Origin of the sequence: Pseudooceanicola profundi (assembly GCF_050897955.1) — a bacterium.
Taxonomy (GTDB): Bacteria; Pseudomonadota; Alphaproteobacteria; order Rhodobacterales; family Rhodobacteraceae; genus Pseudooceanicola.
Genome location: NZ_JBPAXZ010000004.1, coordinates 110089 through 150656 on the forward strand (window position 1 = coordinate 110089; position 40568 = coordinate 150656).

Genomic DNA, 40568 nt, shown 5'->3' on the forward strand with positions numbered 1-40568 from the left:
CATCCGGTCTTTGGCAACGTCCGGATGCACTCCGGCGTCGATTTCGCAGCGGCACGTGGGACACCGGTTCAATCGACGGCACCGGGGCGGGTCAGTTTCATCGGCTGGCGAGGCGGCTATGGTCGAGTGGTCGAAATCGCCCACGGCTCCGACACCATGACGCGCTATGCGCATCTGAGCGCCGTGCCGGATGGCCTGGCACAAGGCCAACGCGTTGCGGCGGGAGATGTGATCGGCCGCGTCGGCGCGACTGGCACGGCGACAGGTCCGAACCTACACTACGAAGTCCTCGTGGATGGGCGCCCGACTGACCCCCTCTCTGACGACCGGCTCGCCGAAGCAGCCGAGAGCGAAGCAGATGATACCGCCGCGCTCTCGCGTCTGGCCGAGGCGCGCGCGCTTCTGAATCAAAACCTCGGCAGCGAGATTGCCGAAACGACAACCGAAAGGCTCTGACCCATGAAACGCATGACCCAAGCTCTGGCAATCACCCTCGCCCTGTTACCAGCGGCCCAGGTCCTCGCAGAGGCAACGGCGATCGAGGTCCGCAAGACGAACGGTTGCGGCTGTTGCCTGTCTTGGATGAACCATCTCGAAGAAAACGGGTTTGCGCCGACGGGCGAGAACATGTTCGGTGGGTCGCTGGTTCGCTTCAAGCTCGACAACGGCGTGCCGCAGCGCATGGTCTCCTGCCACACCGCGCTCATTGATGGCTACGTGATCGAAGGCCATGTCCCGGCCGCTGACATCCGCCGCATTCTCGAGGAGCGCCCGGACGCCGTCGGCCTCGCCGTTCCGGGGATGCCCTATGGCTCGCCCGGCATGGGGCCAGAAGACGACCGCGAGGCCTATGATGTCTTCCTCATCCGCAAGGACGGGTCGACGGAAGTCTTTTCGAGCTACGCCGAAGGATAATCTGGCCCGCCCATGGAAAATCTGTCTCCGATAATGCTCGGCTTTCTCGGAAGTCTCGCTGCCGGTTCGCTCACGGCAGTCGGAGCAGCTCCCGTGCTGTTTGGGCGCATCCCGTCCCGGGCCACGCGCGATCTGTCGCTCGGCTTCGCTGCCGGTGTCATGCTGTCAGCCTCGTTCTTTTCGCTGATCATCCCGGCATTGGATGCGGCAGAGCCAATGTTCGAGAACGGCGCGATGCCTGCGGCCATCGTCTGCGTCTCGATCCTTCTGGGCATGGGGGCTGTCGCCCTGATGAACGAAAAGCTGCCGCACGAGCACTTCAAGACAGGACGCGAAGGGCCCGAAGCGGCGTCTTTGCGGCGGGTCTGGCTGTTCATCATCGCGATCACGATCCACAACTTCCCCGAAGGCCTTGCGGTTGGGGTCGGCTTCGGATCCGGAGGTATGGAGGGCGGTCTGCCGCTTGCTGTCGGAATCGGGCTTCAGAATGCGCCCGAAGGATTGGCCGTCGCTGTATCTCTGCTGGGCGAGGGATATCCGAAGCTGCGCGCCTGGGGCATCGCGGCGCTGACGGGCATGGTCGAGCCGATTGGCGGCCTGCTCGGGGCCGGGATCATCACACTGTCGGAACCGCTGCTTCCATGGGGTCTGGCCTTTGCCGCGGGAGCGATGCTCTACGTCATCAGCCACGAAATCATCCCCGAAACCCATCGCAGCGGCCATCAGAACAGGGCGACGCTCGGTCTCGCAGTCGGGCTCGTTCTGATGCTGTTTCTCGATGTCTGGTTGGGATGAGGCAATGTCACTAAACAAGGTATCTCCGGTGATCGGCGTCTTCGCGGCGCTTGCTGCGTTCGCGATTGATCAGATCGCCAAAGCCATTGTTGTTGCGAATGCCGCCACTTTAAGCGCCGGGATTTCCGTGTTTCCGGGATTCAACCTCGTCTTTTATCGTAATGACGGCGTGACTTTCGGGATGCTGGGCGGCGCTCCGTGGTGGAGCCTCATCGCTCTCGCTCTTGCCATCTGTGTTTGGCTGGGGGTTATGCTGTTTCGCGCCGAAAATGCGGTCGAAACACTTGCCTATGGCGCGATCATTGGCGGAGCCTTGGGCAATGTTATCGATCGTGTGCGGTATCGGGCTGTAACAGACTTTCTCGATTTCTACATTGGCACAACACATTGGCCTGCCTTCAACATGGCCGATATACTTGTTGTAAGTGGCGTGGGGCTCTTGCTCGCCGCGCCATGGATCAGCGCGCGGCGTTCGATCAAGTCGTGAAACCGAAAATTCTGAACCGCATCGCTCTGCGCCACCGTTTGCTTTCGCGGATGACGCTTGGTTTCGCCGCCGGGGCGCTGACCGTTCTGACTTTCCCGCCTTTCTCGCTTCTCCTGCTCGTTCCCGTTGCCTATTCCGCGTTCTTTGTCGGTCTTTGCGATCTCTCTCTAGGGCGTGCTTTCCTCGTCGGCTGGGCGTTTGGTCTTGGCCAGTTCGGTTTCGGGATTTCGTGGATTGCAGAGAGTTTCTACGTCGAGGCCGAGCGGTTCGGGGCGATGGCGATCCCGGCTGTCGCGGGATTGTCCGCAGGTCTCGCAATTTTCCCAGCCATTGCCGCAGCGCTCTTCGCCGAAATCGCGCGGCGCGGAGCCCTGGGTAGTCTCCTCGCCTGCCTCCTGTTCACGACCTCCTGGACCGCGACCGAGTGGTTGCGTGGTCACGTTCTGACAGGGTTTCCCTGGAACCTCGCCGGCTACGCACTTGCCGACTACGCCGCCCTTCGCCAGACCGCCGCCTGGGTCGGAAGCTATGGGTTAAGCTTTCTCAGCGTGTTCGTCGCGGCACTTCCCGGCGCGGCTGTCATGACGTCCGGGCGGCAACGATTGACCGTTTCGCTCATGGCGCTGGCCGGCATCGCGACGATGTGGGCTGTCGGTACGCTTCGCCTCCAGTCGGATGCACAACAGCCACCCGGTGTCGACCTGCGCATCGTCCAGGGCAACATTCCACAAGAGGAGAAATGGGCGCCCGAGAACCGCGAGGCGACCTTCGCGCGCTATGTTGAGCTTTCAACCCAGCCCGGCGATTTCGACGTACTTCTTTGGCCGGAAACCGCCTTTCCGGGTTTCCTCGATGAGGATACGGAGGCGCGGGATCGCATTGCCGCAGCGCTACCAGACGGCAGCATGCTGCTCACCGGGGTGCCGGACCGTGTACCGAGCGAGGATGGCACCCGATATTTCAACACGGTCCAGGCTTTTGGCGAGACCGGCAGAATCCTGACCGGATACGCGAAACACCATCTCGTACCCTTCGGCGAATATGTGCCATTCCGTGGCTGGTTGCCCATCGAGCGACTCACGGCGGGTCTGGGCGATTTTACGCCCGGACCGGGCCCGCGAACGCTTGCGCTTCCGGGTGTGCCCCTGGTCGCCGTGGCGATCTGCTATGAGATCATCTTCCCAAGCCATGTGGTCGACGACCTGTTCAGGCCGGACTGGATTTTCAACGCGACAAACGACGCCTGGTTCGGCACCAGCATCGGACCCGAGCAGCATCTGGCTTCCGCACGGATGCGCGCCGTAGAGGAAGGCCTTCCTGTCATCCGAGCCGCGAATACGGGCATCTCCGCGGTCATCGACGCGAACGGTGACCTCGTCGCGCGGCTCGGCAACGGAGAAACCGGTGTAATAGATGCGGCTCTGCCCTCTGCTCATCCGTCAACGCTATATGCGCGCTTCGGCGACTGGGCGCTGCTGGCTCTCATCTTCACTACTTGGGCCGTGGGACTGGCTGCAGGTCTGGTCGGCACACACCGGTGCAACAAGAGAACACGAACGGAGAAAAAGTCATGCTGGTAATCGCGGGCATTGTCGCGGGTGCGATCTGGGGTGGATATCTGGCGCGACGCCGAAAAGGAAACCGGCTGGATATCCTCCAGTATGCGGCGAGTTCGGCGATCGCCTTCGGTCTTCTCACCTATTTCGTTTCGGTGGTCCTCTTGCGCATCTTTGCATGAGAAGGGTTTCGAAACGGCACCGACGTGAGACGTCTTTTCAACATATTACTGTACGGGTTCTTGGCGATCTGTATCACGGCATCGGTTGGTTCCGGGTTGGTCTATTTTCTGCTGAGCGCATCCGTTCCCGACTACAACGAGGACTTCTCGGTAGCAGGCTTAGGTGGACCGGTCGATATTCTGCGAGATGCCTCGGCAATCCCGCACATTACCGCGAGTTCCGCCGCGGATGTCTATTTCGCGATCGGCTTCGTTCATGCGCAAGACCGACTCGGTCAGCTGTTAAGGGCAAGGCGAATGGCCGAAGCTTCTTGGCCATCCGATGAGACATTGTCCGTTGCGCCAGCGGTCTCAGACGCGCTCGAATCCTATGCGGCCGGCGTCAATGCGTGGCTCGAGCTGGTGTCGGCGGGAGGGCGCGGCAGAGGCTCGCCGGAACTGTTGATCGCAGACGAACGGTCGATCGATGCCTGGACACCTGGCGATAGCCTGAGGATTGCCCGGTCTTTTCTGAATGGCCTGCGACCGGAAAGCGCACGGAAAGGAACGCCGAGCTTATCAAGTGCAATTATACCGTCGGATCGACCAAAAGTGCTCGAACTATTTGCGACTGATCCGCAGCAGCGCCTCGATGCATGGGCGATAGACGGTGACCGAACCGCTGCCGGGACACCAATTCTCGCCGCCGATATCAGCGGTTCCCTGTCGCTGCCCTCGGAATGGTATCTCGCCGATCTTCAGTTTTCGACAGGGCCGGCCATAGGGGCCACGATGCCGGGCGTACCTTTCGTTATTGTCGGTCGCAATACGCGCGTCGCCTGGGCCTTCCGGTCATTTCCCGTGCCAGACGAGGAGGCACCAAGGGGGCCGTCACCCGTGCAGGCGGCAGGTTTCCTGACGATGCTGGAGCTGTTCACGCGTTCGGCCGACGCGACCGATGCCATCGGAGTTGCCGCAGACATGTTGCCGAAAGGCATGGAGGCATTGGCCATTGACCGAGAGACCGTTGCCCGATGGCCAAAAGAGGAAGCCGTACGAGCGTTGTCATTTCGCGACATTCGACTGGCGGAGCTTGAAGCGCGGCAATCGATCTTCTCGACTGAAGGCGCCATCGGTGTTCAAAGGGACACCGTAAGTACCGTGGCGCGAACCCTGCTGCCCCTGATGGCGAAGGAGCTTTGGTTCGTGCAGTCCAGAGACAGCATCGAAGGCACCGATGCGAACGACCTTCGTCGTGAACTACTGGACAGGCTTGCGTCGTGGAATGGCGACATGGATCGCTATTCACCGGAACCTCTGCTGTTCTGGACTTGGCTCCGGGCTTTGCAGCAGCGCATTTTGAAAGACGAATTTCCGGCAGCGCAGCAACTCTGGACCCGTCCGAACCCGAACTTTCTTTATGCGGTACTCAGCGATCGTCGCGGTAGCGCAATCTGGTGCGACATCCGCCTATCCTCACCTCGCGAGACATGCGAGGAGCAGGTTCGCGTGGCCCTGGATGATGCCCTTGGCTGGCTGGTCGATCGATATGGGCGCGATCCCTCGACGTGGACCTGGGGGGAGGAGCATAGATTGGACATGCAGTGGTCGCCGATCAGTTCACGTGGGTTGCTGACCGACCTGCTGTCCCTTCAAGCGCCGATTTCAGGCGATCCGTTTACGCAATTCTTGACATCATTTGGTGTTGAAGAAGACCGTCCATTCCTTGTGAGTGCCGGAAGCAATTTTCAGGCGGTCATGTCGATATCGGAAGCAGCGGGATCATACTACATCACGCCCGCCGGACAGTCGGGACATCCGCTATCTCGATTCTACGACAATCTCTTTCCCTCGTGGATACAAGGCGAATACCTCGCCATGTCGACCGATCTGTCACTGGCCCGTGGCGGCGCTTCCGGGATCTCGCGGCTCACACCGGCTACCTCCGACAACCCTCGGATGAGCGAGGGCCAGAGCGAATGATCACAAACTTCTTCTTTCTTTACGACCCTTTCGGCTATGTGCTGTCACCGGTGTCGCTCATTGTTGTCGGTCTTACAGTATGGCTGTTTTTGCGTGGGCTCAAAATACACGCTCGCTGTCTCGGAAGGGTTTCTGGTTGGCGTCGAACCGCCTTCTTTGTCGGCCTCGCGGCCGTCCTCGTCGCGACGAATGGGCCGCTCGCGCCATTGGGGCACAGTCTGTTTTCGGTACATCAGGTCGAGCATCTTCTTCTGCGACTGGTAGGACCGCTTCTTATCGCGGTTTCTCAGCCCTGGCTTGGCCTTCAAGCCGGATTGAAAAGGGAATGGCGCCGACGCCTTGCCGCGATTGGGCGTGCGCGTATCCCGCGATTCTTGGCGTTTCCTGCATCTGCCACCTCCTTGTTGATTGGTGCGCTTTTCGTCTGGCAGATCCCGATGATCTACGCCCTTACACAACGTATTGCGGCGATGGAAGCGCTGGCACATCTGTCTATGGTGCTTGCTGGGCTTTGGTACTTTGCTATGCTGTTCGATCTGCGTGATCCGCCTGAAGGAGCGCGGCGCGGCGCTCGGCTGATGTCAGGGTTCGTGGTGATCGTTTCCAACATCTTTCTGGGCTCCCTGACAACGCTCAAGGAGGTGCCCCTCTATGGATCAGAAATCATCGCAGCGAGCGGTGGTCGACTTCGCGCCCTGGCTGACGAGACAATCGGTGGCTACGTAATCTGGGTCCCGTCGTCGATGGTTCTCATCGCGGCAATCATTCTGGTGCTGAACGGCTGGAACGCGGCGGAGGAACGGCGCTGGACGTCCCGCTACGACCTGATGCGCCAATCGAATGCGGCGGCGCTCGAGTTTCCGGAAACCGCGGAGGAACTGCGTCTGAAAGTAGAGAAGCCGAACCGGGACATGGGCCGTACGCTCGCCCTTGGCGCATTCTCCATGTTCATGGTTGTCATGATTACCGTCGTGACCATCGTCTATGCCCTCGGATAGATTGAATTCGACATGAGACCAGACGCATTCTTCTCCGCTAGGGCCAGCCTGTTTCGCCACTGCCACGGCTGGACACATATTGTAGTGTCCTTACGCGTACCGGGTGCTTGCGCTGGCCCCCGGCGGCGAGCGTCACTTTAGCCGTGATCGCCATCGAAGTGATCAACGTGGCCCTGTACCGACGATTTTCCTGATCTGACGGAAGATCATCTCCTCCCATCAGGCGTAGATGTCGATCGGTGTTCCGTCTTTCACCATTGCATAGATGTCCTCGATTTGCCGATCTGTGACCGCGATGCAGCCAGCTGTCCAGTCGCGGACATCCGTTGGGTCGATCCCTGGGCGTGGACCACCATGGATGAAGATGTCGCCGCCGGGGGAAAGGCCCTGCGCTTCAGCGAAGGCTATGTCGGCCTCATTCGGATAGGAGATGCCAACCGAAAGATGATACGTACTGTCGGGGTTGCGCTTATCGACTACGTAAGCGCCCTCAGGGGTCCGGCCGTCTCCCTCGAATTGCTTGTGACCCTCAGGAGCGAAACCCAGCCCGACCGGATAGGTTTGCAATACGCGATCGGCTCCGTCCAGAACAAGCAAACGCTGCCCCTTGTAAAGCCGAACACGGGTCACCTCGGGTCCGCCATAGCTGCGGAACTTGCTGGCACAGCCAGACAAAAACGCTGCCAACCCGCCCAACAGGACGGCGCGGCGGGGAAATCGGATGGTTTTCACTGCTCGATGCCTCTTTCGTGAGGTCTGATATGGACATTACGTTACCTTGCAAATGCTGCGTGATCAATGTCCGTGGGCAAGCGCGGCCTTTGCGATCTCTGGACCAACCTGCTCACCGCTGAATGCCTTGAGGGCCTACCGCAGCGCCTTAAGGGCGACCGGCAGGGAGGCCACGGCAAGCCTTAATCGAACAACTCGTGAAGCCAGGATTTGCGCCGATAGCCGTGCTTGCCGTCGCCGCCGCCGTGCTTTCCGCGCCGGTAGCCGCGATCATCGTCGTAGCCGCGCGGCTCAGGCACCCGCTGAGGCGCCACATCGGGTGCCGAACGCTCGATGATCTTGTCCAGTTCGCCCCGGTCGAGCCAGACACCCCGGCAATCGGGACAGAAGTCGATTTCGATCCCCTGGCGGTCGGTCATGCTCAAGGGCACCTCGCAAACCGGACACATCATCCTGCCCTTCACGCTCATGTCTCGTCTCGGCTCCTTTCCGGGTTCTCCCAGTTCAATGACCATGTGCCAGCGCCCCTTTGGCCAAGCCTTCGCCAACCTGTTCACCGCCGGACGGCGGCGCCTTGGCCTCTTGGCTGTTAAGCAGGCGCAGGGCGTTGGCCACCACCAGCAATGACACTCCTACGTCGGCTGCAATAGCGCCCCACATCGATGCCAGTCCGAACGCGGTAGCGACAACGAAAACGCCCTTGGTCGCCAAGGAAATACCGATGTTCTGATGGATAATCGACATTGTCCGGCGCGAATGACCGATCAGCCAAGGCACCTTGCCGAGGTCGTCGGTCATCAGGGCAATATCCGCCGTCTCGATTGCCGCGTCCGAACCAACAGCGCCCATCGCGATGGCGTAATGCGCGCGCGCCATGGCGGGGGCGTCGTTCACCCCGTCGCCGATCATGGCCACCATGTCATGCGTTTCGACCAGTTCTTCGATGGCTGTCACCTTGTCTTCGGGCAAAAGCTCGGCACGGACCTCGTCGATGCCGACCTCGGCTGCAACGGCGCGCGCTGTCCGCTCGTTGTCGCCCGTCAACATGACGATGGTCTTCACGCCTTGCGCGTGGAGCTGTGCCACGATGCCCTTGGCGTCGGGGCGGATACGGTCGCGCAATTCCAGGATGCCGGTCACGCCGGTGTCGTCGCCCACGGCAACAAGGGTGCTGCCAGCCCCTTCGATGCGGTCGCGCAGATCCTTCGGAATGGCGTCGCCGAAACCCTTCTCCTCGGCAAACCGGTCGGACCCTAGCCAGATCGACCGGCCGTCTGTGCGTCCTTCAAGTCCCCTACCGGGAACGGTTCGGGTGTCTTCCGCGGCGGACACATTGATGCCGTCGGCTTCTGCCCGCGCGAGAATGGCACGCGCCAAGGGATGCGAGGAACGTGCCTCCAGCCCAGCGGCGAGGGTCATCAGATCTTGCGCCGATGCTTTGCCCAGCGGATGCACCGCCGCCACCTCGGGCTCGCCCATGGTGATCGTGCCGGTCTTGTCCATGGCCAATGCAGTGGTCTTGCCCGGTGCCTCAACATATGCACCGCCCTTGATCAGCACCCCCGCCCGCGCAGAGGCGGTGAGTGCAGCGACGATGGAGACCGGTGTCGAGATGACCAGAGCACACGGGCAGGCGATCACCAGCAGCACGAGTGCATTGTAGAACCAATAATCCCAGGCCCCACCGAAAATGAGCGGCGGCAACAGGGCAATTGCGATGGCGAGAGCCATGACGATAGGCGTGTAGATGCGGGCAAATTTCGCCACCCACTGCTCCACCGGCGCGCGGCGGGCATGGGCGTCGCCGACCATGCGGATAATCTTGGCCAACACGGTGTCCGAGGCGGCCTTCGTGGCGCGCACCGTCAGTGTGCCTTCGCCGTTGATCGTACCGGCATAGACATCGTCGCCCCGTTCCTTTGGGACCAGCGCACTCTCTCCGGTGATTGGCGCCTGATCGACGGCCCCTGCCCCATCGACAACCTCACCATCCAATGGGATGCGGTCTCCGCCGCGCACGACGAAACGTGCGTTGATAGCAACCGCGGAAGCCGGTACGTCCGCTTCCGAACCGTCATCATAAAGAATTCTTGCCGTCGGCGGCGCCAGGTCCAGCAGAGCTGAAACCGCATTCCTCGCACGCCCGACGCTCCAGCTTTCGAGGAAAAGCGAGAGCGAGAAGAAGAACGCAACCGTCGCCGCCTCGAAAAATTCGCCGAGGCCAATTGCACCCGCGACTGCGACTACCATGAGCAGGTTCATGTCGGGCGACAGCCGCCGTGCGGACGACCATGCCTTGGGCGCCACGAGCCAAACACCGAACAGGATCGCAACCGCGAATAGCCCTGCCTCGACCAGTGGCATCGGCGCTTCGCCGTGCCCTGCGAAGAGGCCGAGTGCCCCCCCCATGCCGGTCTCGATGATGTGCCACAGAAATCCCGCGGCCCAGAAGCCGCCACTGAGCGCCGTAAACAGCCGCTGGCGTGCAAGATGGGCCGCCTGGTCGACCGACGCGTTTTCGGCATCCCAGGGCTTGGCGGTCATGCCGGTGCTTGCGACCAGCTCTGCAACTTCGCCGTCCGATACACTCTTGGCGCTGTCGAGAATAGTCATCCGTCCATTGATGATGTCGAACGCGAGATGCTCGGCCCCGCCGATCTTCGGGCCGACCACCTTGTTCAGGATTGCTACCTCCTCGGCGCAATCGAGGCCGGACACCTGAAAACTGCGCCCGCCCGCTGGCGCGGGCGTCGTCGGAACGATGTCGCCGCACGTTCCGGCGCTCCCGCAGCAGCTGCCGCCGCTTGTCTGGGCATCTTCGGCGTGATCGTGGTCGTGACGATGGGTGTCGGACGGCATGAATGGACCTCTGGATACGGGTGCTTTACCATGACATAGCCCCTACAGTAGCTAGAGCTTCAAGAGCAGAATACGGTGGTATTTCAGTTTGTTTTATTGCTAGAGGATGCGGCGACCGGCTCCATCACGCCTTGAGGCATGAACAGCCGCTGCAAAGAAAAACAGTCACGAAAGGAAGCTTGATGCGGGTTTTGATGCTGAAGCAAAAAATGATGGTTGCAGTGGTGCTGTCGCTTACGGCCGGATGCGCAGTCCAGCCGACTGGGCCAGGCGACGCGGCAGACCAGCGGGGCAACGTTCCCGAAGCCGTGATTGCAATGGCTGCCCCGGATCAGGATGTTGCAACCGCGCGCTTGGTGCCCGAGGACGGGTGCTACTGGTACGAACACAGCGGCCCCGTTGAAACGACCTTGCTGCCGCTGCGCACGGCGAACGGCAACCCTATCTGCGTCGCGCGGGAAGTGTGACGACGACCCGCACGTCACATCAATGCGCTGAGAGCTATTTACCTCATTCAACTTCTCGCGGTAACGCTGTCCTCAGCCGAATAAAGATGTGCTGTCGATCCGATCTCGACGTTCGGATAAAGCTCGTTGATGTGTGCCATAACCATCCGCACGCAACCCGAACTCGCACGACCGCCGATGCTTCTCGGATAGGGTGTGCCGTGTATCCGAAGATAGGTGTCGCGATCACCGACATAGAGATAGAGCGCCCGCGATCCCAAGGCGTTTTGAGGCCCGGGTTCCATTCCGTCGGCCCATCTTGCGTTTTCGGGATCCCGCTCGATCATATTCTGTGTCGGCGTCCAGTGCGGCCACCTGACCTTGCGCTTGATGTTATAAACACCTGGCTCGTAGAGGTTGCCCCGCGCGATCGCCACGCCGTAGCGCATCGCGGTTCCACCCTCCTCAATGTGGTAGAGATACCGCGCGACCGCATCGACATGGATGTCTCCCGGCACGAGGCCGTCCTTCGCGTCCACACGCTGAGGCAAGAAACGTGGGTGTAGTCCCCAAGGGTTTGACGTGGCCGGATCGAAGCCGGGCGGGCTGACTTGCGCGTCCCATTCAGCCTTCTGCGCCTCGGTGGGCCAGCTATCGGCAAACACAGGGTTGGCCACAGTCGCCGAAAAGAGCGCTGTTGTCGTTTGAATGAAGTGTCGTCTTGTCAGCATGTCGTACCCTTTCGGTTCCCACCGGCGATCAATGGCAAGAACGATATACATTCTCGTCGACTAGATAGGACTTCTAGTGGCTAGAGGTTCAAGGGCAAATTTTCGTGAACGCATGCACGCGACCCTGGTAGCACATGCTTGCCTTGCGGTCGGGTTAACGGCCAACCAGGTCAGGTCCGAATTAGCGTGGTAAAGCGGGAGTCGGGGGGCGGAATAGGACAGATTTGCCGAATTGGTCCCCCGGTGGATCGGCTTTGGTCGAAAGATACTATCCTGACACCCTGTCGATCTTCACCCGCCCGTGTCATTGGCCGAAACTTCGGCTTGGAACTCACGTTGTCGCTCAGGCCAGGTGCTCTTGATGTAGACGAGGATAGCCGCGATCTCTGCGTCTGTCAGATCCTCTCCGAAGGCCGGCATGTCGCTCTCGTATCCCGGCACGACGGCCCCGACCCCGCCTTTAGTGATCTGAAAAAGCATGCGGTCTGAATGGTGCCAGGTGTGGCCTGTGTCATCATGCGGCGGGGCCGGCATTCTTCCGGTGTCAAGACGACGACGCCAATCGGGCTGGCCTTCGAGGTTCGCACCATGGCAACTGGCGCAGTTGTCCGCATAAAGCCGTTGCCCTGCCGTGACCTCGGCTGCAAGCACGGGCTCTCCCAAAAACGTCAGTCCCTCGACACGCGGGTCCACCGGTTCCGATTGGGCCAGCACCACGAGGCCGGTGGCCGCGAGCGTGGACACTAGGGCAGCGAGGTGCACTGACCGCCTGACCGTACCCTTCGCCAGTCGGTTCTTTGGCCCCTTATTCATCGGCATAGATTGAGATTCCTTCCGGGCCAAAGGCGTAGGTCCTTAGCGTGCCTGACTTGACCGCAGCCATCCCGGGTGCATTCGCGGGCATTCCCGGCAAGGTGATACCCGTTATCGCCGGACGGGTTTCCAGCAGCCGCTCGATGATGTCGACGGGGACGAGACCGCTGACATAGTAGCCGTCGATCTCGGCCAAGTGGCAGCCGATGCCCTGGGCGGGCACACCGACTTCGACCGAGCGTTTGTCGAAGTCGCGGTCATCCACACGCGTTACGGTAAAGCCGTGTTCTTCGAGATAATCCCCATAGGCATCACAGCAGCCGCAGCCCGGATCGCGCCAGATGGTGATCTGCCTTTCGCTGCCCGCCAGACCGGGTGCCACATCGTCTGTCGCTTGCGCCCAGGCCGATGTGGTCAGGCCCACCATTCCGACAATGCCGCTGCCAATCAGACCAAGCGCGTTTCTTCTCTGCACCCTATTTTCCATCATCGTTCTCCAGTTTCGATCCAGGTTGCGCCGCCGTCACGGCTGATTTTCAAGATGCCGCCCAACAGGGCAGCGATGTAGGTCTCGTTTCTTGAATGAACCGCAACAGTGGTCGCAGCTTTGCTGGCCCGCTTTTGCCAGATGACTCCGCCGTCCTGCGATGCCCAGAGGCCCGAAGGCAGCGCGGCATACATCACTTCCGGCGCCGAGGGGGCGCTGGCCAGCGACAGGATCGGTTCACCGCCTGGCAATGGCGCTTCGGACGGTGGGGCTTCACCCGCAACCAATGAGTCCATCGCGTTGCCTGGCCGCACGTCCTGCCAGCGACAAAAGCAATCGGGCACCCGCGCAAGGCCAACCTCGGTGCCCGCATAGATCCAGATACCGCCCATGCCGGTCTCAAGCTCGACCGAAGCCAGAGCAAGAGGATCGCGCTCTGCGTCGTCGAGCCAAGGGCGGTCCATGGCGAGCGACCAGGTTGCACCGGCGTCCTCGCTCTTCCACAACCCGTCGCCGCGAACCGAGGCATAGATCATGTCCGGGTTCCGCGAGGCGATGGCAACGGCATTGATCTCTCCGTCAGGCAGCCCAGCGTCGCTGACGCGCCACGAAGCGCCCCCATCTTCGGAAATGCTGACACCGCCCTTGGCCAACCCTGCGACCACACGGCCGGGCCGGTCGCGATGGGTCGCCAGCGACAGCACGTTCCCCGGTGTTTCTGTCGCGGTCCAAGTCCGGCCGCCATTATCACTGACGAACAGCCCTCCTCTCGCCAGCAGGATGGTATCGCCATCAAAGGCAAGAGCCGCTGGATCACCATCGCTCGCCGCGAGTGCGAACCCCGGCAACATCGAAGCGACGCCGATACTGAGTGCCGCGGTGAGTACCTTGCGCCGGTTTGGCCGACATCCAATCTCAATCGACTTCAATCTGCATGCTCCTCTGCTCATGCGACGCGGATCACGCCCATCATCCCGGCCGCCTGGTGCTCGAGGATGTGGCAATGGAACATCCAGTCTCCGGGATTGTCGGCGACCAGGGCGATTTCCAGCTGCTCGCGCGGCGCGATCAGCACGGTATCTTGCCATTCGCGGAAATCGGTCGGCACCCCATCGCGGCTGATGACTCGAAAGGAGTGGCCGTGCAGGTGGATCGGATGGTCGAAGGCAGTGGCGTTCGTCATTTGGAGAATATGGCTCGCGTCGCGCTCCAATGTCAGGAAGGGGTCGAGCATGTGCCCTTCGGCGGCGACGCCATTGACGAACCACATGCCGCCGCCCACAACGCCACCCATCATTCCGCCCATCATGCTGCCTGACTGGCTCAGGCCCATCTGGCGCTCGACCATTGCTCCCATCATGCCCCCGGTGAACAGGATTTCGTGACGACGGGCCGCGTTCAGATCAGGTTCGACAAGCGGATTGGCTGGAAGGGCAATTTCCCATTCCGGCGGCGCGGCACGCAAGGGCGTGTCGTCAAAGACGACATCCAGCAGGTTGAATTCATTATCGCGATAGGCGCGGTCGACGATTGGAAGCGTGGTTCCCGGGTCGGCAGGGCAATCGAGCATTATGTCGGCACGCATCGCCGGGCCCAGAACCACGACACCGTCAGGCGCGGCGTGCGGGGTGATCGGCTGGCCGTCGAGCGCAATGATGCGCGCGGAAAGGTCGCCGAAGTCGAGCGCGAAGATGCGGGCGTTCGCGGCATTGATCAGCCGCAACCGGATACGTTCGCCTTGCCGCACCGCGAAGACATCGGGAACACGCCCATTTATCGTGACAGTATTGCCCAGACGGCCCGCATGGCTCATGTCCATGGCTGCGCCGAAGTCATCCGCGATCGATGCGTCCTGCGACAGCCGCCAATCGTCCAGCATCCAGGTGACATCGCGATCGACCCGCGGCGGGTTGGATTCGTCGATGATCAGCGGTCCGGCCAGCCCACGTCCGACCTGCTCGAAACTGCGCTGGTGCGGGTGATACCAGAACGTCCCGGCATCGATCGCGTCGAACTCGTAGGTGAAGGTTTCTCCGGGTGCGATCGGCTTCTGCGTCAGGTGTGGAACCCCGTCCATCGCGTTCGGCAGACGAAGTCCGTGCCAATGGACGGTGGTGTCCTCGTCCAGACCGTTTGTGACGGCGATGCGCAGCCGATCGCCTTGCCGAGCCCGCAACTCCGGGCCGGGAACCTGGCCATTGAAGCCCCAAACGGGGGTTGCGGGATAGGGTTCGGGGACCAACCTTGCCTGTCCCGGCGCGGGGCGCAGCGAGAAGCTGCGGATTTGCGGCTCGGCGCGCAGAGGCTTTCCGAAAGCCGTGGCGCCGATACCCGCCAAGGACGTTGCAAGAAAAGATCGGCGACTAAAACGGGAACTGATTTGGGAGGACATGGATGAACACTCTCTGATTTCACTTTACGCCGCCAAAGCAATTGCGCGGCGATGTTCATGGCCCCGCGCAAACGCCCATTTGAGGGCGTCCGGCACGGAGAAACACACGAAGCGCAATCAGGAGCCGTGTGTCAGATCAGAGGTAGAATCGAGGAGGTTGCTGGGCCGGGGGGCCGGATATTCCGTGCGGGACGTCCACGAGCTGGATTTCATGGGCTGCGGTGGCAGCGATCGGGCTGGTACCAGCCGGGATCGAAAGAAGAGCGGCCATTCCCGCGGCATTGCACACAAAATCACAGACGGAACCCAACTTACCGTCTTCCAAGCTGCCGCAGGCGTCGCAATCGTCCATCGCCATCATGCCGTCATCCGTGGAGACCATTGACGAGGCCATGGCAATTGAGCCAGCAGACTGCGCGACCGCGCCGATGGCAAAAGCCACCAGCGAGAGGATACAGATAAGGCGTGCCCAACGTCTCATGATCTTGATCTACTACCCGGGCGATCCGAATGAAAGCGGCACAATATCACGTTTCTTGGAACATCCGAAGGTTGGCTTGTTCAAGTCCTCGGCAAAACGACTTCTTTCAGCGGCAACCACCCGCCTATGACCGCTTGGAAAAGGCCGCGAACAGGGCAAGCGTCCGTTCGCTGACATGGTGCTCGATGCCTTCGGCATCGCGTTCCGCGGTCTCGGGATCGAGCCCGAGGCTCAGGAGAAACCGCAAGACGATCTCGTGGCGATGTCTGCATTCCTTGGCAAGCGCCCGACCTTCCTCAGTCAGGAAGACCGAGCGGTATTTCGCGCGAGTGATCAGGCCGTCCCGCGCCAGACGGCCAAGCGTCTTGGCGACTGTAGGCGCGGTCACGCCCATGCGTGTCGCAATATCGACCGGCCGGGCCTCGCCGTTCTCGTGGATGAGTTCGGCGATCAGTTCGACATAATCTTCCGCCACTTCGCTGCGCCGCGCTTCGCGCACACCGATGAAGGCCTCGGCGCGGGATTCGACCGCACGTGCCTCTGCCTCGTTTGAGTCAAGGTTATCATCATCCGTCATGCCGTCACCCTCGCACGATCGGGATTGACTCGTAAAGCCTAAGCGATGATTATTAGCCGAAGCTAACTTTTTGCGCCGGGACTTTGGCCTGCGTGTCAACTGAGGGGACATCGTCCATGCCTGTCGATACCAGCAAGCGAGGGCGCGATGTGTCGTCCGCCGTGGAGACATCTCGGCCCACAGCGCCACCTGCGATGGTCACGGAGCCAGTATCGGCGTCGCGACGCGCGTTGTTGGTCAGCGGTCTGGTGGCTGCCGGCGGAGCGGCCGTGGCCGCGAGCCGCGCGCAATCCCAGGCAACGCCCGACCCGATGGCGGGGCATGCGATGTCCGGCGGGGCGGTCGATCCGTATTCGGCCCATGACAGTGGCATGGCGCATGGCAACATGACGATGGTCGGCCAAGTCGACCACGCCCGGAACGGGTTCGACCCGACGGCCATGCTGACCGACTGGGAGACCGGTCGCACCGAAGTCCTGCCGGATGGGCGCACGTTGCGAACGTTCGAGGTGGACGCCATCGACGTGGAGATCGAGATCGCTCCCGGCGTTTTCTTTCCCGCCTGGACGTTCAACGGCCGCGTGCCAGGCCCCGCCCTGCGAGCGAAGGAGGGCGAACGACTGAGGATCGTCTTTCGCAACCTCGGGTCACACCCGCATTCCATGCATTTTCACGGCATTCACTCGGCGCGAATGGACGGCGTTCAAGGCGCCGGGCTGATCGATCCGGGCGAGGAGTTCGTCTATGAGTTCGATGCCAAGCCCTTCGGCTGTCATCTCTATCATTGCCACGCGCTGCCGCTGAAACGGCACATGCACAAGGGCATGTACGGCCTGTTCGTGGTCGATCCAGATCCGGCGCGCCACCCCGAATTTGCGGCCGTTGCGGCGTCGCGTGTGATGGGCAGCCCGGAGAACGCCGAGTGGCAGGAACTGGCAATGGTGATGAACGGCTTTGATACCAATTTCGACGGCGAGAACGAGGTCTATGCCGTCAATACGGTCGGCCAGGTTTACATGAACGAGCCGATCCGGATCGACAAGTCGCGCCCGGTGCGCATCTACCTCATGAACGCGACCGAGTTCGACCCGATCAACTCGTTCCACCTGCATGGGAATTTCTTCGACTACTACGACACTGGCACCCAGTTCACGCCGACCCTGCGCACAGTCGATGTGATAATGCAGTGCCAGGCGCAGCGCGGCATCCTTGAATTCAGCTTCGCCGACCACGAGGACGGGATGTACATGTTCCATGCGCACCAGGCCGAGCTCACCGAACTTGGCTGGATGGCCTTTTTCGACGTGCGGGAGGCCGGAGCATGACCGACCAAAGCCACCTCCGCCGCCCGCCGATGATCCGGCTGCTTCAGGTCCTCGTGCCGCTGGCCGCCATGCTGGGTGCCTTTGTCTGGATCGCCTCGCTCGATCCCTTGCGCGGCTTCAACAACGGCGCCCCCCCGGTCGAGGCGCTGACCGTCGAACGGACGATCCTCGATGGGTCGGGGATATCGCTCAGGGTGCGCGCCGGCGGATCGGATGCGATGGTGGTCGCGCAGGTTGCCGTGGATAATGCCTACTGGACCTTTACGCAGGAACCGGCGGGGCCGATTGCCCGCGGCGATGCGGTCTGGCTGCGCATTCCCTATCCGTGGGTCCTTGGCGAGGCCCATCATATCAATCTGCTGACGAACACAGGCGCGACCTTCGGGCACGAGATCGCGGTGGCAGTTTCGACGCCAAGTCCCACCTGGGGGCAACTTCGGCTCCAGGCGGTGATCGGGGCGATCGTCGGCCTTTTGCCGGTAGCGCTTGGCCTGATGTTCTATCCGGCCATGAAGGGCGTCGGGCAAAGGGGGATGAACTTTCTGCTGGCGCTGACGGTCGGGTTGCTGGCCTTCCTGCTGATCGACACCATATCCGAGGCACTGGAGCTATCGGCAGAAGCGGCCGCGATATTCCAAGGTTCTGCCATGGTCTGGCTGGCGGCGCTTACAAGCTTTCTTCTATTGATGGCTATCGGGCGCTGGCGCGGCAATCCGGAAGGCATCGCGCTTGCGTTCTACATTGCCCTCGGGATCGGGCTTCACAACTTCGGCGAAGGGCTGGCAATCGGCGGCGCATTCGCCGCCGGGTCGGCGGGGCTTGGAACTTTCCTCGTCCTAGGCTTTGCCTTGCACAATGTCACCGAGGGCATAGGCATCGCCGCCCCGATGCTTCGTGCCCGGCCAACGCTTTGGACGTTTGCCGCTCTGACCCTGCTCGCCGGTGGCCCGGCCATCCTCGGAATGTGGGCGGGCAGCCTTGCCTATGCGCCGCAATGGTCGGCACTGGCACTCGCCGTCGGAGCGGGTGCGATCCTGCAAGTCATGGTCGAGGTCAGCGCCTACCTTGTACGTCAAAACGCCGACAGGCAGGCGGCGCTGATGTCACCAGCCGTACTGGTCGGGTTTCTGGGCGGCATCGCCTTCATGTACGCGACGGCGGCATTGATCAAGATCTGAGCGGTGATCGGCTGTTTCGGCTTCATGGGGCGGTCGCCCAGCTCTATAAACTGACCCCGTCTGTCCACGGGGAGATCGCAATTTTCGTGCCCCAGTTTGTGCGCCCAAGAGACTTATTCTTTCGTGATTTCGAAATAAAGAATTTGAGGCTAGAGCGACTAGAGGATCCCACAGATAGGTGAAAACACCGCAAATCCATCTGACTACTATTTCTGAGCCGCACGTCGAAATCGACTGTCTCATATTTTTGGTCTGTCACGATTCTGGTCCTCCGTTGAACTATCAACAAATGTTACGCACCAAAACGAGTGCTTCTTTAGAGGTGTTTCATGGCATCGCCCGCCACATGCGGAAACGCACCTGTTCGGTCACCTCGCGGATTAGACCTTGCGCTGCCATCCAAGCAAGGTTGCGCTGGACGGCGGCGCGGCTGGCACCGGTCAGGGTCTCGGCCATTGGAGCGGAGACGACGGGCCATTCGGTCAGCACCGCGCGCAATGCAGGTGGTGTCTTGCCAGAGAGCGGTGCCATCATGTTGTCCGCCCGCGCTGACCATGCCTGGATATCGTCGAGGTGCCGCATCGCGGTCAGGCATGCTGTTTCCATTCCCTCGAGCCAACGCTGCAAGCGCTCGGCAGGTGGGCCACTGGCGCGCAGCCCCCCTGCCCCGCGCATAGCCAGAGGCGCAAAGATGGCCCCCCCATTCAAATTCGGGCCTTCGCTCGCGGCAATGCGTGCGGCGGTAACCGCCGCTTCCATCCGGTCGTCCTGTTGCCCGAGGCCCGCAAGGTTCCAGAGGTGAAACCCCATGCAGGCGCGTGTAATCGAATGCAGGTGGGCGGCTTGCGCCATCAGGTCAAGCCAACCGACCGCGCGATCCGCAAAGGGCTCGGCTTCATTGGCCATGTTTTCAGGGTCACGGCGATCGAGGAAAGCGGATAAGTCCACCTCTGGACCGGGACCGCCTGTCAGACGGCGCACCGCCCATCCGACACGCGCGAGCGCTGCGGTGTCGTCCTGCACCCCGGACAAGCGCATGGATATCCAAAGCGCCAGCCGATCCGGGCCAATTCGGTCACCCACAAACCAGCTGAGGTCTGCCGCCTCGATCAGGGCGAGCCTGAGCCGCCAGCCTTCCGGCCCACGGTGCAGACGGTCATCCAGCGCGCCAATCCGGCTAGCCACACGGGCAAGACGGGCGGCATTACCTGCCTCTGCCTTCCGCCAATCGTCGAGGACTGCGGTTTCAGGCAGCTCTGACCTCGGTCTGGGCGGCAGATAATCCGGCTCCACTTCTATTGGACCGGGCAGGAACCACAGGTCGTCCTCGGACGTCTCTTCAATCCCCTCTGCATCAACTAGAGGATCGTCCAATTTACTATACTGCGTAGGTACTTGAGGCTTCATATGTGCAAAATATGGCGCTTTTGCATTTTACCAAAGTGTTTTGTTAGGGTGCGCCTGCACACCCTATATAGCACGCGCGCGCGGTGGTCTGCGATATCTCTCTGATCGCGCTCAGCATATGAAAACCAAGGGGTTTTTGATTTGCAGCACCACAAAGAGCGCCCTTGCCTCTGTTTACAAACGGTCGATTGGTGACGTGATCCGCAACTGGAAAAAGCCAGAGAAAGGGAAGCCCGGGTGCCGGGCTTGATAGGATAGAGAGAGTCTCATCCGGGTCCGGCGTAACAAGGACCCTGACCATGGCCAAGACCTCAACCCGCCCGAAACCCGCCACCGTGAAGAAGACAGAAGCCGCCGCATCGGCAACGGCTGACGGAGCGACCGACATTCGTCTGATCCCGCTCGACCAGCTGGAGCCCAGCCCGCTCAACGTTCGCAAGGTGGCGCCGAGCGCCAGCGTCGAAGCCGAGCTTCTCGCAAGCATTCGCGAAACCGGCATCAAGCAGAACCTGGTGGTTCATGCGCTGTCTGAGACACGTTTTGCGGTTGATGCCGGCGGTCGCCGCCTCAAGGCGCTGAAGCAGCTCGCCGATGACGGCGTGATCCCAGTTGATCACCCCGTGCCCTGCCTCGTCGAGGACGAGCGCAACGCCATCCTCACATCTACCACGGAAAACCTCCAGCGCGCGGCGATGCACCCGGCCGACCAGTTCGAAGCTTTTGAGGCGATGATCGCCGAGGGGCGCAGCGAGGACGAGATCGCGCTGAAGTTCGGCGTCTCGGTCGACCTGGTGCGACGTCGTCTCAAACTCGCCCGTGTCGCGCCCGAGATCATCGAACAATTCCGTGCGGGCGATCTGACCCTCGAATGCGTGATGGCTTTCACGCTGACCGACGACCATGACCGCCAACTGGCAGTTTGGAACGCGGTGAAGGGCGGCTATCACATCCACCCACAGAGCATCAAACGCCAGCTGACTGAGACCGCGCATTCGGCGAACTCGGCCCTCGGGCGCTTTGTCGGCATCGAGGCGTATGAGGCGGCAGGCGGCGTTCTGCTGCGCGATCTCTTCGACGATCGTGCCAGCGCCCATATGGAAAACCCCGAGCTCCTGGAGCGCCTCGCCATCGAGAGGCTGCAGGCTGCGGCCAAGACTTTTGAGGGGATGTGGAAATGGGTCGAGGTTCACCTCTCGGTCGACTACGGCGCGTTTCGCAGTTTCGGGCGGGTCTATCCGCAGGATGTCGATCCCGATCCGGACTTGCTCGCCGAGGAGGAACGTCTCATCGCCCGCGAAGAGGAATTGGCGGCGCAGAACGACGGCGAGGATTGGTCTGAGGCGGAGACGGAGGAATACTACGCAATCGAGCCGCGTTTGCGCGAGATCGAAGCCCTGCAGCGCGAACGGCAACCGTACGCGGACGAAGATCGTGCCATCGCGGGCGTGGTTCTGACCATCGGTCATGACGGGGCGCTACGTGTCGAGAAAGGCCTCGTGCGACCAGAAGATATCCCCGCTGCGACCGAGCCGGGCGAGGATAGTGCTGAAGCGGGTGATGCCCCATCCCCTGCCCGCCCGCACGTGACGCCGCCAACCTCCTCGACGCCGGTGCCAACCTCCGATCCGGCGGCGACCTTGCGCAAGGCGGATGGGATTTCGGCGAGCCTCGCCGACGATCTGCGCGCGACGCGTCAGCACATCCTGCGGGCGCATCTGGCGGCGGATTTCGAGGTGGCGTTCGATGCGATGCTCTACGCGCTCTGCGAACAGGCTTTGGGGCGGTCCTACAACAACGAAGCGCTCGACATCTCGATCCGGCCTTTCCAGGCGCAAGACCGCGAGGTGCTGCATGCGGATACTGTCGCCCAGAAAATGCTCGAGGCACTGGAACAGGACCTCGCCACCGACTGGATGAAGCTCGAGAAACCAGAGGACTTCCGGGTGATGTCGGCGCTGCCTCTTGCCGATAAGCAGGCGCTTTTCGCCTGGGCGACGGGTCTGGCGGTAAAGCCGCAGCTCTCCTCCGACAATCGCCCCTCCCCAATCATCGAGGAGATTGGCGCGCGGCTTGATGTCGATGTGGCGGCCTGCTGGCGCCCGACCGCGCAAAACTACTGGGGTCGAGTCAACAAGGGCCATGCAGTCGCGACTGCGCTCAAGCTGATCAGCGAGGACTACGCCGAAGATCGCAATCGCGAGCGCAAGGGCGATATCGCGGCCGCGATGGAGCGGGCTTTCGCGGAAACCGCCGGCGAGACGGAAGGGTTCGGCGCGGCGACGGTTGCGAAGACGACGCGCTGGCTGCCCGACGGGATGGCGTTTGCCGGTGCGATGGACGCTGACGCCGACATGGGTGACGATGTGCCCGAGGCCGAAGAAGGCGACCAGCCCGCCTCAGATACTCAGATCGATGCCGAGAACGACGAACCGTCGTCCTTGCCAGCCTTCCTCAGTGGGGATGCTGCCTGACGAAGCGACCACCGACCTGAACCTGACATGATCTCTGGGCCGTCCTCACATCGAGGGCGGCCCTTTCCGGCTGGCGGGTTGACCACAGCCGATAACGGATCAGCTGGCCCGTCCCGGAGAATTCCTATGACCACCACACTCGACCTCGACCCCGTTCAGGAAGCCGCACTTATCGCTGCGCAGAATGACGCCTTTCGCCGTACCATCCTTGGCAATGCCCCAGTTGCCGATGCCCCGCAGGGCCAGTTCGTAATGACACGCGGCGTCGCGGCGCTTGGGCTCGATGTGCAGCTGGAACTCACCCGCCGCGTCGCCGCTTTCGACACCTTCATTGCCGACAGCGACCCCCATGGCTGGCACGAGATGGGTGTCATTGAGCTTGAGGACACGACGGTCTGGTTCAAACTCGACCTGTACGATGTCGACTACCAATACGGCTCCCCCGAGCCCTCTGACCTTGCGCAAACGCGTCGGGTCCTGACCCTGCTGCTGCCGTCGGAATACTGACGCCCCCCATCCCTAGTCACCGCCCCGGACCGCCCTTGCACAAAGGGCGGTCCTTTCAGGCTGGCGGGTTCCAAAGGGCGCGATACCCGCGTCCGGCCCGCCACAGGAGACCAGAGATGGCCAAGACACTCGACTACCAGATTACCCTCTATCCCGCGCATCGCGATGGCGCCTTCGTTGTCACTCAGTTCCAGATGATGGCGAGCTACCCCGAAAAGCGCATCCAGGCCGCGGGAATGGATGACCTGATCGACAAGGTGACGCAGTTCGCAATGGAGCACGGCGAGAGCTGCAGCGCTTCGGTGCGTTGTCTCGCCCCGCGCAAACCGCCGGGGTTCAAGCGCGCGACCGAGAACCTCTATTTCAACCTGGTAGATCGGACGGCTGAAGACCGCGGCGACGCTGCGGCCTGAAGCCCCGCAGGAAACTTCCTGGGCGACCCCGCGTAATGGTCGCCCTCCCATTTCCTCAATTCCAAAGGATCAAAGACATGACACAAGAGACTGATTTCTACGCGCAGATACTCGAATCCCAGAGGCGTGCTGCCGAACAGCGGGTAGAAACCCGCGCGACGCTTCTTTCCGAACTGCGCACCCTCGGCGTAACGAACATCGAGGTGCAATACGAAGGCTACGGCGATTCCGGCAATGTCGAGGATGTCGTGGTGACCCCTGACACGATCATCCTGACGGAAGACCTGCGGCGCCGGGCCGAAGATTTCGGCTGGGACTTCGCCTATGCCCTGTGCCCCGGGTTCGAGAACAACGAGGGCGGCTATGGTGAACTGACTTGGTCGCTTGAGACTGACAAGATCGATGTCAGTCATTCGAACCGTTACATCGAGACCAACACCACTGAACACGAGGGGCTCTGACATGGCACACCCCCTCCATCACGCTGAAAGCTCAGCCCGAAAGTTTGGCGGTGTGCCAAACGATTACCAGCATGTGCATGACTGGTTTGACTCATCCAAAGAGCACCTAGGTCTCTTTGTTCACAGAGCCCAAAAACATCATACCGTTGGGATCTATGATGCTGAACGCCACTTCGGTCGCAGCCTGACCAACAGCGCGGGCCGGGTTGTTCCCATCCGCTGGATCGGCGAGCAGCATGTGCGCGAAGACTGCCAAGGACGCATCCCGTCGCTGGCGGACTGGCTCGGGCGCATCCAGCCAGAGCCGTGGATGGCCAATGGCCGGATCGACAACGACCCGACACAGATTGTTGGCGATCCGCGCGCAGTTTGGGTCGCGGCGGTGGTCAATCACCAGACCATTCTCGGCTTCGAGGACTGGCTGCTGAAGGTTTCGGTTGAGCACATCCAAGATCGTCAGAACCGCGCTGCTGCCTGATCCACCGGACGGCAAACTCGCCGACCACCTGACCACGTCCAAATCGACCCGCCTGCGGCCTCAACCGGCTCGGCGGGTCGATTGCGTTTCAAGAAAGGATATCGAAATGCAAGACCCTGTCTACGAGGAGGCCTACCAAGGCCATACCATCAAGATCTACCATGACCCGGATACTGAGAGCCCGAGGGAGTGGTCCAACCTCGGGAAACTGATCTGCTGGCACCGGCGCTATCGGCTGGGCGACAGCCATCCCTTCGACAGCCCAGATGCGCTCCTGCGCGATCTCTCGGGCGTCACAGACCAGAGCGACCTCTCGATTGAGCAGCTGCGCGAGCGCGCCGAGCGCAAGGCGATCTTATTGCCCGTGTTTCTCTACGATCATTCCGGTCTCGCGATGAACACGATCGGGTTTCACTGCCCGTGGGATTCCAGCCAAGTCGGCTATGTCTACGTGACGCTCGACGCGGTCCGGGAAGAGTTCGGCGTGAAACGCGTCACCAAGGCGATGCGCGAAAAGGCCAAAAACATTCTGCGCGCTGAGATCGTCACCTTCGATGCCTACCTCGGCGGCCAGGTTTATGGCTATGTCGTCGAGCGTGACGGCGAGGAGGTCGATGCCTGCTGGGGGTTCTTCGGGCACTATGAGTTGGACTGCCTGTCCGAGGCACGAGCATTTGTAGATCACCTGACTTTGCGAGAGCTGCACAGACCTGCCGGCGCCGAACAGGGCGCAAGCCCACCCCCGAGTTGAAATGCCCGAAATACTCATATATCTTATTCATGCGTATTCTGGAGATGAGCATGGCAAGCACAAGCGTCACACTTGGCCCCCATTGGGACGAATTCATCGCCCTGATGCTTAAAGAGGGGCGTTACGGGTCAACCAGCGAGTTGATCCGCGCCTCTCTGCGCCTGATGGAGGAGCAGGAAGGTCAGCGGGCGCGGCTTCGCGTTGCGCTGATGGAGGGCAAACAATCCGGTGACGCCGGTCCGCTTGACATGGATGAGATCAAGCGCGAGGCGCGGAGCCGCTCTGGCGCTTCTGATGCGTGAAATCCATCACTCCCAGGCGGCAAAATCCGATCTCGTCGACATCTGGGTCGAGACAGATCGACAGTGGGGCGCGGCGCAGGCGGACCGCTATCTCGACGACATCGATCGTGCCCTGAAGGGGCTCATCGCCAACCCGCAAATGGGATCGGACTGCTCCGACCTCCAGCAGGGTGCGCGTAAACTGATCACGGGTCGGCACCTCGTGTTCTACGAGGTGGACCCGGACAGGATATTCGTGATCCGGGTCCTGCATCAGTCCATGGACGTGCCGAGGCATCTGCGGTCGTCCTGATAACGGGCAAATTTGCACCGGGGCTTTGCCATGAAAGAGCGAGAGACAGGGCGGGAGGGGTGACCCCTCCCGGGTGAGAGAGTGCGCGCGGGGCTTGGGGCCAACCCTCAACCCCGGAGATTGCCGATGAACGCTCACCCCCATTCCGTCCCGCTTGCGCCCGAGGCCGAGACCCCTGCCCGCTCGGAAGCCTCGCGCTTCGCCCAAAACCTTTTGCTGGCTGCGAAAACCCTCGTCCCCCAGTTCGAGGCGGGCAAGCCCATCGACGCCGCTGCCCTGCGCGCCGCGATGGAAGAAGCTTCCGGTGCCAGCGACACCAGTGGTGCCTGGGTCTGGAAGGACGTCTATGAGGCCGCAGAGGTCGCCCAGATCCTGATGCTCTCGCGCTACGGTGCGCTGATACAGCGGCAGGCGGCTACGCCGCACGCCTTTCTTTCCATGATCGAACGCCTCGCCGGTTTGGCGCCCTCTCACACGCGGCGCTCGGAAGACAGCATCCGTCTGCAACAGTTTTCGACCCCTCTGCCGCTCGCAGCCATCGTCGCGCAGGCGGCGGGGTTTCGGGCCGACGAACTCGTGCTCGAGCCCTCGGCCGGCACCGGCATGCTGGCGATCTTCGCCCGGATCGCAGGCGCTCGCCTGGCGCTGAACGAGCTCGCTGAGACCCGCCGCGCGTTGCTGGAGCAGCTTTTCTCCGACGCTGCAGTCTCGGAACACGATGCCGCCTCGATCGACGACCGTTTGGATCGGTCGATCACGCCCTCGGTCATCGTGATGAACCCACCGTTCTCGGCCGCTAGCCACGTCGAAGGCCGGTTCCGGCAGGCCACCAGCCAACATGTTCTGTCTTCCCTTGCTCGCCTCGCGCCCGGTGGGCGTCTCGTTGTCATCACCGGCGAGAGTTTCCGTCCCTCCACCAAGAGTTTCCAGCCTACGTTTCAGCGGATCAGGCAAAGCGCTGACGTGGTGTTTTCCGCAGCCATCGACGGCAAGGTCTTCGCGCGGCATGGCACCACGATCGACACGAGGCTGACGGTGATCGACAAGCGCGTGGCTGGTGCTGAAGAGACCGCACCGGCTGATATTGACGCCGCCTATCATCCGATCTGCGCGACCACGAGTGATCTTCTCTCCGTAGTACTCACCCATTGTCCCGCGCGCCGCAACCCCCTGCCCTGCCCCACTGGCGCGGCTCTTTCGGTGCCACCTCGCCCGACCCGCACCAACCTCCACGCCCTGCGCAACGCAGCACGCAAAGAAACCCGCGCCCTCGCCGAGGAACGCGCGAAGCACCCGTTCGACGACATCGACACGGCCCCGCTCGACTACCTGCCGAAAGCCTGGAGCGAACCCGAGGGCGCGCTGCAGGATACGGTCTACGAAGCCTATGACCTGCAATCGATCCGGATCGACGGCGCGGCCGCTCATCCGACCGCACTCGTGCAATCCGCGGCCATGGCCTCTGTCCCGCCGCCTGTCCCGACCTACCGCCCAATGCTGCCGAAGACCCTCGTCGCGGACGGTCTCCTCTCCGCGCCGCAGCTTGAAAGCGTCATCTATGCGGGCAATGCCCACGAGACGCATCTCAAGGGCTGGTTCAAGCGCGGCGAGATCGAAGGTCAGCTGATGGCAGCGTCTGAGGATGACGAAGGTGCCTTTCGCCTGCGCAAGGGCTGGTTCCTCGGCGATGGCACGGGCTGCGGCAAGGGCCGGCAGGTCGCGGGCATCATCCTCGACAATTGGCTGCAAGGACGACGCCGCGCGGTCTGGGTCTCGAAGAGCGACAAGCTCATCGAGGATGCGCGCCGCGACTGGATGGCGCTTGGGGGGCGTGAAAGCGATATCGTGCCGCTCTCGAAATTCCGCCAGGGGAGCGATATCCGTCTCCCAGAGGGCATCCTCTTCGTCACCTATGCCACCCTGCGTTCTGCTGAACGCGACGGGAAAGCCTCCCGCCTCGATCAGGTGACGTCCTGGCTTGGCGAGGGGTTCAACGGGGTCATCGCTTTCGACGAAAGCCACGCCATGGCGAATGCCGCCGGCGAAAAGTCCGACCGCGGCGACAAGAAGGCATCCCAACAAGGCCTTGCTGGCCTCGCGCTGCAAAATGCCGTTCCCGATGCCCGGGTGCTCTACGTCTCAGCGACCGGCGCGACGGTGGTCGGCAATCTCGCCTATGCCTCCCGTCTCGGGCTCTGGGGCACGGGTGATTTCCCTTTCGTGACGCGGGCCGAGTTCGTTGCCGCGATGGAGGCCGGGGGCATTGCTGCCATGGAGATGATCTCGCGCGATCTGAAGGCGCTCGGGCTCTATCTTGCGCGGTCCCTCTCCTATGCCGGGGTCGAATACGAAATGCTGGTGCATGAGCTGACGCCCGCACAGATCGCGATCTATGACAGCTATGCCGATGCCTACCAGATCATCCACACCAACTTGGAGGCCGCCCTTCAGGCCTCGGGTATTTCCTCCGAGACCGGTACGCTGAACCCCCAGGCGAAATCCGCTGCGCGCTCGGCCTTCGAGAGCAACAAGCAGCGTTTCTTCAATCATCTCATCACCGCCATGAAATGCCCTTCGCTCATCCATGCGATCGAAGCGGACCTGGCCGCGGGGCATTCGGCCGTGATTCAGGTGGTCTCGACCAGCGAGGCGGTGATGGAACGGCGCCTCGAAGAGATCCCGCCCTCGGAGTGGGACGACCTGCAGGTCGATTTTACGCCGCGCGAGAACATCATGGACTACCTCATGCACAGCTTCCCGACGCAGCTCTTCGAGCCCTACTCCGACGAGAACGGCGACCTACGCTCGCGTCCCGCCCTCGATGGTGATGGCAATCCGATTATCTGCCGTGAGGCGGAGCGGCGGCGGGATGAGCTTGTCGAGCATCTCGGTGCCCTTGCCCCGGTGCAGGGCGCGCTCGATCAGATCCTGTGGCATTTCGGGGGCGATGCGGTGGCCGAGGTCACGGGGCGCAAGCGGCGCATCGCGAGGACGCGTGAAGGGCGGCTCAAGGTCGAGAACCGAGCCGCCTCCTCCAACCTCGGCGAAACCCAGGCCTTCATGGATGACGCCAAGCGCATCCTGATCTTTTCTGACGCCGGTGGCACGGGGCGCAGCTACCACGCCGATCTTGGTGCAAAGAACCAGCGCCTCCGGGTGCATTACTTGCTTGAGCCTGGCTGGAAAGCCGACAATGCGATTCAGGGGCTGGGGCGTACCAACCGCACGAACCAAGCGCAGCCGCCGCTCTTTCGCCCCGTTGCCACAGACGTGAAGGGTGAGAAGCGGTTCCTCTCCACCATCGCCCGCCGCCTCGATACGCTCGGGGCCATCACCAAGGGGCAACGCGAGACGGGTGGGCAGAACATGTTCCGCGCCGAGGACAACCTCGAGAGCCCTTATGCACGAGCGGCGTTGCGGCAGTTCTTCTACAAGCTGCGCGCGGGCAAGATCGACGCCTGCTCCTACTCCAGGTTCCAGGAGATGACCGGGCTGACGCTCGATGAGGCGGATGGCACGATGAAGGAAACCCTGCCGCCGATCCAGCAGTTCCTGAACCGCTGCCTCGCGCTCCGCATCGACATGCAGGACGCGATCTTCGAGGCCTTCGGCGGGTTTCTTTCGGCGATAATTGAGGACGCGCGTCAGGCAGGCACCCTCGATGTCGGGCTAGAGACCCTGCGCGCCGAGAAGTTTGAGATCGTTGATCGCAAGGTCATCTTCGAGCATGAGGCGACGGGCGCGACGGCAACTGCGCTGACCGTGGAGCGTATCGATCGCAACGATCCGCTCACTCTGCCCCGCGTCAAAGCCATCTGCGCCGACACAAGAGGCGCGACGCTGTGCTGGAACAAGACCTCCAAACGCGCGGCCCTGATGGTGAAAGCGCCGGCCTTCATGGACGAGGATGGCGTGCCGATCTTGCGGGTGAAGCTCCTGCGGCCCATGGCGACCGAAATCCTCGCGCTGACCGAGTTCTCGAAGTCGCACTGGGAAGAGATCGATGATGCGATGTTCGAGCAGCTCTGGCAGGCCGAGGTCGACGCGGTGCCGGAGTTCACTACATCGAAGATCACGCTGATCTGCGGCCTCCTCCTGCCGATCTGGGACCGGCTGCCCGCCGACAACATGCGGATCTATCGTCTGCAGACCGAGGACGGGGAGCGCGCCATCGGCCGCTTGGTCAGCCAGGAACAGCTTCTCAATGTCTATGCGCGCCTTGGTCTCGACTGCCAGATTGAGATGACGCCGCAGGAGGTGTTCGGCGCGGTCATGGACGCGAAGACGACCCTCAGCCTGCTTGGGGGCTACCAGTTGCGTCGCTCTCTGGTCATGGGACAGCCGAGGCTCGAGCTGATCGGAGCGTCGGGCGCGGCACTGCCCGCATTGAAGGCCTTGGGCTGTTTCACCGAGGTGATCCAGTGGAAGACGCGGGTGTTCATCCCGGTGGATTGCACCGAGGTGCTGGCGCGGGTCCTTGCCGCGCATCCGGTTGGCGCAAGCGCAGCGGATGCAGCCGCATGAGCGCGCGGCGCAGCATCGCAGACCTCTCGGCTGATCTTGCAGACCGCGCCGAGAGTTTCTGCCGCCAGTATTTCCCCGAGGGGTCCAAGCAGGGCAACTATTGGCAGGTTGGCGACACTTCGGGCGCAAAGGGTCAGAGCCTCGCCATCCGGCTGCAAGCTCAGGGTGGGCGCAAAGCCGGATCTTGGACCGATTTCGCGACCGGTGAGTATGGCGATCTGATTGACCTGATGCATGAACGGCTTGGTTCGGTCACGCTCAAGGAAACGCTGAGGGAGGCCCGGTCCTTTCTCGGCGAGGCCCCCTGCCCTTCCTTACCTTGTGACACCCAAAGGGCTGAGTGCCCCGATGCTGCCTCTAGCAAACGCATTGCGCGGGCGCGGAAGCTCTTTGCCGCTGGCAAGCCGGTTCTCGGCACCTTGGCTGCCACCTATCTGCAGGGGCGCGGGATCACACGGCTGGGTCCGGCGCTGCGTTATCACCCGCGGGTTTTCCTGCGGCAGGGCGAGGACGACGCCGATCCGCCGCAAAGGGCCCCTGCCCTGCTCGCGAAGATCACCGACAATCGGGGCCAGATCACCGGCTGCGCACGCTTCTATCTCGACCCGTCCACCGGCGGTTTGGCCGAGATCGAGAGCCCGAAGCGGATCCTCGGACAGCTGCACGGCCATGCCATCCGCTTCTGGTCCGGCAAGGCGCGCAGCGATCTCATCGTCGGTGAAGGTCTCGAGAACACCCTCTCGGTCGGCACGGCTCTCTCCGAGTTTGACCTCGCCTCCTGTCTCACTGCCACCCATCTCGGCCTCTTCATCCCGCCGCCGGGGATCAAGCGTATCTGGATCGCGCGGGACAATGACGAAGCGGGACGAACCGCATCACTGAGACTGCGTAACCAACTGGAATCGCTTGGTATTGCCTGTGGTGGTCTCGTGCCAAACATGGGCGATTTCAACGACGATCTGCGGGCATTTGGCAAAGATGCGCTGCGCCGGTCGTTGCTTGAGGCCATGAAAGTACAAGGTCTGGAGATCGAGGACGGGTGAGCGCCAGCCCCATAAGTGACGTCCGACAGGGCAAAGGTTCCGCGGGTTCGATCTGAACCCGTTTGGAAAAGAGGAGCGATGGACCGGCGGGTCGGAGCAGAGTGCTCCTCGCCCGGACAGCAATGCGCCCCGCACCAGAAAATTCCCCTGAGCCTTCGGCTCATTCCTCGCGGGAGCAATTTTCCGGCCCTGGGCGCATTCTCCGCTGCGCTTCGATCCTGACGGATGCGGCCCGGTCGCCGCCGGTCCTGTTATCGCCCCATCCAAATCGGGTCAGATCAATCAGAGGAACCAGACAATGCCCCATCAGACAGACATCCCCGAGGAAACCGGCGTAACCTCCGCCATCCTCGACCACCTCGCACTTCATGGCGCAACACCAGGACCCGGCGAGACCGATCATCGCCCCCTGCCCCAGCCTGACGAGGTCGAGCTCGCCATGGCGACACTTTTCGACACCACTATCGGCCTCCTCACCGGCAGCCAGTTGGAAGACAATCTCGAAGAGATGCTCTGGTCCCTCACCTCGATCTTCCATCGCCGGCTTGCCCATATCCAGAAGCTTCTCGACGATAACGAATTCGAGGTCCGGGAAAGTTTGGCCATCCAGGACGGTTCCGAGGTCGCTTCGGTTGAACTGGAACGCCTCCAGTTGATCGGGCTTAAGCTCTGGGACCATCGCGACGCCTTCGAACAGATGCGCGATCTGGCCGTGGACCACTTCTCGGCCGCCACCGGGTCTCCTTGGCTGCCCCGCACCGGTTCCAAGGTCTCGCATCGCGGCCTGACTTCCGCCGTGGTGGACAGCCGGGCCTATCTCTCGGCCAAGCGCCGCAAAGAGACCGAGGTGCACTGCCCCGAAGGCACGCGGATCGCTTTCTCGGGCGGGGATTATCACGCCTACGATCTGATCTGGTCCGTCCTCGATGCCACCCATACGAAATATCCCGACATGGTGCTGCTGCACGGCGGTACGCCCAAAGGTGCCGAGATGATCGCGGCCCGCTGGGCAGATACCCGTGGCGTTACCCAAGTGGTCTTCAAGCCCGACTGGAAGAGCCACGGCAAGGCCGCCCCCTTCAAGCGCAACGACAAGATGCTCGAAACCATGCCACAGGGTCTGATTGCCACGCCCGGTTCGGGCATCACCGAGAACATCGTCGACAAGGCCCGCAAGCTCGGAATCCGCATCAAGAGGATCGGGGCTTAGGCCCCGGTTCACGCCCCGCGCAAGAGGTCCTGTACGACGGAAGGCTTCTTGGCGATCAATGCCAGCAGAACCTGTGCTGGGCCTGTCGGGTGCCGGCGCCCGTGTTCCCAGTTCAGGAGCGTACCTTTCGCGACGCCAATGCTCTTGGCGAACTCGGCCTGGGACAGGCCCGTCCGTTGCCGGACTTCGGCGACATCGACCTCCGCCACGGACACTTCATGCACTTTGGCGTCGGCCAAATCGCCATTCGCGAAGGCCAGAGCCTCTTCGAGGCCCTTGGATACAGATTTGAATGCACTCATTTTGCGTCGATGCTCCTTGGCCACGGCTGTTTTGCTGGGGCAGTAAGATACTTCGGCTTGAGCAACTAGCTATGGCCGCAGGTAAGATTAACCTTGCAAATCTTCCGTATCGTGGAGTAATTGCAAGGTATGTACAAACGCAAGACCCAACAATTCGTTCAGTCTTCCTTGGAGAGCCAAGCGGCTGTGGTCCTTCTCGGCCCCCGACAGGTCGGAAAGACAACACTTGCACTCGACATCGCATCAGAGCGCCCATCTGTCTATCTCGACCTTGAGCGTGAGGCGGACAGGCAAATCCTGACTGAACCAGATCTCTATCTGGACGAACAGGCGGGCAAACTCGTCATCCTCGACGAGGTGCAGCAGATGCCTGACCTCTTCAGAACCTTGCGCGGCCAGATCGATCAGCGTCGGCGGGCCGGGTTTCGGACGGGACAGTTCCTGCTATTGGGATCGGCTTCCAATATCCTCTTGCACCAAACGGCGGAATCCCTCGCCGGTCGTGTTCGATATGTTGAAATGCCCCCCTTGCAGCCTGACGAGGTGGGGGCCGATCAGTTGAACTTGCTCTGGCTGCGCGGCGGCTTTCCCGACAGCTTTCAGGCCGCGAGCGATCGGGCAAGTATGGACTGGCGTCTGGATTTCCTGCGCACCTATCTGGAGCGAGACATCCCTGCCCTCGGACCTCGGATTCCGGCAGCGACCTTGCGGCGGTTCTGGACGATGCTTGCGCATGTCCAGGGCGGCCTTCTGAACGCCGCGGCCCTTGCCGAGGGATTGGGCGTGTCCGGCCAGACCGTTGGGCGCTACCTCGATCTGCTCGTCGATCTCATGCTGGTGAGACGCCTGCAGCCCTGGCACGAGAATGTCGGCAAGCGTCTGGTGAAATCGCCAAAGGTCTATGTGAGAGACAGCGGCATCGTGCATGCGCTGTTGGGCATCGGCACGACAGAAGGCTTGCTCGGGCACCCGGTCGTCGGTGGCAGTTGGGAGGGGTTCTGTATCGAGGCGCTTCTTGCTGCCGCCCCTTTAGGCACCGAACCTTTCTTCTATCGCACTTCGGCCGGTGCTGAACTCGACTTGGTTTTGCGTTTGCCAAGCGGCGACATCTGGGCTGTTGAGATCAAACGGACGACTGCACCAAAGGTTTCGAGAGGATTTCACACAGGGGCCGAGGACATTGGAGCCAACCGAAAGCTCCTGGTCTATGCCGGTGAGCATGAGGTCCCCGTCGCGAAGGACATTCGAGCGTTACCACTGGCACATGCAATCGAGTTGTTGAGCGCGCTATGACCTCGTTTTTATCTCTGGCTCAGGACACTTCCATTGGTCTGAGGATAACAGCGACACGCGAAGAATCTCAGAGCCAGGTCTGGCCATTAGTCGGGCACCAGAGCGGATGAGTGTCTGGCAACTCGATGGTATCTGGACGCCTGCATCTCCGAATGCGAACGCAAACGCCCCTGTGATGCCACGGAAGGATGGGCGAATGCTCTGCCGTTGCCATCGATTTGTGATCTGACGGCTTTGGTCTTCGAAGAGTCTTGAAGTTTGGATGGACGAGAAGACAATCCCTACTCCTTGCGGCATCTCTCTCGTCTGTTCCCCTACTTTCCTTCATGGCCACCGCACTTCTCCCTTTGTCTGAGTTGCATGACATGCTGGTCGCAGCTGTCGTCCCGTCCACAAAGGTTGTCGCCGATCTTTTTCCCCTGACCCTGCGGGTCATTCCGCGCGGACCAAAAAGACCGGCGCCTGCCCCTCTCCGCTGCGCTCCGCCTTCGGTGTGGCCGGGCCTTGGCCAGCTGCAAGGTGACCATCATTGCAACGCAAACAAGGAGAAGAGCAATGACCACGAACTGCATCAAATTCACCAGCGCCGACATCGAAACCGCCAAGGGCGTCGGCTCCATCTCGACCCTGACCTTCGACCTCGACATCACGGTCGAACCCGTCGCGAGCTCGAACCCGATGGCCCCCACGCACCGCGTCCTCGGCCGCTCCCCGCGCGGCAAGTTGGTCGAGTGCGGCGGCATCTGGAAGAAGCAGAACAAGGAGACCGGCGCTGACTACTACACGCTGACCATCCGCGACCACGGCTTCAACGCCAACCTCGGCAAGGCCGCGAACCAGGACGATCTGTCCCTGCAGGCCGTCATCCCCTGGGGTCCCAAAGACGCCGCGTGACGGCTAAGGCCGGTCGGTTCTCCACCGACCGGCCCATCAAGACTCCAATCTTGAACGCGTTCAAGATTGGAGTTTTAGGGGTGGTGGAGCTTCTAAATAAGCGCCTGAAACTCATAGGCGCGTGGTATCTTTATTTTTCCTCCAAAACCGTGCTACCATAGAAGCAGAATCGAGTCGAACTCGGACCCAACCGAAGTCAGGGCTTAGGAATGAGCGGTAGTCTAGAACAGTTTTTGACGGACCTGTCACGTGGGCTTGAGCGCACGATGGTGGCAGTGAACAAGGAACTCACCTTGCGTCAGCGCATCAAGCGCACGTGGTCAATGCGCCAGTGCGCAAGGTTTATGAACGTCAGTATTCAGTATCTAACCAAGTTCGCCAATTCGAGCGACGACTTTCCCGCGGGCGAATATGTTGGAAGAGAGCGTGTTTTCACGCTTTCCGAATTGATGCACATGCGGGCCCTTCTGGCGGCCTCGGCAAAGCGGCCCTACGACTACCTAGCCTGGCGCAAACCCGACGCCCCCTTACCCGTCATCTCGTTTGCCAGCCAGAAAGGGGGCACGGCTAAGAGCCTGAGCGCCGCGCATTTTGCGCAGTATCTCAGCTTGCATTACGGCATGCGCGTTGGTGTCATGGATGCAGACCCGCAAAGCACGATAACGCTCTACTTTGTCGGGGGTGAAGGTCTTCCCCAGATGCCCGACGAAAACACCGCCTCCATGGTGGACTTTGCCGGCCTCTTCCAGTCGGAAGATGCGCCATACACTGATCACGATGCGCAGACGCTCGACAGCTTCTTTCTAAAGACCTCCTGGCCGGGGCTGCGTCTGCTGCCGGCACATGGCGAAACGTCTGAGGGAGAGATCCAGATTGCGCGCCTTGTGCGAGAGGCCCCCGCCGGAAAGAGCTTCTATCGCTACCTGCGCGATGCCCTTGATCGCTGGAAAGCGGGCCACCCGCCAAAAACGCTGCCCAACGAATTGGTAGTCGAGGGCAAGGTCGATCAGCAGCGACTGAACGCTGCGCTGACCGAGACCCTCGATGTCATCATCATCGACTATCAGCCTGCGTTGACACTTTTCCAGCTGAATAACGTGATTGCGTCGACTTCGCTGGTCATCCCGCAAACCATGAAGGGGTTTGACATCGCAACGCTGTCGACCTTTGTGACCGGCCTGCTGGGGATGCTTCAGCATATTCTGGCCCATGAACGGATCGAAATAGGAACTGGTGCCAACATGCTGTTGCCGACGATCGTCCAACGATCCAATGCGCAGGATCTAAACCACATCGGAAACCTGCTGGAACACTGCCCCACGGAAATTCTGCCGGTGTTTTATCTGCGTTCCGACGCAATCTCGAATGCGTCGGACGTCTATCAATCCGTATACGAATATGAGCCGGACACGCCGGGAAAACGCAAGGGGATCAACCGGTTCATCACGAATGCCGATGCGGTTAACGACGCCATAGTATCGCGACTCTGGCCGGGCTTCGAACGCGGTTATGCCAATACATGGATGGACGAGTTCTATGAAGATGACGGCGAGGGTGAAGCATGAAACGCAGTATTCCAAGGTCGCTGGTCAGCAAGGCTACTAGTCCCGACACATCCAAGGAGCGCACGCCCGGTCCCGAAGGCCGGGCAGAAACGGGCGACGCTGTTTCTACTCCTTTCAAGGGGGCCGGCAGTGCTTGGAAATCAGGGGCGCTTGCGCAATCGCAAGCCGCTGTGGAGCGAAGCAGAGCTGAGCTTTGTTCGGATATCTTAAACGGCCGCCACGAAATAAGCCTGTCGCCAGACCAGATATCAGATCCGATGGGGACAGACCGCCGTCAAGACTGGATGTCCCAGGAAGCATTCAGGTCTCTGGTAAACAGCATTGCCTCGAACGGGCAGGACACACCCATTCTGGTGTGGCCCGAGGATCCGGATTGGGAGCCGGATCCGTTGGAGCCGTCGAACGTCACTGGTGTTCCATTTGTCATGCTTACAGGACGCCGCCGACTGGCGGCCGCGTCGGAGTTGGGTTTACCTCTTCGTGCAATCCTCGCTTCGCCGGAAGCGCGAAACGCCGAGAACAGCAAGTTTGAGATGTTGTTTCTGCGGTTCCGCGAGAATGAGGAGCGCGAGAATCTTAGCCCATTTGAGCGTTTGGTTTCGATTGGTGAAATGTATGAAACGTTGGCTTCTGGGGCAGACAAGCTGACAGCTGTGGCCTTCGCAAAGAAAATTGGCGTGCATGAGAGCCTAGTCTCACGAGCGAGGTCTGTTTTCGCTGCGCAGGATCAGATCTTGAACGCGTTCAAGAATGTCTACGACATGAGCTTTCGTGATTTGCAGGGAGCCTTAGCGAGCTTGGAGAGGGTGAACAAACCCAAGCTCAAACCGAAGGCAAAGCCCAGAAAGCTCACGGTCAAACGCAAGGTGGGCAACCGAAATCTTTCGGCGACTTCAGTCGATGGAAACCTATCCATCAAGGTTGCAGGTGTGCCGATAGACCAAGAGCGTCTCGAGAAGCTCGGAGATTTAGTCGCCGACTACTTGAGCGCCGAAGGTTCGGGGAAGGAAACCGACTGACGACAATGTCAGCGACATATCCTCCAGAACGACGAGGCAAGGAGCAAAAAGGAACGACAATCGAAATAAAGGCAAAAGAAAAGCCCCCAAGCGGTGTGGCCTGAGAGCTGATCTTAATGGTTTGGTCACCTTCAAGATAAGTCTCGCAGGATTCACTGTCAACGACGAACGCTCCTGAGCGAACGGCTTTCTTTTGCCTCCACATAAACGGAGGTGAGATACAGGCATGAAACATACAGGTTGGCGCAAGCCGACACCGGGTCTTGGGGTTGCTGAGCAACTTGCCCAAGCCGGTGAACGGGTAGCAGTACCCAAAACACGGGCATTCGTGGCACTTAAGCGCGTGGGGGCACATATCGGCTTGAAGGCCGGAGACATGTTGCTCCTCGACACGCTCGGGGCCTTTACCCAGGCCCAGGACTGGGAGGAGGGGCAGCGTCCGATCGTCTGGGCGTCGAACGCCTATCTGATGGAGCAAACGGGTTTTTCGCTGTCTGCCCTCAAGCGCCACGCGCGGCGCCTTGCTGAGATCGGCGTGATCTCCTTCCAGGATAGCCCCAATGGCAAGCGGTGGGGCCGCAGAGACGTCGATGGCCGCATCGTCGAGGCCTATGGCTTCGATCTGTCGCCGCTCTCAGCCCGTGTCGAGGAGTTCGAGGAGCTTCATGCTGAGTTGCAGGCTGAACGCGAGCTCTGCCTACGCCTGAAGCGCCAGATCACTGTGGCGCGCCGGATGATCCGAGCCCGGATCGAGGCAGCTCTCAGCAGCGCTCTGCGTGGGCCCTGGAGGCAATTCACGGGGCTTTTTGAGGAGCTTCTGGAACGACTTCCGCGCCGTCATGAAGCTTCAGAGCAGTTGGAGCGGCTATTGGCATGGTTCAAGGAACTCCAAGAACGGGTCGAGGCGGCTTATCTTAAGGCGACTGTTGCGACAAAACCTGTGGAAAACACCGATGATAAACACGCCCAAGTCACGAAGAAGACTCAAGAAATGAACCCCAGGGAGGTCATTTCTGAACCTCATATACTAATTACAAACCAACTTAATCCTGTAACTAGTAATTCCTCTGAAAAAGAGGAAGCGGCGGGTGTGGTGCCTAATGCCCAACCCGAAGAGCGGGTTGATAGGGAGCTGGAAGACTGGGTTGCCGAGGTACGCAAGAAGCGGACAGCGCTCGATCTGCCGACAATCATGCAGGCCTGTCCGGAATTCGCATCCTGGGCGCGGAATTTGGGTGGATTCCTGAAAGATTGGGGCGATCTGCACCGGGTTGCCGGTCAACTCAGGCCGATGATCGGGATCTCTGAGCATGCCTGGAACGTGGCGCAGGACCGAATGGGCACCCAGGTGGCCACGGCCGCGTTTGCCCTCGTCTTCGAGAAGCACAGTGCGGGCGAGGTTGCCTCGCCGGGCGGCTATCTGCGGGGCATGGTCGAGAAGGCCGGGGCAGGGGAGCTGCATCTCGAGCGCAGCTTCTATGGTAGGCTCAGTGGGCAGGCGGCGTGATAGGGCAGGGGCTCAGAGACCGGCGGCTTTGGTCAGGTTCACCCGGAACCGGTCCCGGCGGCGCTGATAGCGGCGGGTCATCTCGGCGGAAGCGTGGCCGAGGTGTTTCTGGACGTAGCGCTCGTCGACTTCGGCGGAGCTGGCGAGACCGGCGCGCAACGAATGGCCGGAGAACAGCGCCAGGCGGTCTTTCTCAGGCAGGTCCGACCGGATGCCGGCGTCGAGCACGGTGCGCTTGATCAGGCGCGCGACGTGTTTGTCGTTGAGGCGTGTCTCCAGCGCCTTCTTGCCGTCCCGCGAGGTGCCGACAAAGATTGGGCCAAAGTCGATCTTGGCGAAGTGCAGCCATTGTTCGAGCGCATGGACAGGGCAGGTCTGATCCTTGGAGCCGCGGCCGATCTCGACCTCGCGCCAGCCGGTCTTGGCATTGAGGGTGAGCAGGGTGCCCTTGTCGAACACTTCAACCCAGCCGCCCGAGTCCGGCGTGTCGTCCTTGTGGACATCGAGGCTGACGATTTCCGAGCGACGAAGGCCGCCGGCGTAGCCCAGCAGCAGGATCGCGCGATCCCTGAGGCCGCGCAGGTCAAAAGGCAGGGTGGCCACCATCGCAAGGATGTCATCGGCCAGGATCGCTTCCTTTTGCACCGGCGGACGGGCGTGTTTGCGTTTGATCCCGGCCAGCACGGTGGCGATATGGCGGTTCTTGCGATCGAGGGCAAAGCCGCGCTGCGCATAGTTCCAGGCGAGGCCCGACAGGCGGCGGTCGATGGTGCTGACCGATAGGGCAGGGGAGGGGCCCGCTCCGGACGCCAGGTCCGCAAGGTAGAGCCCGATCATTTCGGGCGACGGGGGCAGAGTCTCCGCGCCCTTCATCCGGCACCAGCGCGCGAAATGCGCCCAGTCTTTCGCATAGGCCTTCAGCGTATTGTCCGAGGCCGCGGCGCGCGCATAGTCGCGCGCGGTATCCACCAGCCGATCGAGCGTGCCTGAACCAGCCACAAAGGAAGGAAGGCTCAAAGCCTCGCTGCTGGGATGATCTCTCTCGTTGTTCTCGCTGACCGAAGGCCCATTTGGCGGCTTTGAGATCGATTTTGTCGGTCTGCCGGAATTTCTGAGACTGCGTTCCATTTGTTTTCAATGACTTGCCTGTGTCGCATTTCTGAAACCGATTCAGGGTATGTGAGACTGGACGCCGATTTGAGTCACCATTGGT

The 40568-nt window shown here is 61.3% G+C and carries 40 protein-coding genes (1 of these 40 running past the window's edge); 27 read left to right on the forward strand and 13 right to left on the reverse strand.

Translation table 11 applies throughout. The features are described from left to right. The 8 genes in view from ACRARG_RS19190 to ACRARG_RS19225 are tightly spaced (at most 60 nt apart) and all read left to right on the forward strand, a layout consistent with a single transcriptional unit that may run on beyond the window. A protein-coding gene (locus ACRARG_RS19190) for a M23 family metallopeptidase (protein WP_089851979.1) crosses the window boundary here: on the forward strand, window positions 1-456 show its 3' end. The gene continues 918 nt to the left of window position 1, outside the view; only the last 456 of its 1374 coding nucleotides appear in the window; its start codon lies off the left edge, out of view; its stop codon occupies window positions 454-456. Between the two features lie 3 nt (window positions 457-459). Further along, the gene (locus tag ACRARG_RS19195; protein WP_089851977.1) at window positions 460-915 is read left to right on the forward strand and encodes a DUF411 domain-containing protein; all 456 of its coding nucleotides are present in this window, start codon (window positions 460-462) and stop codon (window positions 913-915) included. A gap of 12 nt (window positions 916-927) precedes the next feature. After that, window positions 928-1710 carry a ZIP family metal transporter gene (locus ACRARG_RS19200; protein WP_432691751.1) on the forward strand — a complete coding sequence of 261 codons (783 nt, stop codon included), beginning with the start codon at window positions 928-930 and terminating at the stop codon, window positions 1708-1710. A 28-nt stretch (window positions 1711-1738) separates the two neighbouring features. Beyond that, window positions 1739-2197: a signal peptidase II gene (lspA, locus tag ACRARG_RS19205; protein ID WP_089851973.1), complete on the forward strand. Its 459-nt coding sequence runs from the start codon at window positions 1739-1741 to the stop codon at window positions 2195-2197. After that, complete coding sequence (gene lnt, locus ACRARG_RS19210) at window positions 2164-3777, forward strand: apolipoprotein N-acyltransferase (RefSeq protein ID WP_089851970.1); 1614 nt, start codon at window positions 2164-2166, stop codon at window positions 3775-3777. Before lspA ends, lnt begins: the two co-directional genes overlap by 34 nt. Beyond that, on the forward strand, window positions 3768-3935 hold the full coding sequence (locus tag ACRARG_RS19215; protein WP_009503847.1) for a hypothetical protein: 168 nt from the start codon (window positions 3768-3770) through the stop codon (window positions 3933-3935). Before lnt ends, ACRARG_RS19215 begins: the two co-directional genes overlap by 10 nt. Before the next feature lie 60 nt (window positions 3936-3995). Next, window positions 3996-5897 (forward strand): penicillin acylase family protein, encoded by a 1902-nt coding sequence (locus ACRARG_RS19220; RefSeq protein ID WP_321172467.1) that lies wholly within the window; start codon window positions 3996-3998, stop codon window positions 5895-5897. Then, window positions 5894-6895: a cytochrome c oxidase assembly protein gene (locus ACRARG_RS19225; protein WP_066010418.1), complete on the forward strand. Its 1002-nt coding sequence runs from the start codon at window positions 5894-5896 to the stop codon at window positions 6893-6895. Before ACRARG_RS19220 ends, ACRARG_RS19225 begins: the two co-directional genes overlap by 4 nt. Before the next feature lie 219 nt (window positions 6896-7114). Here ACRARG_RS19225 and ACRARG_RS19230 read toward each other — a convergent pair whose 3' ends face one another. The 3 genes from ACRARG_RS19230 to ACRARG_RS19240 form a co-directional block, all read right to left on the reverse strand. Beyond that, window positions 7115-7627: a L,D-transpeptidase family protein gene (locus ACRARG_RS19230; protein ID WP_035367119.1), complete on the reverse strand. Its 513-nt coding sequence runs from the start codon at window positions 7625-7627 to the stop codon at window positions 7115-7117. Between the two features lie 182 nt (window positions 7628-7809). Next, a complete protein-coding gene (locus tag ACRARG_RS19235; protein WP_009503851.1) occupies window positions 7810-8097 on the reverse strand; it encodes a TFIIB-type zinc ribbon-containing protein in 288 nt (95 codons plus the stop codon). Window positions 8098-8131: 34 nt separating this feature from the next. Beyond that, entirely contained in the window at window positions 8132-10486 is a 2355-nt protein-coding gene (locus tag ACRARG_RS19240; RefSeq protein ID WP_089851968.1) for a heavy metal translocating P-type ATPase, read from the reverse strand. Window positions 10487-10668: 182 nt separating this feature from the next. Between ACRARG_RS19240 and ACRARG_RS19245 the strand changes: the two genes are divergently transcribed. Continuing rightward, complete coding sequence (locus ACRARG_RS19245) at window positions 10669-10953, forward strand: hypothetical protein (protein ID WP_028095377.1); 285 nt, start codon at window positions 10669-10671, stop codon at window positions 10951-10953. Between the two features lie 47 nt (window positions 10954-11000). Here the strand turns inward: ACRARG_RS19245 and ACRARG_RS19250 are convergent, their stop codons facing one another. From ACRARG_RS19250 to mntR, 7 genes are all read right to left on the reverse strand, one after another. Further along, window positions 11001-11663: a L,D-transpeptidase gene (locus ACRARG_RS19250; protein ID WP_009503854.1), complete on the reverse strand. Its 663-nt coding sequence runs from the start codon at window positions 11661-11663 to the stop codon at window positions 11001-11003. Between the two features lie 291 nt (window positions 11664-11954). After that, window positions 11955-12407, reverse strand: a complete 453-nt coding sequence (locus ACRARG_RS19255; protein ID WP_432691752.1) for a c-type cytochrome — start codon at window positions 12405-12407, stop codon at window positions 11955-11957. A gap of 61 nt (window positions 12408-12468) precedes the next feature. After that, the gene (locus tag ACRARG_RS19260) at window positions 12469-12963 is read right to left on the reverse strand and encodes a DUF411 domain-containing protein (RefSeq protein WP_089851965.1); all 495 of its coding nucleotides are present in this window, start codon (window positions 12961-12963) and stop codon (window positions 12469-12471) included. Beyond that, entirely contained in the window at window positions 12963-13892 is a 930-nt protein-coding gene (locus ACRARG_RS19265) for a WD40/YVTN/BNR-like repeat-containing protein (RefSeq protein ID WP_235958035.1), read from the reverse strand. The genes ACRARG_RS19260 and ACRARG_RS19265 overlap by 1 nt, the downstream gene beginning before the upstream one ends. Before the next feature lie 17 nt (window positions 13893-13909). Beyond that, window positions 13910-15355 carry a multicopper oxidase family protein gene (locus ACRARG_RS19270; protein ID WP_089851963.1) on the reverse strand — a complete coding sequence of 482 codons (1446 nt, stop codon included), beginning with the start codon at window positions 15353-15355 and terminating at the stop codon, window positions 13910-13912. A gap of 136 nt (window positions 15356-15491) precedes the next feature. Further along, the gene (locus ACRARG_RS19275) at window positions 15492-15836 is read right to left on the reverse strand and encodes a hypothetical protein (protein WP_009503859.1); all 345 of its coding nucleotides are present in this window, start codon (window positions 15834-15836) and stop codon (window positions 15492-15494) included. A 124-nt stretch (window positions 15837-15960) separates the two neighbouring features. Further along, window positions 15961-16413: a manganese-binding transcriptional regulator MntR gene (gene mntR / locus ACRARG_RS19280; protein ID WP_009503860.1), complete on the reverse strand. Its 453-nt coding sequence runs from the start codon at window positions 16411-16413 to the stop codon at window positions 15961-15963. A gap of 269 nt (window positions 16414-16682) precedes the next feature. Here mntR and ACRARG_RS19285 point away from each other — a divergent pair, with 269 nt between their 5' ends. Continuing rightward, window positions 16683-17738: a multicopper oxidase domain-containing protein gene (locus ACRARG_RS19285; RefSeq protein WP_432691753.1), complete on the forward strand. Its 1056-nt coding sequence runs from the start codon at window positions 16683-16685 to the stop codon at window positions 17736-17738. After that, a complete protein-coding gene (locus ACRARG_RS19290; RefSeq protein ID WP_089851959.1) occupies window positions 17735-18916 on the forward strand; it encodes a ZIP family metal transporter in 1182 nt (393 codons plus the stop codon). The genes ACRARG_RS19285 and ACRARG_RS19290 overlap by 4 nt, the downstream gene beginning before the upstream one ends. Window positions 18917-19243: 327 nt before the next feature. Here the strand turns inward: ACRARG_RS19290 and ACRARG_RS19295 are convergent, their stop codons facing one another. Then, the gene (locus tag ACRARG_RS19295) at window positions 19244-20323 is read right to left on the reverse strand and encodes a hypothetical protein (protein ID WP_432691754.1); all 1080 of its coding nucleotides are present in this window, start codon (window positions 20321-20323) and stop codon (window positions 19244-19246) included. A gap of 299 nt (window positions 20324-20622) precedes the next feature. Here ACRARG_RS19295 and ACRARG_RS19300 point away from each other — a divergent pair, with 299 nt between their 5' ends. The 11 genes from ACRARG_RS19300 to ACRARG_RS19350 all read left to right on the forward strand — a co-directional run bounded on the left by ACRARG_RS19300 (window position 20623) and on the right by ACRARG_RS19350 (window position 32775). Beyond that, entirely contained in the window at window positions 20623-22794 is a 2172-nt protein-coding gene (locus ACRARG_RS19300) for a ParB/RepB/Spo0J family partition protein (RefSeq protein ID WP_008335691.1), read from the forward strand. Between the two features lie 126 nt (window positions 22795-22920). Next, window positions 22921-23301, forward strand: a complete 381-nt coding sequence (locus ACRARG_RS19305) for a DUF3768 domain-containing protein (RefSeq protein WP_008335689.1) — start codon at window positions 22921-22923, stop codon at window positions 23299-23301. A gap of 116 nt (window positions 23302-23417) precedes the next feature. Next, a complete protein-coding gene (locus ACRARG_RS19310; protein WP_008335680.1) occupies window positions 23418-23714 on the forward strand; it encodes a hypothetical protein in 297 nt (98 codons plus the stop codon). A 77-nt stretch (window positions 23715-23791) separates the two neighbouring features. Further along, window positions 23792-24175, forward strand: coding sequence for a DUF6878 family protein (locus ACRARG_RS19315; protein ID WP_008335679.1), 384 nt, complete (start codon window positions 23792-23794; stop codon window positions 24173-24175). 1 nt (window position 24176) lies between these two features. Further along, window positions 24177-24653, forward strand: coding sequence for a DUF6915 family protein (locus tag ACRARG_RS19320; RefSeq protein ID WP_008335678.1), 477 nt, complete (start codon window positions 24177-24179; stop codon window positions 24651-24653). Window positions 24654-24759: 106 nt separating this feature from the next. Beyond that, complete coding sequence (locus ACRARG_RS19325) at window positions 24760-25404, forward strand: hypothetical protein (protein ID WP_008335676.1); 645 nt, start codon at window positions 24760-24762, stop codon at window positions 25402-25404. Window positions 25405-25454: 50 nt separating this feature from the next. After that, window positions 25455-25706 carry a type II toxin-antitoxin system ParD family antitoxin gene (locus tag ACRARG_RS19330; RefSeq protein ID WP_037207773.1) on the forward strand — a complete coding sequence of 84 codons (252 nt, stop codon included), beginning with the start codon at window positions 25455-25457 and terminating at the stop codon, window positions 25704-25706. Continuing rightward, window positions 25699-25998 (forward strand): type II toxin-antitoxin system RelE/ParE family toxin, encoded by a 300-nt coding sequence (locus ACRARG_RS19335; protein ID WP_008335672.1) that lies wholly within the window; start codon window positions 25699-25701, stop codon window positions 25996-25998. Before ACRARG_RS19330 ends, ACRARG_RS19335 begins: the two co-directional genes overlap by 8 nt. Before the next feature lie 126 nt (window positions 25999-26124). Then, entirely contained in the window at window positions 26125-30522 is a 4398-nt protein-coding gene (locus ACRARG_RS19340) for a strawberry notch-like NTP hydrolase domain-containing protein (RefSeq protein ID WP_008335670.1), read from the forward strand. After that, window positions 30519-31565, forward strand: coding sequence for a DUF7146 domain-containing protein (locus tag ACRARG_RS19345; protein ID WP_008335668.1), 1047 nt, complete (start codon window positions 30519-30521; stop codon window positions 31563-31565). Before ACRARG_RS19340 ends, ACRARG_RS19345 begins: the two co-directional genes overlap by 4 nt. 298 nt (window positions 31566-31863) lie before the next feature. Further along, complete coding sequence (locus tag ACRARG_RS19350; RefSeq protein ID WP_008335666.1) at window positions 31864-32775, forward strand: DUF2493 domain-containing protein; 912 nt, start codon at window positions 31864-31866, stop codon at window positions 32773-32775. A gap of 8 nt (window positions 32776-32783) precedes the next feature. On the opposite strand, the gene ACRARG_RS19355 is transcribed toward ACRARG_RS19350, so the two are convergent. Beyond that, window positions 32784-33077: a helix-turn-helix domain-containing protein gene (locus ACRARG_RS19355; protein WP_008335665.1), complete on the reverse strand. Its 294-nt coding sequence runs from the start codon at window positions 33075-33077 to the stop codon at window positions 32784-32786. A gap of 129 nt (window positions 33078-33206) precedes the next feature. On the opposite strand from ACRARG_RS19355, the gene ACRARG_RS19360 reads away from it, so the two are divergent. From ACRARG_RS19360 to repC, 5 genes are all read left to right on the forward strand, one after another. Further along, window positions 33207-34370 carry an ATP-binding protein gene (locus tag ACRARG_RS19360; RefSeq protein ID WP_008335662.1) on the forward strand — a complete coding sequence of 388 codons (1164 nt, stop codon included), beginning with the start codon at window positions 33207-33209 and terminating at the stop codon, window positions 34368-34370. Between the two features lie 555 nt (window positions 34371-34925). Beyond that, window positions 34926-35264, forward strand: a complete 339-nt coding sequence (locus ACRARG_RS19365; protein WP_008335659.1) for a DUF736 domain-containing protein — start codon at window positions 34926-34928, stop codon at window positions 35262-35264. Between the two features lie 209 nt (window positions 35265-35473). Continuing rightward, window positions 35474-36829, forward strand: coding sequence for a ParA family protein (locus tag ACRARG_RS19370; protein WP_009804235.1), 1356 nt, complete (start codon window positions 35474-35476; stop codon window positions 36827-36829). Then, window positions 36826-37848 (forward strand): ParB N-terminal domain-containing protein, encoded by a 1023-nt coding sequence (locus tag ACRARG_RS19375; protein ID WP_037207731.1) that lies wholly within the window; start codon window positions 36826-36828, stop codon window positions 37846-37848. Before ACRARG_RS19370 ends, ACRARG_RS19375 begins: the two co-directional genes overlap by 4 nt. A gap of 226 nt (window positions 37849-38074) precedes the next feature. Then, window positions 38075-39355, forward strand: a complete 1281-nt coding sequence (gene repC / locus ACRARG_RS19380) for a plasmid replication protein RepC (RefSeq protein ID WP_081940158.1) — start codon at window positions 38075-38077, stop codon at window positions 39353-39355. A gap of 12 nt (window positions 39356-39367) precedes the next feature. On the opposite strand, the gene ACRARG_RS19385 is transcribed toward repC, so the two are convergent. Next, window positions 39368-40483, reverse strand: a complete 1116-nt coding sequence (locus ACRARG_RS19385) for a tyrosine-type recombinase/integrase (protein WP_432691755.1) — start codon at window positions 40481-40483, stop codon at window positions 39368-39370. Between the last annotated feature and the right edge of the window lie 85 nt (window positions 40484-40568).

Excerpts from the sequence above, each read along its gene's own strand:
- ACRARG_RS19195 (WP_089851977.1), top strand. The coding sequence starts at position 460 with ATGAAACGCATGACCCAAGCTCTGGCAATCACCCTCGCCCTGTTACCA.
- ACRARG_RS19200 (WP_432691751.1), top strand. The coding sequence starts at position 928 with ATGGAAAATCTGTCTCCGATAATGCTCGGCTTTCTCGGAAGTCTCGCT.
- lnt (WP_089851970.1), top strand. The coding sequence starts at position 2,164 with ATGGATCAGCGCGCGGCGTTCGATCAAGTCGTGAAACCGAAAATTCTG.
- ACRARG_RS19215 (WP_009503847.1), top strand. The coding sequence starts at position 3,768 with ATGCTGGTAATCGCGGGCATTGTCGCGGGTGCGATCTGGGGTGGATAT.
- ACRARG_RS19225 (WP_066010418.1), top strand. The coding sequence starts at position 5,894 with ATGATCACAAACTTCTTCTTTCTTTACGACCCTTTCGGCTATGTGCTG.
- ACRARG_RS19235 (WP_009503851.1), bottom strand. The coding sequence starts at position 8,097 with ATGAGCGTGAAGGGCAGGATGATGTGTCCGGTTTGCGAGGTGCCCTTG.
- ACRARG_RS19240 (WP_089851968.1), bottom strand. The coding sequence starts at position 10,486 with ATGCCGTCCGACACCCATCGTCACGACCACGATCACGCCGAAGATGCC.
- ACRARG_RS19245 (WP_028095377.1), top strand. The coding sequence starts at position 10,669 with ATGCGGGTTTTGATGCTGAAGCAAAAAATGATGGTTGCAGTGGTGCTG.
- ACRARG_RS19250 (WP_009503854.1), bottom strand. The coding sequence starts at position 11,663 with ATGCTGACAAGACGACACTTCATTCAAACGACAACAGCGCTCTTTTCG.
- ACRARG_RS19260 (WP_089851965.1), bottom strand. The coding sequence starts at position 12,963 with ATGGAAAATAGGGTGCAGAGAAGAAACGCGCTTGGTCTGATTGGCAGC.
- ACRARG_RS19270 (WP_089851963.1), bottom strand. The coding sequence starts at position 15,355 with ATGTCCTCCCAAATCAGTTCCCGTTTTAGTCGCCGATCTTTTCTTGCA.
- ACRARG_RS19275 (WP_009503859.1), bottom strand. The coding sequence starts at position 15,836 with ATGAGACGTTGGGCACGCCTTATCTGTATCCTCTCGCTGGTGGCTTTT.
- mntR (WP_009503860.1), bottom strand. The coding sequence starts at position 16,413 with ATGACGGATGATGATAACCTTGACTCAAACGAGGCAGAGGCACGTGCG.
- ACRARG_RS19290 (WP_089851959.1), top strand. The coding sequence starts at position 17,735 with ATGACCGACCAAAGCCACCTCCGCCGCCCGCCGATGATCCGGCTGCTT.
- ACRARG_RS19295 (WP_432691754.1), bottom strand. The coding sequence starts at position 20,323 with ATGAAGCCTCAAGTACCTACGCAGTATAGTAAATTGGACGATCCTCTA.
- ACRARG_RS19300 (WP_008335691.1), top strand. The coding sequence starts at position 20,623 with ATGGCCAAGACCTCAACCCGCCCGAAACCCGCCACCGTGAAGAAGACA.
- ACRARG_RS19305 (WP_008335689.1), top strand. The coding sequence starts at position 22,921 with ATGACCACCACACTCGACCTCGACCCCGTTCAGGAAGCCGCACTTATC.
- ACRARG_RS19310 (WP_008335680.1), top strand. The coding sequence starts at position 23,418 with ATGGCCAAGACACTCGACTACCAGATTACCCTCTATCCCGCGCATCGC.
- ACRARG_RS19315 (WP_008335679.1), top strand. The coding sequence starts at position 23,792 with ATGACACAAGAGACTGATTTCTACGCGCAGATACTCGAATCCCAGAGG.
- ACRARG_RS19320 (WP_008335678.1), top strand. The coding sequence starts at position 24,177 with ATGGCACACCCCCTCCATCACGCTGAAAGCTCAGCCCGAAAGTTTGGC.
- ACRARG_RS19325 (WP_008335676.1), top strand. The coding sequence starts at position 24,760 with ATGCAAGACCCTGTCTACGAGGAGGCCTACCAAGGCCATACCATCAAG.
- ACRARG_RS19330 (WP_037207773.1), top strand. The coding sequence starts at position 25,455 with ATGGCAAGCACAAGCGTCACACTTGGCCCCCATTGGGACGAATTCATC.
- ACRARG_RS19335 (WP_008335672.1), top strand. The coding sequence starts at position 25,699 with ATGCGTGAAATCCATCACTCCCAGGCGGCAAAATCCGATCTCGTCGAC.
- ACRARG_RS19340 (WP_008335670.1), top strand. The coding sequence starts at position 26,125 with ATGAACGCTCACCCCCATTCCGTCCCGCTTGCGCCCGAGGCCGAGACC.
- ACRARG_RS19345 (WP_008335668.1), top strand. The coding sequence starts at position 30,519 with ATGAGCGCGCGGCGCAGCATCGCAGACCTCTCGGCTGATCTTGCAGAC.
- ACRARG_RS19350 (WP_008335666.1), top strand. The coding sequence starts at position 31,864 with ATGCCCCATCAGACAGACATCCCCGAGGAAACCGGCGTAACCTCCGCC.
- ACRARG_RS19355 (WP_008335665.1), bottom strand. The coding sequence starts at position 33,077 with ATGAGTGCATTCAAATCTGTATCCAAGGGCCTCGAAGAGGCTCTGGCC.
- ACRARG_RS19360 (WP_008335662.1), top strand. The coding sequence starts at position 33,207 with ATGTACAAACGCAAGACCCAACAATTCGTTCAGTCTTCCTTGGAGAGC.
- ACRARG_RS19365 (WP_008335659.1), top strand. The coding sequence starts at position 34,926 with ATGACCACGAACTGCATCAAATTCACCAGCGCCGACATCGAAACCGCC.
- ACRARG_RS19370 (WP_009804235.1), top strand. The coding sequence starts at position 35,474 with ATGAGCGGTAGTCTAGAACAGTTTTTGACGGACCTGTCACGTGGGCTT.
- ACRARG_RS19375 (WP_037207731.1), top strand. The coding sequence starts at position 36,826 with ATGAAACGCAGTATTCCAAGGTCGCTGGTCAGCAAGGCTACTAGTCCC.
- repC (WP_081940158.1), top strand. The coding sequence starts at position 38,075 with ATGAAACATACAGGTTGGCGCAAGCCGACACCGGGTCTTGGGGTTGCT.
- ACRARG_RS19385 (WP_432691755.1), bottom strand. The coding sequence starts at position 40,483 with ATGGAACGCAGTCTCAGAAATTCCGGCAGACCGACAAAATCGATCTCA.